This is a genomic window from Nocardioides psychrotolerans, from assembly GCF_900113685.1.
Classification (GTDB): domain Bacteria; phylum Actinomycetota; class Actinomycetes; order Propionibacteriales; family Nocardioidaceae; genus Nocardioides; species Nocardioides psychrotolerans.
In genome coordinates, this window is the sequence record NZ_FOQG01000002.1 from 328362 (window position 1) to 383992 (window position 55631).

A 55631-nucleotide genomic window follows, 5' to 3' on the forward strand; every position below is an offset into this window, starting at 1 on the left:
TTCGACTCCGTCGATGCGCTGCTGGTGCAGATGGCAGACGACGTACGCCGCGCCCGCGAGATCCTGGGCGCCTGAGGTGTCGATCAGTCGCGATGATGACGTGGTCGCCGAGACCGACGCGTGGTTCCTCACGCACGGGCTGACCTACTTCGTGCCGGAGAAGCGGGCCTCGGTCCGCTCAGCGCTCCAGCCTCGTCGGGTGCTGCCACTCCTGGCCGTCGCCCTGCTGGGGGCGGCCGCTGTCGCGATCACCCTCTCGCTGCTCGCGGACGAGGCGAGCTTCCTGCCGGCGACGCTGTGGACCGTGTTCGCGGTCGCTGCGACCTCCTACGCCCTGACGGCGTTGGAGGCCCTGCCGATCGTCACGTGGGCGCTGACCCGGACCTTCGGCAGCCTGCGGACGCTGCTGCCGATGATGACTCGCGCCCTGCCGTTGCTGCTGGTCTTCGTGACGTTCCTCTTCATCAACGCGGAGGTGTGGGAGGTGGCCGCCCGGCTGGACGGGGGTGAGCTGTGGCTGGTCGCGCTGCTCTTCGGCACCCTCGCTGGTGCCTTCCTGCTGGTGCGGCTGCCGGAGGAGGTCGACCGCACGGACGACGACGTCGACGAGGACCAGCTGCTGCGCTCGACCCGGGGCACCCCGCTGGAGCAGGTCGCCCGCGAGCTGGTGGAGGATCCCGACGAGGACCCCGCGTCCTACGCCGAGGTCGCCGGCTACGAGCGGTGGAACCTGGTGCTCGTGCTCCTGGTCATCCAGGCCACACAGGTGCTGCTCCTCGCCGTCACCGTCTTCGCGTTCTTCATGATCTTCGGTGCCATGACGATGCAGCCGGACGTCGTGGAGAACTGGACCGGTGGGCCGGGGCACAACGTGCCGGGTCTGGACAACGTCTCGGCGGAGCTGGCCCAGGTCTCGGTGTTCCTGGCGGCGTTCTCCGCGCTCTACCTGACGGTCTCGACCGTGACCGACGAGACCTACCGTGAGCAGTTCTTCGGCAGCGTGCTGCGGGAGATGCAACGGGCCGTCGGCGTGCGCGCGGTCTATCTCGCGCTGCGTGCCCGACGGCCCGTCGCCGACGACTGAGCCGCCGGCTCGTCACCGACACCCAGCTCAGGCGTCGAGGTCCTTCTCGACGAGCGCGACGATCGCGTCGACGTCGGCCTCGACGTCGCCCGACACCTCGACGGTGTCACCGGGACCGGCGCCCAGTGTCATGATCAGCAGCGCCGAGCTGGCGTCGACGGCCTCGTCACCGGGGATCCCGATGAGGACCTCCGAGCCGAGCTCGTCGGCCGCCTCGGAGATGATCGCGGCGGGCCGGGCGTGGAGGCCGACGGCGGAGCCGACGACGACGGACTTGGTGGGCATGGTGCTCCTTCGGTGGTGGGCTGGACAGTGGGTCGTGCCGGGTCCTCAGGCCGTAGCGGGGGCGACCTTCGGCGAACCGATGGACTTCAGGGCGATGACCGCGGCCGCGCCGACGAGCACGCCGGCCAGCAGGGCGATCAGGAAGCCCAGGACACCGTCGACCGCGAACAGGACGAAGATGCCGCCGTGGGGTGCGCGGACGCTCACGTCGAAGGCCTGGGAGAGACCTCCGGTCACGGCGCTGCCGAGCATGATCGACGGAATGACGCGCAGGGGGTCGGCCGCCGCGAACGGGATGGCGCCCTCGGTGATGAAGGAGGCGCCGAGGAGCCAGCCGGCCTTGCCGTTCTCGCGCTCGGCGACGTTGAAGAGCCCGGGGCGGACGACGGTGGCCAACGCCAGGGCGATGGGCGGCACCATTCCGGCGAGCATGACCGCGGCCATGATCTTCAGCTCCGGTGCGTCCGCCGCGAGGGAGGCGCCACCGACCCCGACGGCGGCGAAGCTGTAGGCGACCTTGTTCAGGGGGCCACCCATGTCGAAGGCCATCATCAGGCCGAGGATCACGCCGAGGAGGATCGCGCTGCTGCCCGTCATCGAGTTGAGGCCGTCGTTGAGCCGCTCCATGACCCAGCTGATGGGCTTGCCCAGGACGACGATCATCAGGAGCCCGGCGATGATGGAGGTGAGCAACGGGATCACCAGGACGGGCATGAGACCGCGCGCCCAGTTCGGGACCTTCCAGCTCGCGATCCAGTGGGCGATGACGCCGGCGAGGACACCGCCGGCGATGGCTCCGAGGAAGCCGGTCGCGGGAAGTGCGGCGCCGTCGGCGGAGGCGACCCCGAAGAGGTTGGCAGCCAGGCCGCCCATGACGAAGCCGGGCGCGATGCCGGGGCGGTCGGCGATCGCGTAGGCGATGTAGCCGGCGAAAGCCGGGATGAAGAGGGCGAAGGCCGTCTTGCCGATGATGAAGAACAGTGCCCCGAAGTAGGCCATCAGGCCCGAACCGAACAGCGCGTGGTCGAGGCCCAGCGCCTGCGGGTCGGGGAGGTCGAAGACGGTGTTGTTGACCGCGATCTCGCCGTAGGGGCCGACGATCTCGTAGCCGCCGAGCAGGAAGCCCAGCGCGATCAGCAGACCACCGGCAGCGACGAACGGGATCATGTAGGAGACACCGGTCATCAGCACTCGGCGGGTGCGGCCACCCCAGCTCTCGTTGGCCACGCCGCCACCCTCGCCAGCGGTGACGCTGCCCTCGACGCGTGGGGCGCCCGGGTCGTCGGCGTAGCGCAGCGCCTCGGCGATCATCGCGTCGCCGTCGTCGATCGGGCGCTTGACGCCCGAGGAGACGAGCGGCTTGCCGGCGAAGCGGCCGCGGTCGCGGACCCCCACGTCGACCGCGAAGATCACCGCGTCGGCGGCGGCGATGGTGCCGGGGGCGAGCGGCGTGGACCCCGCCGAGCCCTGGGTCTCGACCTCGATGTCGACGCCCGCGCGCCCGGCGGCGGCTTCGAGGGCCTCCGCTGCCATGTAGGTGTGGGCGATGCCGGTCGGGCACGCCGTGACGGCGACCAGCGAACGACGGCGACCCGCGGTGGGCGCCTCGGGCGCGGTCTCGGCGGTGGTGGAGGTCGCGGCGGCAGCAGCAGCGGCGGCAGGAGCGGCTTTCGGCCTGGCGGGCGCGTCGACGACGCGCGTCACCAGCTCGACGGCCTCCTCCGGGCTCTCCGCGGCCCGGAGGCCGTCGGTGAACTCGGCCTGCACCAGGGCCCGGGCGAGCTTGGTGAGGATCTGGAGGTGGGTGTTGTCGCCGCCCTCGGGAGCCACGATCAGGAACACCAGGTCGGCGGGGCCGTCCTTGGCGCCGAAGTCGACCGGGGGCGCCAGCCGGGCGAAGGCCAGGGTCGGCACGTCCACGCCGGTCGTGCGGCAGTGGGGGATGGCGATGCCGTTCTTGAGCCCGGTGGGGGACGTGGCCTCGCGGGCGAACGCATCGGCGACCAGCGCCTCCACGTCGGTCGTGCGGTCGGCCTGGGCGACCACACCGGCGAGCGCGCGGATCACCTCGTGCTTCTCGGAGCCCAGGTCGGCGTCGAGCCGGACCAGGTCGGTCGTGATCAAGGCGTTCACTGACACCCTCCTAGGGTGAGGTTGACCTCGCGGACCTGCACCAGATCGGCGCGGACCTGTGAGGGTCGAGGGATGGTGGTGCCGGGCAAGCCGGCTGCTGCACTGCCGTAGGCGACGGCGAGGGCAAGGCGGTGGGCTGGGTCCTGCTGGCGCAGGTCCCCCAGGAGGTAGCCGAAGAGGCTGGAGTCGCCGGCACCCACGGTGCTGACGACGGTCGTGGGCGGCGGGTCGGCGTGCCAGGCGCCCTCGGCGTTGACGAGCACCGCGCCGTGCGGGCCGAGCGTCACGAGGACCTCGTCGACGCCGGACGTGACGAGCTGGCGGGCAGCCTGGGCCGCGGCCTCCGGGTCGGCCTCGAGGGAGACGGGATCGGCGCCGGTGAAGGAGGCCAGCTCCTCGCTGTTGGGCTTCATCAGGTGGGGCGCACCCTGGGCGAGGCGGTCGACCAGCGCCCGCAGCGGAGCGTCGCTCGTGTCGATGGCCACGCGGGCGCCGAGACCACGCAGGGTGGCGACCAGGTCGGCGTACCACTCGTCGGGCGCGCCCGGCGGCAGGGAGCCGGCCAGCACCACCCAGTCGGCCTCGACGGCGCGTCGGGCCACCGCGTCGGCCAGGACCGCGAGGTCGTCGGCCGTGACGACCGGTCCGGGGCTGTTGAGCTTGGTGGTGGTGCCGTCGGGCTCGCTGATCGTGATGTTGACGCGCACCGGCCCGGCCGGGGCGACCGCCAGGCTCGGGATGTGGGCGGCGGTGAGCTCGAGGACGAACGGGTCGTCCTCGGCCGCTGCCAGCACCGCGAGGGTGGGCACGTCGGCGCTGACCGCGGCGCGCGAGATGTTGACGCCCTTGCCGCCCGCTTGGGAGGTCATGGAGTCGGCGCGCTGGACGGAGCCGCGGGCCAGGCGGCCGGCGAGCGTCACCGTGCGGTCGATGCTCGGGTTGGGGGTGAGGGTGACGATCATGCGACGACGACCTCGACGCCGGCCTCGCGCAGGTCGCGCAGGTCGTCGTCGGAGATGGCGTCGTCGGTGACGAGGGTGTCGACGTCTGCGAGCGTCGCGAAGCGGACGGCGAGCTCGGGCCCGATCTTGCTCGAGTCGGCGACCAGCACCACGCGCCGCGACGCGGCGACCAGCGCCCGCTTGGTGGCGGCCTCGTCCCGGTCCGGCGTGGTCAGGCCGTAGCCGGCGGTGATGCCGTTGGTGCCGAGGAAGAGCAGGTCCGCGCGCAGGTCGTGGAGGGCGGCGATCGTGTCGGGTCCGACTGCTGCCTGGGTGGTGGCGCGGACCCGACCCGGGAGCAGGTGCAGCTCGACCTGGGGGAAGGTCATCAGCCGTGAGGCGACCGACACCGAGTGGGTCACGGCCACCAGGCGGTGGTCGCGGGGGAGCGCGGCGGCGATCCGGACCGTGGTCGACCCGGCGTCGAAGAGGACGGTGCCGCCCGCGGCGGGCAGCAGGTCGACGGCGGCACGGGCGATGCGGCCCTTCGCCTCGGTGTTGGCGGACTCCCGCTCGACGAGGCCGGCCTCGATGGAGGCCAGGGCTCCGGCGGGCACTGCGCCGCCGTGGACGCGGTGGACCAGACCGAGGCGTTCCAGCGCGGTGAGGTCACGGCGTACGGTCTCGGTGGTGACGTCGTACTCCTCGGCCAGCGCGTTGACCGAGAGGCGGCCGCGGGCGGTGACGAGCTGGGCGATCGCCTGCTGGCGTTCCTCGGCATACATGCTCATGGGCTATGGCCTCCATCACTTTCTTTGTATATGTTGTTTTACGCCCGAATCTGTTGACTGTCAAGGGGGTGGGCAGGTTAACTGGTGAGCATGGTCACCGACTCCGCCGCTGTCCCCCCGTCGCTGCAGAGTGAGCTCCGAGGCACCCCGGTCGTGCCCGGCCTGGCCTTCGGGCCGGCCCTCGTCATCCGCACGGAGATCCCCGCCGAGGCCGTCTCGCGCTTCGGTGACGGCGGCTTCGCCGACGAGGACGCCGCGCTCGCTGCCTACGACGCCGCGGTCGACGCCGTCGCAGCCGGCTTCACAGCCAAGGCCGAGGTCGCGTCCGGGGCGGCCGCGGGGGTGCTGACTGCCAGCGCCGGCCTCACGCGCGACAAGGGCCTGCGAAGCTCCGTGCGCAAGGCGCTGCGCAAGGGCGACGACCTGCTGACCGCGGTGAGCGAGGCCGCGGAGCAGTTCGTCACGATCTTCACCTCGATGGGCGGGTTGATGGCCGAGCGCGCCACCGACCTGCGCGACATCGAACGACGCCTCGTCGCCCGCCTCGTCGGGGAGGCCGAGCCCGGTGTGCCGACGCCCGAGCGGCCCTCCGTGGTCGTCGCCGAGGACCTCGCCCCCGCCGACACCGCCGGTCTCGACCCGACTGTGGTGCTGGCGCTCGTGACCGAGCGTGGCGGCCCGACCAGCCACACCGCGATCATCGCCCGCCAGCTGGGCATCCCCTGCGTCGTCGGCACGGCCGGCGCCCTCGCCATCGAGGCGGGGACACCGCTCCTGGTGGACGGCACCTCCGGCTCGGTGCGGCTTCGTCCCGACGCCGCCGAGGCCCAGCGGCTGGTGGCGATGGACGTCGAGTCGCGCGCGGCGCTGTCGTCCTGGGCCGGCCCCGGAGCCACGGCCGACGGCATGCCCGTCAAGCTGCTCGCCAACGTCGCCGACGGGGAGTCCTCGGCCTCCTCCGCGCAGGCGCCGGTCGAAGGGGTCGGCCTCTTCCGCACCGAGCTGTGCTTCCTGAACCGGGCCGAGGAGCCGACGGTGGAGGAGCAGGCCGACATCTACGCCGCGGTGCTGACCCCCTTCGCAGGGTCGCGGCACGTCGTGGTGCGCACCCTCGACGCCGGCAGCGACAAACCCGTGGCCTTCGCGACCCACGAGGGCGAGGAGAACCCCGCGCTCGGCGTCCGGGGCCTGCGCCTGTCCTTCGACAACCCCGGCCTGCTCGAGCGCCAGCTCGACGCCATCGCCATCGCGGCCGAGCGCACCGGCACCGAGACCTGGGTGATGGCGCCGATGGTCGCGACCGTCGCCGAGGCCCGCGGGTTCGCAGCCGCCGTGCGTGGTCGCGGGCTCAGGGCGGGCGTCATGGTGGAGGTGCCCTCGGCTGCCCTGCTGGCGCCCCGGATGCTCGCGGAGGTCGACTTCCTCTCGATCGGCACCAACGACCTCACCCAGTACACGATGGCCGCCGACCGGATGGCCACCGACCTGGCCTACCTGACCGACCCGTGGCAGCCGGCCGTGCTCCAGCTGATCGCGATCACCGCGGAGGCCGGCAAGCAGGCCGGCAAGCCCGTGGGCGTCTGCGGGGAGGCCGCCGCCGACCCGCTGCTCGCCTGTGCCCTGGTGGGCATGGGTGTCACGTCGCTGTCGATGGCCGCGGTCGCCGTACGCCCGGTGGGGGCGCGACTGGCCACCACGACCTCCGAGCAGTGCGAGGAGGTGGCCGAGGCAGCGATGGGGGCCGAGGACCCGGCTGCGGGTCGTGCTGCGGTGCTGGCGCTACTGGACGGCTGAGACCGTCACCGGCACGCCGTTGAACGCGGCGTTGCCGGAGATGTCGAGCTTGTCGGGGTCGGTCAGGTCGTTGATCGAGACCCCAGCGACCTGGCGGGCGTTGCCGAGGCGGGTGCCGTCGACCTGGTGGCCGTAGCCGTGGGGGAGCGAGACGACCCCCGGCATCATGTCGTCGACCCCGGTGGCCTCGACCTCGACCGATCCCACGCGGGAGGTCACGGTGACGCGGCCGCCGTCGGTCAGGCCGCGGGCGACCAGGTCGTCGGGGTGCATCAGCAGGTGGTGGCGCGGCTTGCCCCGGGTCAGGCGTGCGGTGTTGTGCAGCCAGGAGTTGCAGTCCTGCTGGTGGCGCCGACCGATGAGCAGCAGCTCGTCCGTGCCCTGCGAAGGCGACTCCTCGAGCGACGCATGCAGCCGGTCCAGGTCGCCGACCAGGAGCGCCGGCGCGAGGTCGATCCGCTTGTTGTTCGTCTGGAGGCGGGCCGGCATCGTCGGCTGCAGGGGCCCGAGGTCGACGCCTGCGGGGTGTGCGCGCAGCTGACGCATCGACACTTTCCTGCCGGTCAGGAGAAGCCCCGTCACCACGACGGCAGGGGACGCGGTCATCCGCGCCCACGACAGCACGCGCGCCTTGAGCGGCAGCTCGTCGCCCAGGCGGGACTGCAGCCGCGAGGCGAGGGCGCTGAAGATCTGCCAGTCGTGGCGCTGGCCCTTGGCCTTGGCGAAGACGGCCGGGGTGAAACGGGCGGTGTTGCGGACGGCGAAGTTGTGGAAGACCAGGTCGTACTGGTCGCGCTCCAGCGCCGAAGTCGGCGGCAGGATCACGTCGGCGTGGCGGGTCGTCTCGTTGAGGTAGATGTCGATCGAGACCATGAAGTCGATGCTCGCGAGCGCTCGCGCCAGGCTCGTGCCGTCCGGCGTCGACAGCACCGGGTTGCCGGCCATCGTCACCATCGCCCGCACCTGCCCGTCGCCCTCGGTCTCGATCTCCTCGCGCAGCACCGACACCGGCAGCTCGCCGGCGAACTCCGGGCTGTCGCGCACCCGGCTGCGCCAGGCGTCGAAGTGGCCCTGCCCGATGATCCGGCGCCCCACGATGTCGATCGCCGGCTCGGGGAACATCACCCCGCCCGGACGGTCCAGGTTGCCGGTGAGCAGGTTGAGGCACTGGATGGCCCACTGGCACACCGACCCGAAACCCTGGGTCGACACACCCACCCGACCGTAGGCCGCGGCTGCGTCGGCGGCGGCGAAGTCGCGCGCCACCTGGCGGATCACGTCGGCGGGCACCCCGCTGTGCGCCTCGGCGCCCTCCGGCGTGAAAGCCGTGACCAGCTCGCGGACGCGGTCGACGTGGTCGACGTACGGCGGGGGCGTGGTGAGGCCGTCGGTGAAGAGGACGTTCAGCATCGCGAGCAGCACGACCGCATCGGTGCCTGGCCGCACGAAGTGGTGGGCGGTGGCGACCTTCGCAGTCTCGGTGCGCCGCGGGTCGAGGACGACCATCTGCCCTCCGCGTGCCTTGAGCTCGCGGACCCGGGCGGGGAAGTCGGGCACGGTCATCAAGGAGCCGTTGGAGGCCATCGGGTTGGCGCCGACGACCAGGAAGTACGACGTGCGGTCGATGTCGGGCACGGGGATCATCAGCTGGTGGCCGTAGAGCTGCCAGGAGACGAGCTGGTGGGGGATCTGGTCGACGGACGAGGCGCTGAAGCGGTTGCGCGTGCGCAACGACTTCACCAGGGCGGTGCCGTGGGTCTGGGAACCGAGCGAGTGGGCGCTGGGGTTGCCGAGGTAGACGCCGACCGAGTTGCGGCCGTGCTCGGTGATCGTCGCGGCGAGCCGGTCCGCCACCAGGTCGTAGGCCTCGTCCCAGTCCATCTCCACCCAGGTGGTGTCACCTGCGTCGTCAGTCACGCGGCGGATCGGCCGCTTGAGGCGGTCGGGATCGGTGTAGACGTCGGCCATCGACACGCCCTTGGGGCAGATGTAGCCGCGCGAGAGCGGGTCGGCGTCGTTGCCGCGGATCGCGGTGACCTCGCCGCGCTCGATGGTGAGCCGGATGCCGCAGATGGCCTCGCAGAGGTTGCACACCCCCAGCCGGGTGCCGGTGAAGTCGTCGGACACGGGGGAGATCGTCAGGAGGCCCACGCTCGCATCGTGCCACGGATCGCTCCACGCCCCGTCAGGGTCGCCACTGAGCATTTGGGGCTGGTCGGGCCCCGCGATACGCTTCCTCGGTTGCCCACGGGTGACATCAGCACTGAACCAACCGCCGTACAACGGCCGCGGATCGAGAGTGCCCGGGTGAACAGGCCCCGGCGCGCCGCGCAACGAGTGAACCAGAAGGAGTCGCATGTCCATCGGAACCGACGCTGCCACCAAGAAGAAGATCATGGCGGACTACGCCACGACCGAGGGCGACACTGGTTCGCCCGAGGTGCAGATCGCACTGCTGTCCTTCCGGATCAGCCACCTGACCGACCACCTCAAGATGCACAAGCACGACCACCACAGCCGTCGTGGTCTGCTGCTGCTCGTCGGTCAGCGCCGCCGCCTGCTCAACTACCTGCGCAAGACCGAGATCGAGCGCTACCGCTCGATCGTCGAGCGCCTCGGCCTGCGCCGCTGACACGTGCGGAGGGACTCACCATCTGGTGGGTCCCTTCGTCACATGGCAGGGCGTTACATTGCAGGCAGGGTCGCGAGACCTCCAACTGAACACCACACAGATGCGATCCGCGCCACCGCAGGCCCGGTCCTCGGTAGTGATCTTCAGGAGCCCACCTCGCACCACGGGCTGCTGCGGGTCTCGATCGAAGATCGGCCACCGTCCCCCCCGACGAGGGAACTCAGGGACATGTGCGCGGGAGTCGCGGATCGCACCGCGAACAGAAAGATCAACGTGACTGAACCCGTCATCTCCGCCGTCGAGACCGTTCTCGACAACGGCAAGTTCGGCAAGCGCACCGTCAAGTTCGAGACCGGGCTCCTCGCCCGCCAGGCCGCCGGTTCGGTGACCGCCTACCTCGACGACGACACGATGCTGCTCTCGGCCACCACGGCCGGCAAGCACCCCAAGGACCACTTCGACTTCTTCCCCCTGACGATCGACGTCGAGGAGCGGATGTATGCCGCGGGCCAGATCCCCGGCTCGTTCTTCCGCAGCGAGGGTCGTCCCGGCGAGGACGCCATCCTCACCTGCCGCCTGATCGACCGACCCCTGCGCCCGACGTTCAAGAAGGGTCTGCGCAACGAGGTCCAGGTCGTCATCACGGTCATGGCGCTCAACCCCGACCACCCCTACGACGTGCTGGCGATCAACGCCGCGTCGCTGTCCACCCAGCTCTCCGGCCTGCCGTTCTCGGGCCCGGTCGGCGGCGTCCGCGTCGCCCTGATCGAGGGCCAGTGGGTCGCGTTCCCGACCTACAGCCAGCTCGAGAACGCCGTGTTCGACATGGTCGTCGCCGGTCGGGTCACCGACACCGGTGACGTCGCGATCATGATGGTCGAGGCCGAGGCCACCGAGCAGACCTGGAACCTCGTCCAGAGCGGCACCCAGGCCCCGACCGAGGAGGTCGTCGCCGGCGGTCTCGACGCGGCCAAGCCCTTCATCAAGCAGCTGTGCGAGGCCCAGGCCGAGCTGGCCAAGACCGCCGCCAAGCCGGTCCAGGACTTCCCGGTCTTCCTCGACTACGAGGACGACGTCTACGACGCCGTGCTCGCCGCCGCCTCCGAAGGCGCCGGCGCCGCGCTGGTCATCGCCGACAAGCTCGAGCGTGAGGCCGCCCTCGACACCGTCAAGGCGTCGCTGCTCGACCAGGTCGGGCCCCAGTTCGAGGGTCGCGAGAAGGAGATCGGGGCCGCGTTCAAGTCGGTCACGAAGTCCCTCATGCGCACCCGCGTGCTGCGCGACAAGGTCCGCATGGACGGTCGCGGTCTGGCCGACATCCGCGCGCTCCACGCCGAGGTCGGCGTGATCCCGCGCGTCCACGGCTCGGCGCTGTTCGAGCGCGGCGAGACCCAGATCCTGGGTGTCACCACGCTCAACATGCTCACCCTCGAGCAGAAGCTGGACACGCTCTCCCCGGAGAAGTCGCGCCGCTACATGCACAAGTACGTCTTCCCGCCGTTCTCGACGGGTGAGACCGGTCGCGTGGGCTCGCCCAAGCGCCGCGAGGTCGGTCACGGCGCGCTCGCGCGCCGTGCGCTGCTGCCCGTCCTGCCGACCCGCGAGGAGTTCCCCTACGCGATCCGTCAGCTCTCCGAGGCCATGGGCTCCAACGGGTCCACCTCGATGGGTTCGGTCTGCGCCTCGACCCTGTCGCTGCTGCAGGCCGGTGTCCCGCTCCGGGCCCCCGTCGCCGGCATCGCGATGGGTCTCATCTCCGGTGAGGTCGACGGCAAGACCGAGTACGTCGCGCTGACCGACATCCTCGGTGCCGAGGACGCCATGGGCGACATGGACTTCAAGGTCGCCGGCACCCCGGAGTTCGTCACCGCTCTCCAGCTCGACACCAAGCTCGACGGCATCCCCGCCGAGGTCCTCGCGGCCGCCCTCAACCAGGCCAAGGACGCCCGCACGGCGATCCTCGCGGTCATGAACGAGGAGATCAGCGTCCCCGAGGAGATGTCGGTCCACGCGCCGCGCATCATCACGGTCCGTATCCCCGTCGACAAGATCGGCGAGGTCATCGGCCCGAAGGGCAAGGTCATCAACCAGATCCAGGACGACACCGGCGCCTCGCTGTCGATCGAGGACGACGGCACCATCTACATCGGTGCCACCAACGGCGAGGCGGCCGAGGCTGCCCGCCAGGCCGTCAACGCGATCGCCAACCCGACCATGCCCGAGGTCGGCGAGCGCTACCTCGGCACGGTCGTCAAGACGACCAACTTCGGTGCCTTCGTCTCGCTCATGCCCGGCAAGGACGGCCTGCTGCACATCAGCAAGCTGCGTGGCCTGGCCGGCGGCAAGCGCGTCGAGGCCGTCGAGGACGTCCTGTCCGTGGGCCAGAAGGTCCAGGTCGAGATCGCCGAGGTCGACGACCGCGGCAAGCTCTCGCTGATCCCCGTGGTCGAGGAGACCGACGGCGAGGGCGACGCCCCCGCCGAGGGCTCGGACACCGAGTGACCAAGGCTTCATCGTCGACCCGCCCGAGCTCCTCGGGCGGGTCGACGCCTTCTCGGGGGGCCCAGGCCCCCCGTCCCCGCACCAAGGCTGCTCAGCCGGTCGGCTCCACGCGCACGCTCCAGACCGTCCGCGACGGTGACGGACAGGTGACCTCACGTGTCCGTCGTACGGTGCTGCCCGGAGGGCTGCGCGTCGTCACCGAGCAGATCGCCGGCGCCCGCTCGGCCGCCATCGGGGTCTGGGTGGGCGTGGGCTCGCGCGATGAGACCCACCAGCTCCACGGTGCGTCGCACTTCCTCGAGCACCTGCTCTTCAAGGGCACCACCGAGCGCTCGGCGCTCGACATCTCGATCGCGCTGGACGCGGTGGGTGGCGAGTTCAACGCGTTCACCGCGAAGGAGTTCACCTGCTTCCACGCGCGGGTCCTCGACGAGGACCTGCCGCTGGCCGTCGACGTGCTCGGCGACATGATCACCAACAGCACCGTCACCGACGAGGACGTCGAGGCCGAGCGTGACGTGATCCTCGACGAGATCGCGATGCACGACGACGACCCCGACGACGTCGTCCACAACCTCTTCGCCGAGCAGGCGTGGGGGCGTGAGTCGCCGCTCGGGCGCGACATCGCCGGCACCGTGCTCTCCATCGAGTCGTTGACGCGGGCGCAGATCAGGCGTTTCTACCGCCGGCACTACACGGCCCCCAACATGGTCGTCGCGGTCGCCGGCAGCGTCGATCACGCTGTCCTCGTGCGCCAGGTGCGCCGGGCCTTCGCCCGCAACGGCTTCCTCGAGGGCGACGCCGTTCCGGCACCCCCGCGTACGTCGGGCCGCGGCTCGCGCATCACGCCCGGCACCGTCGAGGCGACCCGCCCCTTCGAGCAGGTCAACCTGGTGCTCGGCATGAAGGGCATGGCGCGCGGCGACCAGCGCCGCTTCGCCCTCGGCGTGCTCAACACCGCCCTCGGCGGGGGCACCTCGAGCCGGCTCTTCCAGGAGGTCCGTGAGCGACGGGGGTTGGCCTACTCCGTCTTCTCCTTCGCCTCCCACCACGCCGACTCCGGCATCGTCGGTGTCTCGGTCGGATGCCTGCCGAGCAAGCTCGAGGAGGTGCTCGCGACCGTTCGCACCGAGCTCTCCCGCGTCGCGGCCCACGGCATCAGCGCCGAGGAGCTCTCCCGGGGCAAGGGACAGCTGCGGGGGGGACTGGTCCTGGGGCTCGAGGACTCCGGCTCGCGGATGTCGCGGCTCGGCAAGTCCGAGCTGGTCCACGACGAGCTGCTGAGCATCGACGAGGTGCTCGCCCGCATCGAGGCGGTCACGCTCGACGAGGTGTCGTCGGTGGCGGCCGAGATCTTCTCCCAGCCGGAGATCCTGGCGATCGTCGGACCGGGCTGAGCCGTCTGCAGCAGCTGAGCGCCGTCAGCGGCGCCCGATGATGCCGATGACCGCAGGACGCTTGTTGTCCACGACGGACACCCGGAAGCCACCGTTGGTCAGGGCCGCCGAGGCCTGCTCGACGACCCGCGGCACCTCCTCGGGGCGAGGGACCTCGTAGAAGAGGTAGACCCCGCCCCCGGGGAGCACGCGCTCGTGCAGCAGCGCGACCTCGTCGGCGCAGTCGCGCACCCAGAACAGGTTGACGTTGAACGAGAAGACCTTGTGGAGTCGCTTGACCGGGACCCGCAGGGTCGCGAGGTCGATCTGGCGTACGGTCAGGCGACCGGACTCGACGTGGGCGGCGTTGCGGCGCTTGGTGCGGTCGACCCCGGACTCCGATCGGTCGATCGCGAAGAGCTTGCCGGACTCCAGCCGTCCACAGATCAGCTCGGCCGCAGCCCCGGGACCGCAGCCGATCTCGAGGACGTGGTCGGATGGCTGGACGTCCATGAAGTCGACGGCCCAGCGAATCCGCGACGGGATGGTGTTCACGGCCATGGCTCCACACTGCCAGAAACGGACCCTGCCGCGCTGAGAACGCCATGCCCGTGGACCGCTAAGTTGGTCACGTGGCTGAGCAGATCAGGGTGGGCGTGCTGGGCGCGCGAGGCAAGGTGGGCGCCGAGGTGTGCCGCGCGGTGGCGGCGGCCGACGGTGTCGAGCTCGTCGCGGAGGTCGACCAGGGTGACCCGATCGGGGCTCTCGTCGACTCACGCGCCGAGGTGGTCGTCGACTTCACCCACCCCGACGTCGTCATGGACAACCTGGCGTTCTGCATCGAGCACGGCATCCACGCCGTCGTCGGCACCACCGGCTTCGACGAGGTCCGCCTGTCGGCGCTGCGCGATCAGCTCACCTCGGCTCCCGCGGTCGGTGTGCTGATCGCGCCCAACTTCTCGATCGGCGCCATCGTGATGATGCGCTTCGCCGCGCAGGCCGCCCGCTTCTACGAGTCGGTCGAGGTCGTGGAGCTCCACCACCCCGACAAGGCCGACGCACCCTCCGGGACCGCACGTCGTACGGCGGAGCTCATCGCGGCCGCCCGACGCGAGGCCGGCATGTCCCCTCCACCCGACGCGACCTCCACGGGCCTCGAGGGCGCCCGGGGCGCCGACGTGGACGGCATCCGCGTGCACAGCCTGCGGATCCGCGGCCTGGTCGCCCACCAGGAGGTCATCCTCGGTGGGGTGGGGGAGACCCTCACGATCCGGCACGACTCGATGGACCGGGCCTCGTTCACCCCCGGGGTGCTCACCGGGGTGCGCCAGGTCGCGGCCCGCCCCGGCCTCACGGTCGGCCTCGAGCACTTCCTCGACCTGGACTGACCACTTCTGCAAGTTCGTGCAGTGCAGCGACTCGCAGGCCTCAGCCCGATGCGCGCGCAGGGTCGGCCCGCCACCCTGGGAGCACAGACGTTCACTCGGAAACGTCCTCGTTGAGAGGTACAGCATGCGTAAGACTCTCGGTCTCGCCGCCGCCGCCGTTCTGGCAGCAGGCACCCTCGGTGTCCAGGCGACCTCCGCCACGAGCGCCCCTGGCTCGTCCGACCGACGACCCGACGTGGTCACGGCCGCACTCCAGGCGCTTGCGCAGCACCCCGGTGCCGCACTTCCCGCGGCCGAGCAGGAGTTCCTCCCCGTCGACACCGTCGTCGACGCCGACGGCAGCAGCCACGTCCGGTTGAACCGCACGATCGACGGCCTCGAGGTCCTCGGCGGAGACCTGGTCGTCCACCGCGGCCCCGAAGCCGGCTGGCGCGGGGTCAGCCAGACCCTGGCGACGCCGCTGACGCTCTCGACGACACCGTCCGTGACCCAGGACGCCGCCCGCACGCGTGCCCTGAGCCCGGCCACGGCGACCGCCTCGATCCTCAACCTCCGGGCCGAGGGGGCCCCGCGCCTCGTGGTCGACGCCCTCTCCGGCAATCCGCGCCTCGCGTGGGAGGTCATGACGCTGGGTCGTCAGACGGACGGGACGCCCAGCCGTCTCGCCACCTACGTCGACGCGAAGTCCGGCCAGGTCGTCCGCCGCGAGGAGCAGATCCACACCGCCGACGGCTCCGGCCAGTCGCTCTACAGCGGCACCGTTCCGATCAGCATCACCCAGTCGGGCTCGACCAACACGCTGACCGACGCGGCTCACGGCAACGCGAAGACCACCGACATGCAGAACAAGACCGACTCGCCCATCTGTGGTCTGTTGGGCTCGTGCAGCAACGGAGTCGCGTTCTCCAGCCCCGACACCTCCTTCGGCACCGCCACCAACGCCAACCGCGAGTCGGCCGCCGTCGACGCCCACTACGGCGGCGCGGTGACCTTCGACTACTTCAAGCTCGTGCACGGCCGCAACGGGATCTTCGACAACGGCACCGGCGCCCCGAGTCGCGTGCACTACGGCCGCAACTACGTCAACGCGTTCTGGGACGGCACCAAGATGACCTACGGCGACGGCGACGGCACGTCGTTCGGTCCGCTGGTCTCGCTCGACGTGGCCGGCCACGAGATGAGCCACGGCGTCACCGAGAACACCGCCAACCTCACCTACTCCGGCGAGTCCGGCGGCCTCAACGAGGCCACCTCGGACATCTTCGGCACGATGGTGGAGTTCTATGCCGCCAACGTCAGCGACCCGGCCGACTACCTCATCGGTGAGGAGTTCGACCTGGCCGCAGGTGAGGGCTTCCGTCGCATGGACAACCCGATTGCCGACGGCAGCTCGCCCAACTGCTACAGCACCAACACCAAGAACCTGGATGTCCACTACTCCTCGGGCGTCGCCAACCACTTCTTCTACCTGCTGGCCGAGGGCTCGGGCGCCAAGACCATCGGTGGCACCGCCCACAGCTCGACCACGTGCAACGGCTCGACCATCACGGGCCTGGGGCGCGACGCCGCCCAGAAGATCTGGTTCCGTGCGCTGGACGTCTACATGACCTCCGGCACCACCTACGCACAGGCCCGGACCGCCACGCTGAGCGCGGCCGCCGACCTGTTCGGCAACGGCAGCACGCAGCACACCACGGTGGCTGCGGCGTGGAGCGCCGTCAGCGTCTCCTGACAGCTCTCCACGTAGGGGAAGGGGCCCGTGCCGGACGGAACCGGCGCGGGCCCCGTCTGCGATCGCGCGGACCGTTCACACGCAGCCAGCTCAGATCAGCCGCACCAGCGCGGCGACGGCGGCCGAGCCGAACACCACGACCAGGAACGGCGCCCGGAGCGCCAGCAGCGCCACGGCGGCGCTGAGCGCCAGGGCCCGGGCGTCGAGCACCAGCGCCTGCCCGGTCGTGAAGACCTGGATCGCCACGAGGGCCGCCAGCAGGGCCACCGGGATCAGGTCGGCCACCCGTGCCACGACGGGACGCTCGAGCACCCGGGCCGGCACCGACAGCCCGGCCAGCTTGAGCAGGTAGCAGCCGACACCGGCCACCACGATCGCCACCCACGTCATCGGTCGACCGCCGATCGGGGGAACAGGCCGACCAGCAGCACGACACCACCGGCGACCAGCACCGGGATCCCGGCCGCCGTGACCGGCACCATGCCCAGCGCCACGGCCGCCGCGAGCAGGGCCACGAGCACGGTGTGACGTTGCTGGAGCCGCGGCCAGAGCAGGGCCAGGAAGGCGGCACCGACGGCCGCGTCGAGCCCGTAGGTGCGCGGGTCGCCGATCGCCGTCCCACCGATCGCACCGAGCAGGGTGAAGACGTTCCACAGGACGAAGATCGATGCGCCCGTGGTCAGGAAGCCGACCCGCGCCCCTTCCGTCGTACGACGGGTCACGGCCATCGCGGTCGACTCGTCGATGAGCAGGTGGGCGGCGCCGAGGCGACGTCGTCCGGTCCAGGCCAGCAGGGGCGCGAGACGCAGTCCGTAGAGGGTGTTGCGGGTGCCGAGCAGCAGCGCGGTGAGCGCCCCGGACAGGGGAGCACCGCCCGAGGCGATGACGCCGACCAGGGCGAACTGGGAGGCCCCGGTGAACATCAGCAGGGACAGCGCGCAGGTCTGCGGCACGCTGAGGCCGGCGGCGACGGAGACCGCGCCGAAGGAGATGGCGTAGGTGCCGGTGGCCAGGCCCACGCCGAGGCTGTCGCGCACGATGGCGCGACGGTCCTCGAGGGGAGCGTCGGCCTCCGGGCTCACGAAAAGGCGGTGTGCAGGCGGACCTGCTTGACGACCGTGGCGCCGGTGCCGTCGAGGTCCAGCTCGCGGTGGGCGCCGTCGGGAGCCCAGCCGGCCTCGCTGAGGAACACCCGCAACGCGTCGTCGGTGGCGATGGTCCACTGCACCGCACGCGTGAACCTGTCGGCGAGCATCGTGTCGATCGCGGCCTGGAGCAGGCGCGACCCGTGGCCCTTGCCCCGCTCGCCGGGGTCGATCGTGAGCTCCTGCATCTCGGCGTCGGCGACCGGGTCGCTGTCGGGGTCCGAGCCCGGACCGGTCATCGCGAAACCCACGACCCGGTTGCGCTCCAGGGCGACGAGCACCCGGTGGCGGGCGTCCTGCGGCTTGCGCAGCGACGCGGCCCACGCAGCGGCTGTGGCGTCGACGTCGTCAGGCAGCGCCTCGGGCGGAAGGAGGTCGGCATAGGTCGTGCGCCAGGTGCGCAGCTGGAGGGCAGCGATCGCCGCGGCGTCGTCGGCCCAGGCGATGCGCACGGACACGTCGGCGGTAGGGCTGCTCACCCCTGCATCCTGACATCCCCGTCCTGGACTGCTCGCGGTGGTCGGTCCCCGGCTTGGGCGGGGACCTAGGGTCGGAGACATGGAAATTCGCAACCTCGGGGCAAGCGGCCTCAAGATCTCGGCCATCTCCTACGGCAACTGGCTCACCCATGGCTCGCAGGTGGAGGAGGACGCCGCGCTGGCCTGCGTGCGCCAGGCCCTCGACGAGGGCATCACCACCTTCGACACCGCCGACGTCTATGCCAACACCGCGGCGGAGACCGTGCTCGGCAAGGCGCTCCAGGGCGAGCGGCGCGAGGGCCTGGAGATCTTCACCAAGGTCTTCTGGCCGACCGGCCCCGGCAAGCACAACGACCACGGCCTGTCCCGCAAGCACATCCTCGAGGCGATCGACGGCTCGCTGACGCGGCTCGGCACCGACCACGTCGACCTCTACCAGGCCCACCGCTACGACCACGAGACCCCGCTCGAGGAGACGATGGAGGCCTTCGCGGACGTCGTCCGGGCCGGCAAGGCGCTCTACATCGGTGTCTCGGAGTGGCGGGCCGAAGAGATCCGGGCCGCCCATGCCCTCGCGCGCGAGCTGAAGATCCCGCTGGTGTCCAACCAGCCGCAGTACAACATGCTCTGGAGGGTCATCGAGGCCGAGGTCGTGCCCACCAGCGAGGAGCTGGGCCTGGGTCAGGTCGTCTGGTCGCCGATCGCGCAGGGCGTGCTCACCGGCAAGTACAAGCCCGGCGAGCAGCCGCCGGCCGGCTCGCGCGCGACCGACGACAAGGGCGGGTCCGACATGATCTCGCGCTGGTTGAAGGACGACGTGCTCACGCGCGTCCAGCAGCTCCAGCCGATCGCCGACGAGGCCGGCCTGAGCATGGCCCAGCTCGCCGTGGCGTGGGTCCTGCAGAACCCCAACGTCTCCTCGGCCATCATCGGCGCCAGCCGGCCCGAGCAGGTCACGGAGAACGTGAAGGCGGCAGGCGTCAAGCTCGACGAGGCCACCATGACTGCCATCGACGGTGTCGTCGGCGACGTGGCCGAGCGGGACCCCGCTAAGACGCAGTCGCCGTCGCGACGCGACTTCGGCTGACCCACACGGCACCTGCGACCGCGAGCGTGAGTCCGGCGACCACGCTCGCGGTCCAGCCGTCGCGCACCTGGTCGCCGAGCAGCCACACGCCCAGCAGGGCGGGCACAGCGGTCTGGCCCACGATCAGTGGCGCGGTCGTAGCCGTGACCGCGTCGGCGTGCATGCCCAGGGAGTAGAGCCAGAACGAGAGCAGCCCGAAGAGCGGCACGGCGAGCGCCGCGACGACGACAGCCGCCTCGAACGGCAGCCCGACGCCGCGCACCGCGAGTGCGGAGCCTGCGTAGCCCAGGCCGGCCGCCGCCCCGAGCACCGGCCCGGCCCAGCCGCTCCCGATGAGCCCGACGAGGCCCAGCGTCAGGACACCGGCGGCCAGGGGGAGGGCGAAGGTCCACGTGGTCACCACCTCGCCCGGCTCGCCGGCACCGAGCGCGACGAGCACCAGCCCGGCGGTAACCGCCAGCACCCCGGCCCAGTCACCCGGCGCGAGCTCCTCGTCGACGCGCCGCGACGCCAGCGCCGTGATCGGCAGCGACAACGAGATCAGCACCTGCGCCAGGTAGAGCGGCACCAGGTAGATCGAGACCGCGTGCAGCACGAAGCCGCCGAGGTAGGCCAGCACGACCAGCATCGTCAGCGGGTCCCGCACGGCATGGGCCACGAAGTCGGTGAGCCGGCTCGGGCGCTGCGCGCCCCGTCGTACGGCGCGGGCCTGGGCGACGGCCGCGAGGCCGAAGAGGACGGCGGCCAGCAGCCCGGTCAGCAGACCGGCTGCCTGGCTCGTCACCGGTAGTGCTCAGGCAGCTCCTGGCCGATCTTGACCTTGGCCTTGGGCATCCGCATGAACTTCATCTGCATCGCGCGGGTGATGGAGTAGTAGGCGATGCCCTTCTGGCTCTCCCCGGGGAAGCGGCGCTCGAGCTCCTTCTTCATCCGGCGGCGCATCAGGAGGATGTCGAAGATGACCAGGAGCAGCGTGCCCAGCAGCAGCGTGTTGCCCATGCTCGCCAGGTCCGGGTTGCCGGAGTAGCCCAGGACCATGGTCACGATCAGCAGCGGGATCATCAGCTCGACGATGGAGAAGCGGGCGTCGACGTAGTCGCGGACGAAGCGACGCATCGGCCCCTTGTCGCGGGCCATGAAGTAGCGCTCGTCGCCGGACTTCATGGCGGCGCGGACCTTCTGGCTCGACTCGACGCGCGAGGAGCGCTGTGCGGCGGCGAGCTCCTTGCGGGTGCGCGGCACCTTGGCCTTGGCGCGTGCCGCGGCCTCGGCCTCCTTGCGCGTGGGCGTGGGGCGACCCTTGCCACCGGGCTTCATCGAGGTGGAGTCGACGGTGGGGGTCTCGGACTTGCTACGACCAAACAACGGGACAGGCCTTCGGGAGTCGGGGCAGGCAGGGGGCTGGCTGGCCCAGACTACCCGCGTGGTCGCGGAGCCCATCGGTGGCGCCGTAGGCTGAAGTGAGACCACGCACCACGCAGGACCAGCCGAGAGGGACCCCCCACCCGATGAGCATGATGAAGCGCATCAGCCTGATCTTCCGGTCGAAGGCCAACAAGGCCCTCGACCGCGCCGAGGACCCCCGCGAGACGCTGGACTACAGCTACCAGCGCCAGCTCGACCTCCTCTCCAAGGTACGACGGGGCGTGGCCGACGTCGCCACCAGCCGCAAGCGCGTCGAGCTCCAGGTCGCCCAGCTCGAGCAGCAGGCCTCGAAATACACCGATCAGGCCGAGAAGGCGCTGAAGATGGACCGCGAGGATCTCGCTCGCGAGGCGCTGACCCGCAAGTCCGGCCTCCAGGGGCAGATCACCGACCTCAAGACCCAGCACGCCAACCTCCAGGCGGAGGAGGAGAAGCTCACCCTCGCCCAGCAGCGGCTGCAGGCCAAGGTCGAGTCGTTCCGCACCCGCAAGGAGACGATCAAGGCGACCTACACCGCCGCCGAGGCCCAGACGCGCATCAACGAGGCGATGTCCGGCATCGGTGACGAGATGGGCGACGTCGGCCAGGCGATCCAGCGCGCCGAGGACAAGACGGCGCAGATGCAGGCACGGGCAGGTGCCATCGACGAGCTGATCGCATCGGGTGCGCTCGACGACGCCTCCTCGGTCAACGCCGGTGACGACATCGCCCGCGAGCTCGAGGCCATGAGCTCGCAGTCCGACGTCGAGACCGAGCTCGCGCGCCTCAAGGGCCTCTCGGCTCCAGCGGCGCCCGACGCGATCGCCCCCGGCGCCCCCGCCGACAGCGACATCGTCGGCGAGCCGCGGACCGAGACCGAGGGCGAGAAGCCGCGCTGACGCCTCGCTGCCAGGGCTGACAGCGAGGCGCTCAGGAAACGCTTGGGAAGCCCCTGGACACTGGAGCCATGGCTCGCTCTCGGTTCATCGGTGACAAGGGGCTCACTGCCCGCATGACGCTCGTCATGTTCCTGCTCGGCGCGCTGTTCGTCGCGCTCGTGGTGGGGCTCGCATTGGCCGTGGGGGGCGGGCTGGGTGTCGTGATCGGCCTGGTCGGGATCGGCGTCGCGGTCTACCAGTGGTCTCGTTCGGACAAGATCGCCATGCGCGCGATGGGCGCCCGCGAGGTGACCCCCGAGCAGGCTCCCGAGCTGCACGGCATGATCGACCGGCTCTGTGCCCTGGCCGACATGCCCAAGCCCCGGGTCGGCATCGCCGACACCCACGTGCCCAACGCCTTCGCGACCGGGCGCTCGCCCGACCGCTCCGTCGTCTGCGTGACCACCGGCATCCTCCAGGTGCTGACCGTCGAGGAGCTCGAGGGCGTCCTGGCCCACGAGCTCTCCCACGTCGCGCACCGCGACGTGCTGGTGATGACCGTGGCCTCGTCGGCCGGCATCGCGGCCGGGATGCTCACGCAGGGCGCTCAGTACGGCGGCCTCGGCCTCCTCGGCGGCCGTCGCGAGAACAACAACGGGCTGCCCGTCTGGCTCGTGGTCCTCGTCGTCAGCCTGGTCGTCTACGCCGTCAGCTTCGTGCTTCTGCGCCTGCTCTCGCGCTACCGCGAGATGTCGGCGGACCGCGCCGGCGCCTACCTCACGATGAACCCAGGCGCCCTCGCCTCGGCCCTGCAGAAGATCACCGGGGAGATGAACACCATCCCCGAGCGCGACCTGCGTCAGGTCAGCGCCGCCAGCGCGTTGTGCATCGCACCGGCCATCCGCGGGGTGTCGCTCAGGACCCTCACCTCGACCCATCCCTCGCTGGAGCAACGCCTCGAGCAGCTCGCGCGGATTCAGGCCGAGCTGGGCCGGCCCACGGTCTGATGGCCGGCTTCTGGCAGTCGATCACCGGCCGGTCCCGGCCCAAGCAGGCCGACCTCGACGCGCTGTTCCTCGTGCCGAGCGCGGCGATCACGCTGCAGACGGCAGCCGGGCTGATGCCGACCGGCACCGGCTCGGTCTGCTACCGCGCCGCCCGCGGGGCCGGCTTCGCGGACACGCAGACCGACGTGCTCGAGCTGATCCGGGGGGCCGCCGACGCGCCCCGGGTCGAGGTGAGCGGTGATGAGTTCGGCTTCACCTGGCTGACCGTGCACCGCGACCCCGACGACACCGGTGGCCTGTGCACCGATCTCCACGCGGTCAACACGACCCTGGAGCTCGAGGGCTTCGGACCGTCCCTGCTGTGCTCGACCATCCCGTTCGAGGACTCCGCGGGTCGCCGCGTGGCGCTGGTCTACCTCTACAAGCAGGCCTCGTTCTACCCGTTCGCGCCCGCGGCCGGGCAGAGGCGCGACACCTTGCTGGAGCTGCAGGTCGGTGAGACGCTCGCGGCGGAGATCCCGGTGGAGAAGGACAAGTCGCGCTGGCTGGCCCTGTGGGGGACACCCGGGCTCTGAACCACGGGGGCGGCCGTACGCCCGCGCGACCTCGCTGGCGATGCAAGAATCGGGACCGTGACGACGACCGCCGAGCACGAGCGCCGCGCCTCCCACATCGCCGCTTACGACGTGCTGGACGGGCCGCCGCGGCGCGGCCTGCTGGCGGTGGTCGAGCTGGCCGCCAACATCTGCGACGTGCCGATGGCGACCATCAACCTGATCACCGACGTGGCCCAGCACCAGGTCGCCACCGTCGGCTTCGACGCGTCGGTGTGCCGTCGCGAGGACTCGATGTGCGCCGCGGTGCTCGACGCCGACACCCCCATCGTGGTGGCCGACGCCAGCCTCGACGCCCGCTTCTGCGACAACCCGTTCGTCACCGGGGCGATCGGGCACGTGCGGTTCTACGCCTCCCACAAGCTGACGACCCCGGCCGGCGTCAGCATCGGCACCCTGTGCGTCTTCGACACCGAGCCCCGCACGATCGACGCGACCCAGGTGGCCGCCCTCGCGACACTCGCCGAGCGGGTCGTCGACGTCCTGGAGCTGTCGCTGCGCAGCCGCCTGCTCGCGACCACGCTGGCCGAGGTCGAGGCGATGCGTGACGAGCTGACGGTCTCCAACGACCGGCTGGCGTCGTTCGCCGGGCAGGTCAGCCACGACCTCAAGACACCCCTGACCAGCGTGACCATGTCGTTGGAGCTGATCCGGGAGCAGCTCACCGCTGGTGGCAACGCCAAGGACGCGGCCTGGCTGATCGAGAGGGCGCTCAACGGCTCCGACCGGATGGCGACCCTGATCGACGACGTGCTCGGCTTCGCCAAGCTCGGCGGCACGCTCAACGTCAGCAACGTAGACCTCGGCGACGTGCTCACCGAGGTGCTCGTCGACCTCGGCGGGGCGCTCCAGGGTGCCTCGACGGTCATCGAGACCCTCCCGGTCGTGAAGGGCGACGCCGTCCAGCTGCGGGCGGTGCTGCAGAACCTCCTCAGCAACGCCGGCAAGTTCCGCGCCACCGACCGCACCCCGCGGGTCGAGGTCAGCGCGCGTCGGCGCGGTGACGTCTGGCGCGTCGAGGTCACCGACAACGGTCCGGGCGTCCCGGAGTCCGAGCGTGAGCGCGTCTTCGAACCCCTGGCCCGCGCGACCGAGAGCGTCGAGGGTTTCGGCATCGGGCTCGCGACCTGTCGTCGCGTGATCCAGGCGCACCACGGCCGGATCGGTCTCGACGGGGCCCGCGGTGGCGGGGCCGTCGCGTGGTTCGAGCTCCCGGCCTGATCTTCACCCGGCCGGTCGCACCGGTCGCAGTGGCTTAGTCGCGGTGCGACTTGCCCGGCAGGTCCAGCATCCGCTGCAGCGCCACGAGGGCGTCGCGCTCGGTGTCGTCGTCGACGTCGATCTGGTTGACGACGATCCCGTTGACCAGCGACTCCAGCGCCCACACCAGGTGGGGGAGGTCGATGCGGTTCATCGTCGAGCAGTAGCACACGTTTTTCTCGAGGAAGACGATGTTCTTGTCCGGGTGGGCGTTGGCGAGCCGCTTCACCAGGTTGAGCTCGGTGCCGATGGCCCACGTGGATCCGGCCGGCGCCGCATCGATCGTCTTGATGATGAACTCGGTCGAGCCGACCAGGTCTGCCTTGAGCACCACCTCGTGGGTGCACTCGGGGTGCACGAGGATCTGGATGTCCGGGATCGTCGCGCGCAGCTTGTCGACGACCTGCGGGGTGAAGCGTCCGTGGACCGAGCAGTGCCCCTTCCACAGGATCATGGTCGCGTCGCGCAGCTGCTCGACGGTGAGGCCGCCGTTCGGCTTCTGGGGGTCCCAGACGACGCAGTCGTCCAGCGTGTAGCCCATCTTGAGCACGGCGGTGTTGCGGCCGAGGTGCTGGTCGGGGAAGAAGAGGATCTTGCCGCCGCCCTCGAGGTGCGCCTTCTGGTCGAAGGCCCACTCGAGCGCTACCTCGGCGTTGGAGGAGGTGCACACGACACCGCCGTTGCGACCGCAGAACGCCTTGATGTCGGCGCTGGAGTTCATGTAGGTGACGGGCACGACGGCGTCCTGGACACCGGCCTCGGCCAGTGCGTCCCAGGCGTCCTCGACTTGCGTCAGCACCGCCATGTCGGCCATCGAGCAGCCGGCGGCGAGGTCGGGCAGGACCACCTTCTGGTGGGGGCCGGTGAGGATGTCGGCCGACTCGGCCATGAAGTGCACGCCGCAGAAGACGATGTACTCCGCCTCCGGGCGACCGGCCGCGTCGCGGGCGAGCTTGAAGGAGTCACCGGTGACGTCGGCGAACTGGATGACCTCGTCGCGCTGGTAGTGGTGGCCCAGCACGAAGACCTTGTCGCCCAGCGCCTCCTTGGCCGCTCGCGCACGTTCGACGAGGGCAGGGTCCGAGGCCGCCGGAAGGTCGCCGGGGCACTCCACCCCACGCTCGGCACCGAGGTCGGTGCCGCGGCCCAGCGGCAGGAGGGGCAGGTCGACAGTCGTCATGGCTGGATCCTAGTTCGCTCGGATAGCCCGTCAGAGGAGGGCACCGTGGTGAACGTACGGCGACGGGGGTGCCATTCCCCGCAGCCCGAGATAGCCCTCCTGGTGGAGCTCCAGACGCGCGGCCAGTCCGACGTCGATCGCCCACTCGTTGGCGGTCGTGAGGTGGTGGACGGTCTGCTCGGGACCGCCGTCGGCGATGGCCGTCCACAGCAGCCGGGTCGCCGTGGTGCGGTTGGTCGCGGCCAGGAGCTGCACGCTGCCGCCCGCCGCGAGGTAGGCGTAGCCCGAGCCGGTCGTGGTGTCGGAGACGATCGGTCGCCACAGGTGCTGCATCAGCGGGTGGTCGACGCCGTGGGCGGCGCCGCGCACCTGCCGGTCGATGGAGTCCATCAGGTCGGTGTCGGCGGCCGCGCCCTCCCGCACCTTCTCGACGACCGGGATGGCGGAGCGGTCGACGGTGCCGCTCAGGTGCATCTGCGGGTGCAGCGAGAACCCCGCGAGCCGGTAGCGGCGCACGGCCCTCGGGTCGCTCGAGGACGACAGCATCCCGCGCAGGCACCCGCGACCGTGGTGCAGCGCCGCCTCGAGAAGGGCCCGCCCGACGCCACGGGCCTGCTGGCCCGGCAGCACGGCGTACGTCGCGAGGCACCAGGTCTTGTCGCGCACGAAAGAGGTCGCCATCCCGATCAGGCCGCTCTCGTCGTCGGCCACCCAGCAGCCACCGGGGTCGATCTCGAGGAAGTGCCGGGTCCGCAGGACCCACGCCTCGCTCCGTGCGGGGGGCCGGGTCTGCGGCTCGGGCGAGGCCCGCCGCGCCGTGCGCCGGTCGAGCTCCAGGAAGCTCTCGGCGCTGAGGCGTTCGGCAGCCCGGACATCGGCGGGCAGCATCGGCCGGATCGTCACCTCGGTCATGAGATGACCCTAGGTGCCCGCCGGGGGTGGGGTCCGACAAGATGGCGGCATGCGAGTCCTGGTGGCGCCCGATAAGTTCGCGGGCACGTTGACCGCCGTCGAGGCGGCCGACGCGATCGCCGAGGGCTGGCACCGCCACTCTCCTGGCGACGAGCTCGACCTGGCTCCCATGGCCGACGGTGGTCCCGGCTTCGTCGACGTCCTGCACGCCAGCCTCGGCGGCGAGCTGAGCGCCATGACCGTCGAGGGGCCTTTCGGCACCCCGGTCCCGGCCACGCTGCTGGTGATCGGCGACACGGCCTACATCGAGACCGCCCAGGCGTGCGGGCTGCACCTGACCAAGGGTGAGGGCGTCGAGTTCGCCACCACGATCGGGGTGGGTGAGCAGCTCCTCGCCGCCCTCGGCGCCGGGGTCCGCACCATCGTGGTGGGGCTCGGCGGCAGCGGCACCAACGACGGCGGCGGCGGGCTGCTCGAGGCGCTCGGAGCCCTCGGTGACGCCCCGCTCGACTGCGGTCCGGTGAACTTCGCGGGCGTGACGCGGGTCGACCTGGAGCCGGCGCGCCGGCGCATCGGCGACGTCGTGCTGGTCGCGGCCACCGACGTCGACATCCCGCTGACCGGTCTCTTCGGTGCCACCAAGACCTTCGGCCCCCAGAAGGGCGTCGCCGAGGACCGCCTGGTCCTGGTCGACGGCTGGCTGGAGGATCTCGCCAACGCGACCGACCGTCGTACCTCGCTGGAGAAGGGGGCCGGGGCCGCCGGAGGACTGGGCTTCGCCCTGATGCTGCTCGGCGCGACCCGCACCCCCGGGATCGACCTGGTCGTCGACGCGGTCGACCTGCGCGAGCGCGCCCGCCGCGCCGACCTGGTCATCACCGGCGAGGGCGCGTTCGACTTCTCCAGCCGTTCCGGCAAGGTGCCCTACGGCGTCGCGTCGGTCGCCGAGCAGGCCCTGCGGCCCTGCGTGGCGCTGGCCGGGCAGGTCCTGGTCGGCTCGCGGGAGATGCGGGCGCTCGGCGTCGAGTCGGCCTACTCGCTGGTCGACCTGGTGGGGGAGGAGCGGGCCTTCGCCGACCCCGCCGGCTCGTTGGCCGACCTGGCGGCACGTGTGGCACGCACCTGGTCGCACTGACCCGGAGCGTTCGGGGAATACCGACCCGTGTGCGACCATTGAACTAGGTAACACACCCCCGCACCACGGACTTGGGAGTCATCACATGACCGAGCAGCTCGAGACCATCGAAGAGCGCCGCACCGACCAGATCAACCTGAGCACGGTCGCGGCCGGCAAGGTGAAGAGCCTCCTCGAGCAGGAGGGTCGCGACGACCTGCAGCTGCGGATCTCCGTCCAGCCCGGCGGCTGCAGCGGCCTGCGCTACCAGCTCTTCTTCGACGAGCGCACCCTCGACGGCGATGTCGTCACGTCCTTCGACGAGGTCAACGTCGTCGTTGACCGGATGAGCGTTCCCTACCTCAACGGCGCGATGATCGACTTCGTCGACTCGATCGAGAAGCAGGGCTTCACCATCGACAACCCCAACGCGACCGGTTCGTGCGCCTGCGGAGATTCTTTCCACTGATCGCAGGGAAGCATCCTCGAGCGAGGACAATCCTGACCTCACAGCAACGCCCCCGACGGAATCCGTCGGGGGCGTTCGCGTGTCTCCGGTGCGTCAGTCCAGGTGCAGGTGCAGCGCGTTGGCGATCCGGGTCGCGGCGTCGGAGATGCGGATCTCGCGCTTGGCCACCTCGCGCGGGAAGTCCTCGAAGTGGATGCTGGGGGCCGGCTGGACGGCGCTGCGAGCGGCCTGCTCCAGGCGGGTCTCGAGGCCGAGGTTGCGGCCGGCGGCCTGGCAGTCGGCGGCCATGTCGGTGGGGCTGGCGAGGTCCTCGTACGGCGTCATGCTGCGACGCTATTGGCTACTCGGGCGTAGCCCCAGCACTACCCGTCGGTAGTCTTCCGTGCCATGACGTCTGGGTCTCTCCTCATCGCCGGTTCCATCGCCACCGACCACCTGATGACCTTCGGGGGGAAGTTCGAGGACTCGCTGGTCGTCGAGCAGCTCGACAAGCTCTCGGTGTCGTTCCTGGTCAACGACCTCGAGATCCGGCGTGGGGGAGTCGCTCCCAACATGTGCTTCGGCCTGGGCCGCCTCGGGCTGCGCCCCGTGCTGGTCGGATCGGCCGGCGAGGACTTCGGTGACTACCGCTCCTGGCTGGAGCGTCACCACGTCGACTGCGACTCGGTGCACATCTCCCAGACCCTCCACACCGCACGCTTCGTCTGCACGACCGACTCGACGATGGCGCAGTTCGCCTCGTTCTACCCCGGCGCCATGAGCGAGGCCCGCCAGATCGAGCTGGCCCCGATCGTGGAGCGCGTCGGCGCCCCCGCCTTCGTCCTGATCGGCGCCGACGACCCCGACGCGATGCGGCGCCACACCCACGAGTGCCGCCAGCGCGACTACCCCTTCATCTCCGACTGCTCCCAGCAGCTCGCCTTCTCGGGCGGCGAGCTGATCCGCGACCTCATCGACGGCGCCGCGATCCTCTTCTCCAACGAGTACGAGTCGCACATGATCGAGCAGAAGACCGGCTGGTCGGACGACGAGATCCTCTCGCGTGTGGGTTTCCAGGTCACCACGCTGGGCGCCCAGGGCGTCCGGATCACCGGTGAGAAGCTCGCGACGATCGAGGTCGCGGCCGCCAGAGGAGTCACCGCCATCGAGCCCACCGGTGTGGGTGACGCCTTCCGCTCCGGCTTCCTTGCCGGCATGGCGTGGGAGCTCGGGCTGGAGAGCGCGGCGCAGGTCGGCTGCGTGCTTGCCGCCTACGTCGTCGAGACCGTCGGGACCCAGGAGTACTCCTTCACCCACGAGCAGTTCGTGGCGCGGGTCGAGGAGTCCTACGGCGCCGCCGCCGCCGACGCGGTGGCCGCCCACCTCTGATCGGCAACGGCCCGGTCAGCTAGACGGCGCGGCGTACGAGGAAGCGCGGCGCACCGTCGGTGGCGACGTCCTCGCCGACGTACTCATGACCGCGCATGCGGCACCACGCCGGTACGTCGTGGCGTGCGGCCACGTCGGTCGCCACCACGGCGAGCACGTGCCCGACCGCGATGTCGCCCGCGTGCCGGGCCAGCTCGATGATCGGCAGCGGGCACATCATCGCCCGGCAGTCGAGCTCGAGGGCGACCTCCTCGGGCCGGCTGGTCACAGGCCGACGTCCGCGCGGAGGTCGGCCACGGTGGAGGGCAGCACCTCGAGGAAGGCGTCGACGTCGGCCTCGGTCGTGTTGCGTCCGAGCGAGAGCCGCACGTTGCCGTGGGTGAGGGCGCCCATCGCGGCGAGCACGTGGCTGGGCGCCAGCGTGGAGGCCGTGCACGCCGATCCGCTCGCGATGCCGAAGCCGCGGCGGTCGAGGGCGTGCACGAGCGCCTCGCCGTCGACGTAGAGGAAGGAGAAGGTCACCAGGTGGGGGAGCCGGTCGACCGGGTCGCCCACGACGTCGGTGTCGGGGATCCTCGCCACCGAGGCGCGGACCCGGTCGACGAGCGCGGCGTGGCGCGCGTTGAGGCTCGCGCGCTCCGCGACGACCGCCTGGAGCGCCGCGGCGGCGCCCAGCGCGGCCGGCACGTTCTCGAAGCCGCTGGTGCGATCGTCGACGCGGTCGTCGCGGGGGAACGGGCTGGACCATCGCACGCCCTTGCGCACCAGGAGGACACCCACCCCGGCGGGACCGCCCCACTTGTGGGCCGACGCGGCCGCAGCGGACCAGCCGTGGGGGAGCGGGGTGCGGCCCGCGGAGGCGCATGCGTCCATGAACAGGGGTACGCCGTCGAGACGGTCGGCAATCTCACTGACCGGCTGCGTCGTCCCGACCTCGTGGTTGGCGGCCTGGACCGCGACGACGGCTGCGCCGTCGGCCCGAGCGAGGAGCTCCGGCACGAGCACGCGTCCGTGTGCGTCGACCGGCGCGGCATCGTGATCGTCGCCGGTCCACGCTGCCGCATGGAGCACGGCGGAGTGCTCGACCGCGGTGTGGACGATGCGTCGACCGACCCTGGCGCGGGCGCGGTGCAGGCCCAGCAGACCGCGGTGCACGGCGTCGGTGCCGGACGCCGTGAACGTCACCTCGTCGGGTCGCACGCCGAGTCCCTCGGCCACCACGGCACGCGCGTTGTCGAGCAGGAGCCGCGCACTGCGGCCGGGTCGGTGCAGGCGCCGCGGATCGCCGTACCCCTGGTCCAACGCGGCCAGCAAGGTCTCACGTGCGGCAGGGTGGAGAGGCTCGGACGAGGCCGCGTCGAGGTAGCGCGGCGGCGGGGTGGGCGACCCCTGCGCGGCATTTGTCACACCGGGAGATTAGCGGTGCCCCGGACGGGGATCTCAGGTTGCGTTCAGATACTGTGTAGAACAATCGTGACCCCCTGAGAGGAAGGCTCGTACGTGAGTCTGCAACTCCCTGAGCGCAGGGACAGATCCGGCACGTTCCACCGCCGGTTGACGCTCCTCGCCCTGTTCGGCATCAGCCTCATCACCCTCACCGGGTGTTCCTCCGAGAGCAGGGGGGAGTGGGAACGTCTGGCCATGCCCGACCCGGCAACAGTGGAGGGGGAGTCGACCCTCGCGCTGTGGCAGGGCGCGTGGATCGCGGCCCTGATCACGGGGGTCTTCGTCTGGGGCCTCATCTTCTACGCCGTCGTCAAGTTCCGTCGCCGCAGCGACGACGAGATCCCGGTGCAGACGCGCTACAACCTGCCGCTCGAGATCTTCTACACGATCTTCCCGATCATCATGGTCGTCGTTTTCTTCTCTCACACCGTGCGCGTCCAGAACGTCGTCCTCGACGACTCACCGCCCGACAACACGATCACCGTGGTCGGGCAGCAGTGGACGTGGACCTTCAACCACCCCTACGACAACCAGAACGTCTATGTGAGCGGCGACGGCAACGTCATCCCGACCCTCGTGCTGCCGGTCGACGAGACCACCCGCTTCGAGCTGCGCACCCCTGACGTGATCCACGACTTCGGCGTCCCCGGCTTCCTGATCAAGATGGACGTCATGCCGGGCCAGGAGAACCACTTCCAGGTCACGCCCAAGCGCATCGGCACCTACGCCGGCAAGTGTTACGAGCTCTGCGGTGTCTACCACTCGCGGATGCTCTTCAACGTCGAGATCGTCTCCCGAGCCGACTACGACACCTACCTCCAGGGGCTCGAGGACGCGGGCGACGTGACCGACGAGCCGATCCTGGGTGGTGCCTACGCCAACGAGCAGGTCGGCCTGGACCCCACTGACGCCGAGGAGGCAGACCAGTGACCACCACCGCAGCCCGTCCGTCCGACATGACGGTGACCCGCAAGCCGCTGGGTCAGCAGCTGGTCCGCATCATGACCACGACCGACCACAAGCTGATCGGAAAGCTCTACCTGATCACGTCGTTCGTGTGGTTCATGATCGGCGGCCTGATGGCCATGCTGATCCGCTCGGAGCTGGCCTTCCCCGGTCAGCAGGTCGTCAACGAGGAGCTCTACAACCAGCTCTTCACGATGCACGGCACGATCATGCTGCTGCTGTTCGCCACGCCGTTGTTCTTCGGGTTCGCCAACGTGATCATGCCGATCCAGATCGGCTCGCCCGACGTCGCGTTCCCCCGACTCAACATGTTCAGCTACTGGCTGTTCCTCTTTGGCGGCCTCATCGCCGCCTCCGGCTTCCTGACGCCCCAGGGCGCGGCCGACTTCGGCTGGTTCGCCTACACACCGCTGTCCGACGCGGTGCGCTCGCCGGGTGTCGGTGGTGACCTGTGGATCATGGGCCTGTGGATGGCCGGCCTCGGCACCATCCTGGGTGCGGTCAACTTCATCACCACGATCATCTGCATGCGCGCGCCCGGCATGACGATGTTCCGGATGCCTATCTTCGTCTGGAACACCCTGGTCACCAGCCTGCTCGTGCTGATCGCCTTCCCGGTGCTCGCTGGTGCCCTGCTCTCGCTCGAGGCCGACCGCCTGCTCGGCGCCCACGTCTTCGACACCGCCCACGGCGGCGCGATCCTGTGGCAGCACCTGTTCTGGTTCTTCGGGCACCCCGAGGTCTACATCATCGCGCTGCCGTTCTTCGGCATCGTGACCGAGATCCTGCCGGTCTTCAGCCGCAAGCCGATCTTCGGCTACGTCGGCCTGGTCGGCGCCACGCTCGGCATCGCGATCCTCTCGGTCGCCGTGTGGGCCCACCACATGTTCGTCACCGGTGCGGTCAACCTGCCGTTCTTCTCCGGCATGACGTTCCTCATCGCGGTCCCGACCGGAGTGAAGTTCTTCAACTGGATCGGCACGATGTGGGGGGGATCTCTGTCCTTCGACACCCCGATGCTGTGGTCGATCGGCTTCCTCACGACCTTCCTGTTCGGCGGGTTGACCGGCATCATCCTGGCCTCGCCGCCCCTGGACTTCCAGGTCTCCGACTCCTACTTCGTGGTGGCGCACTTCCACTACGTCGTCTTCGGCACCGTCGTGTTCGCGATGTTCGCTGGCTTCTACTTCTGGTGGCCCAAGATGACCGGCCGGATGCTCGATGAGCGCCTGGGCAAGATCCACTTCTGGCTGCTCTTCGTGGGCTTCCACCTGACGTTCCTGGTCCAGCACTGGCTCGGGGTCGAGGGCATGCCGCGTCGCTATGCCGACTACCTGCCCGGCGACGGCTTCACGACGCTCAACCAGATCTCCACGATCGGAGCGTTCCTGCTCGGCGCCTCGACGCTGCCCTTCCTCTACAACGTCTACATCTCGCGTCGGGCTCCGCTCGTCGAGGTCGACGACCCCTGGGGCTGGGGACGCTCGCTCGAGTGGGCCACCAGCTGCCCGCCGCCGCGGCACAACTTCGTCACGATCCCGCGGATCCGCTCGGAGTCCCCGGCCTTCGACCTCCATCACCCGGAGATCGCGGCCATCGAGCTCGACGACAACACCGCTGCCCGTGACGGCAAGTTCGCCGACGCCCCCGACATGGAGGGTCGCGAGCAGCTGCTGCGCGACAACATCGACGAGCAGAAGAAGGGCGAGTCCTGATGAAGTCCGAGACCTGGATCTTCGCGATCTGCACCGTCTTCTTCGTGCTGGTGACCCCGGCCTACTGGTTCGTCACGGCCGGTTCCGACCAGGGCGGTGACTGGACGGGCACCTCGGCACTGACCATGACGGCGCTGCTGACCCTGATGATCGCCCTCTACCTCGGCTTCCACGCCAAGAAGATGGACGCCCGCCCCGAGGACCGCAAGGACGCCGAGATCGCGGACGGTGCCGGCGAGCTCGGTTTCTTCCCGCCCTACTCCTGGTGGCCCCTGTGGTGCGGCGCCACCCTCGGTGTGATGGTGCTCGGGATCGCGGCCAGCGCGTGGTGGATGTTCATCATCGGCACCGCGCTCGGCGCGATCGCGCTCAGCGGGCTGGTCTTCGAGTACTACCGCGGAGAGCACGCTCACTGATCCCTGGATCTGAAGGAGACCGGGTTAGGCTGATGACATCGGCCTGGCCCGGTCTTTCTGCTTCACACGTCGTCATCACGGGAGTCTCACCATGATCAGCCGCCGCTCGGCCGGTGCCTCTGCGCTTGCCCTCAGCTGCTTCGCCTTCGCTGCCTGCGACGCCGGAGTCGCGCTGCCGGGCGCCTTCTCCGACGATCCGTCCTCGGACGCGCCCAGCGCCGGCGGATCGCCGAGCGAGGCCGCTGTGGTCGGCGTGATCGCGACGAACATCCCGCGGGGCGGGGACGTCCAGCCTGTCGACAAGGTCGTCAAGGTGTCCGCCAAGGACGCCAGGCTGACCTCCGTCACCGTGACCTCGGAGGCCGGTGACCTGCCCGGCACCCTGGCCCGCAACGGCTCCCGCTGGACCGCCGACGAGCTGCTCGAGCCCGGCGCCTCCTACACCGTCCGTGCAGTCGCCGAGGGCGCCAACGGCGAGACGATCCGTCGTACGACGCAGTTCGCGACGCAGGCACTCACCCTGGACGACCAGACCTACCCCTCGGTGGCACCGCTCGGCGGTGAGACCGTCGGGGTCGGCATGCCCGTGGTCGTGACCTTCGACCTGCCCGTGAGCGACCGGGCGGCCTTCGAGAAGCGCATGGAGGTCACCGCCACCCCGGCCCAGCCCGGTGCCTGGCACTGGCTCAACGACAACGAGGTGCACTACCGCCCCGCGAAGTACTGGAAGCCGGGCACCGAGGTCTCCGTCGACGTCGACATCAACGGCGTCGACGCCGGCAACGGGATCTATGGCCAGGAGGACCGCGTCGTCGACTTCGAGGTCGGGGACGCCAACGTCTACAAGGTCGACGCCGCTTCGTACCAGATGGAGGTGTTCTCCAACGGAGAGCTCCTCCGGACGATCCCGATCACCACGGGCAAGCCCGGCTTCACGACCCGGTCGGGCACCAAGGTCATCATCGAGAAGTTCGAGAGCAAGCGGATGAACTCCGAGACGGTCGGCATCCCCGCCGGCAGCGCCGAGGCCTACGACATCGACAACGTGCAGTGGGCGATGCGGGTGACCTACTCCGGTGAGTTCATCCACGCGGCTCCGTGGTCGGTGGGCTCCCAGGGCAACGCCAACGTCTCCCACGGCTGCACCGGCTTGAGCACCGAGGACGCCGCCTGGCTCTACGCGATGACTCGTCGCGGCGACGTCGTGGAGTACACCGGCACCGACCGGCCCATGACCTTCGACAACGGCTACGGCGACTGGAACATGTCCTTCAACGACTACCGCAAGGGCTCCGCTCTCAGCTGAGCCGCCTGGCGCGCACACCCGCTGCCCGGCAGTGGGACCCCCTGGGGGCTGGACCGGGTGTCGCATGGCATCCGGCTCCTGAGTCCCCGTCGTGCGCCGACTCGGCGGTGCAACATCGCGCCGACTCGGCGGTGCGCGGGGGAGTGGTGCTGGCGAAATGACGAACGGCCCCGCCTGACACGAGGTCAGGCGGGGCCGCTCGGATGGATCAGTGGTCGCCGCGCAGGTTCTCCCCGTCGACCGAGTGGTGTCCGTCGAACTGGTGCCCGTCCGCCGCGTGACCTTCCAGCGACGCCTGGAGCTCATGGGCGTCGTCGGCGTGGTGGTGCGCCGCCTCGACCTCCGCGGCGGTCGGGGGCTGGACGTTGTCGGCATACATCAGCGTGGAGAGGCGGCCGCGCAGTCCGTCGAGACGCCCGCCCTTCTCGTCGAGACCGTTGCTGTCGGTCGCCGCGTTGGGAGAGTAGACCTCGTTGCGCTCGCGAGCGGTCAGGGTGTAGGCCGAGGTCTCGCTGATCGGCAGGTGACGCTCGGAGTAGCCGCCCTCGGCCGAGCGCATGATGATGCCCGTCTCGTAGCCGTGGAGGAGCTTGTCCTCGTCGTGACGCTGCAACGAGATGCACCAACGCCGCGTGATCATGAACGCGATGACCGGACCGATGAACACCGCTCCACGCATGAAGTAGGTGATCTGGTTGATGCTCAGGTGCAGCTTGATCGCGATGATGTCGTTGCCGCCCGCGGCCCACATCAGGCCGTAGAAGGTCATCAGCGCCACCATGACGGCCGTGCGGGTCGGGGCGTTGCGGGGACGCTCGAGCAGGTGGTGGTCGCGCTTGTCCCCGCTGATCCACGACTCGATGAACGGCAGCAGCAGCAGGATCGTGAACATCAGGCCGGGCAGCACGATGATCGGGAGGAAGACGTTCCAGGAGAGGGTGACGCCTAGGAAGTGCGACTCCCAGCCCGGCATGATGCGCAGCGCACCATCGGGCCAGCCCATGTACCAGTCAGGTTGGGACCCTGCGGTGACCTTGGTCGGGTCGTAGGGTCCGAACTTCCAGATGGGGTTGATGGACAACAGCCCACCCATGATGGAGGAGACGCCGAAGACGATGAAGAAGAAGCCGCCGGCCTTGGCCGCGTAGACGGGGAGCATCGGGAAGCCGACGACGTTCTCCTCGGTGCGTCCGGGACCGGGCCACTGGGTGTGCTTGTGGTAGACGAGCAGCAGCATGTGGGCTGCGATCAGGGCCAGCAGGATGCCGGGGATCAGCAGCACGTGGACGGTGTAGAGGCGCGGGATGATCGACTCACCCGGGAACTCGCCACCGAACAGGAAGAACGACATGTAGGTGCCGACCACGGGCATCGACTTCATGAAGCCGTCGGCCGCGCGGATGCCGGTGCCGGAGAGCAGGTCGTCGGGCAGCGAGTAGCCGGTGAAGCCCTCGAGGGTGCCGAGGAGGAGCAGCAGGCAGCCGATGACCCAGTTGAGCTCGCGCGGCTTGCGGAAGGCGCCCGTGAAGTAGACGCGGAGCAGGTGGATCATCATCGAGGCGATGAAAATCAGCGCTGCCCAGTGGTGCATCTGCCGCATGAGCAGGCCACCACGGACGTCGAAGGAGAGCTTGAGGCTCGAGGCGTAGGCCTCGGACATCGCCACGCCACGCAGCGGGTTGTAGGAGCCCTGGTATTCGACCTCGCCCATGCTCGGGGTGTACCAGAGCGTGAGGAAGACCCCGCTCAGGAGCAGGACCACGAAGCTCCACAGAGCGATCTCGCCGAGCATGAAGGACCAGTGGTCGGGGAAGACCTTGCGCAGGTTCTTCTTCGCCAACCCGGCCAGGCCCAGGCGCTCGTCGGCCCAGTTGGCGACGGCGCCGGCCTTGCCCGGCTTCTTCGGGGTTGCCGGCTCCCCGGCATTGCTGTCCGCGACCTTGCTGGTGTCCACGCTCATCAGCCACGCTCCCAAAAGCTCGGACCCACCGGCTCGGTGAAGTCACTCTGTGCCATGAGGAAACCCTCCTCATCGACCATCAAGGGCAGCTGCGGAAGAGATCGCGCAGCGGGGCCAAAGACAACTTTACCGGAGTCGGCAAGGTCGAAGGTCGACTGATGGCAAGGGCAAAGCAGGTGGTGGGTCTTGCGTTCGTTGAGCGAGATCGGGCACCCGACGTGGGTGCAGATCTTGGAGTAGCAGACGATGCCGTCGATGGACCAGTTCTCGCGGCCCTTGGCCACGGTGATGTCCGAGGGGTCCATGCGCAGCAGGATGACCGCGGCCTTGGACTTGGCGACCTGCAGCTCGACCCCCTCGAGGACGTGGTCACCTTCCTCGTCGACGGCGAAGATGATCTCGGGCTCGGCGTTGACGAGGTCACCGATCTCGATGTCGGCGACGTTGATCGGGGTGCCGACGACGTCGCGGACCACGCGCATGCGCGGCTTCCAGACGGTGGAGTAGAGCTTGTCTCCCGGCAAGGGACCGAGGTCGCGCAGCATCACGACGGCGGGCAGGCCGAGCAGGCCGACGGCGCCGAGCAGCGAGTTGCGCACGAGCGGGCGGCGCCCGATGCCCGACTCCTCGAGGCCCAGGCTGAGCGCCTCGAGCGTGCCCTCGCGGTCCTCGTCGGAGGAACGGGCCGGGTGACGCATCTCGACGATCTCGTGGTCACCCATGAGCTTGCGGGCCCACTGGATGATGCCGACGCCGATGAGCAGCAGGGCCATGCCGAGGGTGAAGCCCAGGGCGACGGTCGAGGCGCCGAAACCAGCGAACGTCGTGTGGTTGTCACCGACCTTCAGGGCGAAGTAGGACACCATGAAGAGCAGCACGAAGACCGAGGACAGCATGAACATCGCGGCCACCTGGCGCTCGGCGCGCTTGGCCAGGCCCTCGTCCACGTCGGTCGGGCGCCACAGGTGCGGTGGCAGGCCCGGGTCGGGGATCGCCGGGACGTTCCCCGTGGCGGGAACCTCGGTCTTCACCGGGGTCATGTCGTCGTGTGCGTCGCTCACGCGTCCGCTCCCTTCGAGGGCTGCTTGGTCGTGCGCGTGGTGTGGGCCGCGATCCAGATCGCGAACCCGACCAGCCCGCCGATGCCCACGACCCACCCGAAGAGCCCCTCGCTGACGGGGCCGAGGCCGCCGAGGCCGAACCCGCCGTACTCGGGCTGGTTACGGATGGTCTCGATGTAGGCGATCACGTCGCGCTTCTCCTCGGGCGAGATATTGCCGTTGGAGAACGAGTCCATATTGCCAGGACCGGTCAACATCGCCTCGTAGATGTGCTCCGGGGTGGTGTTGAGGATGCTGGGCGCCTGGCCGCCACGGGGCATCGCGCCGCCGTTGCCACCGAAGTTGTGGCACGCCGTGCAGTTGGTCAGGAAGATCTGGCCACCGCGGGAGATGGCCTCCTCGCGATCGGCGTCGCTCATGCCCTCGAGGCTGTAGTCGCTCTCGTTGGGGACCGCCGGGCCGGGACCGAAGGTGGCGACGTACGCCGCCAGCGCAGCCGTCTCCTCCTCGTCGAAGATGCGCGCCTTGACCGCGCTCTGCTGGCCCGGCTGGGCCATCGGCATCCGGCCGGTGGCGACCTGGAAGTCGACGGCGGCGGCGCCGACGCCGGCCAGCGGGGGACCGTACTGGGTGCCGTTGACGGTCACGACGCCCTCGCCGTTCTTGCCGTGGCAGAAGGCACAGCTGACCAGGAAGAGCTCGCGGCCCTCGGCGACGAGAGCGTCGTTGCTCTCCGCAGAGCCGGCCTGGGCGGGCGCGAAGGCGGAGTAGAGGCTGCCCGTCAGGACGAGGCCGAGGAGCATCAGGACGAGTCCCGCCAGGCGACCTCGGCGGTGCCGGGAGAGTCGACCTGCGGTTCGGTTCAGGAGGCGCACGTGGGAGTCCTTGCGGGTCACTTGATGAGGTAGATCGTGGCGAACAGCCCGATCCACACGACGTCGACGAAGTGCCAGTAGTAGGAGACGACGATCGCGCTGACCGCCTGCTCGTGGGTGAACCTGCGGGCGATGTAGGTGCGGCCGAGCACGAAGAGGAAGGCGATCAGGCCACCCGTCACGTGGATGCCGTGGAAGCCCGTCGTGAGGTAGAACATCGTGCCGTAGGCCGAGTCCGGGATCGTGATGCCTTCCTGGATGAGCTCGGCGTACTCGATGGCCTGCCCGGCGATGAAGATCGCGCCCATGGTGTAGGTCAGGATGAACCACTCGCGCAGTCCCCAGCCCTTGATGTCGAAGACGCCGCCCTTGCGGCCGACCTGGCCGCGCTCGGCGGCGAAGACGCCCAGCTGGCAGGTCAGCGAGGACAGCACCAGGATCGTGGTGTTGATCGCCGCGAACGGGACGTTCAGCACCTCGGTGTTCTGGGCCCAGAGGTCCGTGCTCACCGCCCTGATGGTGAAGTACGACGCGAAGAGGGCAGCGAAGAACATCAGCTCACTGGAGAGCCAGATGATCGTCCCCACCGCGACCATGCTCGGGCGGTCGTGGTGCCCGTGAAGTCGTGATGCCGGAATAGGTGCTGGAGCAGTCGTCGCCACGCAGTCATTATGTCTGGCACCTGGTCCTGAGGGCACCCCGACCCCCTCACTAAGAGGGTCATAAACTTCACATCGTGCCCGGACCGCTGATCATCACCGCCCTCTCGGGCTCCCAGACCCTGCCGGCGCCCTCCTTCGAGGGCTTCTTCACCCAGTGGTCCCTGGCGCCCCTGCCCCTCGTGATCACGGTGTGGGGGGTGGGCCTCTACGTGCTGGGCGTGGTCACGCTGCGTCGCCGGGGCGACCGCTGGCCGGTGGGGCGGACGATCGCCCACGGCGTCGGCATGGGGGTGTTCTATGTCGCAACCTCGTCTGGTCTAGCCGCCTACGACACCACGCTGCTGAGCCTGCACATGGTGCAGCACATGCTCCTCTCGATGGTCGTCCCGCTGGCCCTGGCGCTCGGCGCGCCCGTCACCCTGGCCCTGCGCACGCTTCCCGCCCGACCGCGGCGCTGGCTGCTCGTCGTACTGCACTCGCGGGTGGCGAAGGTGTTGTCCTTCCCGCCGCTGACCTTCCTGCTCTACGTGATCTCGCCGTGGGCGCTCTACTTCTCCGGCTGGTACGACGCCTCGCTCGACTCCGTCTACGTGCACGAGATGATGCACGTGCACCTCGTGGCTGTCGGGACGCTCTTCTTCTGGCCGCTGATGGGCATCGACCCGCTGCCCGGGCGCGTGGGCTACCCGTTCCGGGTGCTGCTGACCGTGCTCACGCTGCCGTTCCACGCGTTCCTCGGCGTCACGATCATGAGTCAGGAGATGCTGCTCGGCGGCGACCACTACCCCGGGCTCGCCGACGGCCCGATGGGCTCGTGGCTGCCGGACGCTTTCGACGACCAGCAGCTGGCCGGGGGGATCCTGTGGGGCGCGGGCGACCTCGTGGGGCTGACGTTCTTCGCCGTGCTGTTCACCCAGTGGGTGCGCTCCTCCATGCAGGAGGCGAAGCGCGAGGACCGGCGGCTCGACCTGGCGGAGCGCCGCGAGGCGAGACAGTCCCGCGAGGCCCGCGACGAGGCGCTCACGCGGGGGGAGTGACCTCGATCCGGGTGACCCGCCGTCCGGCCATCTCGACGACGTCGAGACGCACCCCGTCGACGCTCGTGGCGTCCCCGACCACGGGGATCCGGCCGAGTCGGGCGATCACGAAGCCGGCCACCGTCTCGTAGTCACCGTCGACGAGCGCGACGCCCGTGCGTCGGGCGAAGTCCTCGATGGTGAGGCCACCGTCGACGATCCTGGAGCCGGGCAGGTCGGTGTCGCCGCGCTCGGGGGAGTCGTACTCGTCGCGGATCTCCCCGATGATCTCCTCGACCAGGTCCTCGAGGGTCACGATTCCGTAGGTCCCGCCGTACTCGTCGACGACGACCGCCAGGTGGGTGCCGCCCTTGCGCATCGTGGCCACCGCAGGCAGGACCAGGTTGGTCGAGGGCAGCATCAGCACCTCGCGCTGCAGCTCACGCACGACGCGGGTGTCCGTGAGCTGCACATCCAGCAGGTCGCGGGCGTGCAGGAAGCCGGTCACGTGGTCGAAGCCACCCTCGATCACGGGGTAGCGGGAGAAGGGGCGCGCACGCACGAAGGCGATGGCATCCCGCAACGGGGTGGCCGCCTCGATGAACGCGACCTCGCTGCGCGGCCGCATCGTCTCCTTGAGGGTGCTCTGCCGGGCGGCGAAGACGTCGCCCAGGATCTGGCGCTCCTGCTCGCCGAGCGCCTCGTGGGTGGAGACGATGTCGCGGACCTCCTCCTCTGACAGCTGCTCGCTGGCGGCGGACGGGTCCCCGCCGAGCAGTCGCACGAGGGCGTTGGTGGAGAGCGAGAGCAGCCAGATGAAGGGGCGCATGAAGGCCGCGAAGCGGTCCAGCGGCGGTGCGACGACCACGGCGAGCTGGGCCGACTTCTGCAGCGCGAGCCGCTTGGGGACGAGCTCACCGAGCACGAGGGAGAGATAGGCGATCACGAGCGTCATGACCACCAGCGCCGCCGTGTCAGCGGCTCCGTCGGGAAGCCCGAGGTCGACGAGGTAGGGCGCCACATCGGGCGCGAGCGTCGATCCGCCGTACGCCGCGGAGAAGAAGCCGGCCACCGTCACGCCGATCTGGACGGCAGCGAGGAAGCGGTTGGGGTTGCGCGCCACCGAGGCGACCTTGGCGCCGCGGCTGCCGGAGCGCTCCAGCTGGGTGAGCTGGCTCTCGCGGAGCGACACCAGCGCGATCTCCGTGGCCGCGAAGACGCCGCCCACGAGGACGAAGACCAGCACCAGGCCGAAGTTGAGGAGAGTCTGGAAGTCCATGATGCCGGGAGGCTAGCGATCTCACCTGAGAGCGTGCTGGACGGCACTGCCGTGCCCGACGGGTCGAGCGGTAGCATGCCGGACGTGAGCGACTCGACGACGAACCGCAAGCTCAAGGTCCTGGTCTACAGCGACGACGTCAACGTGCGGCAGCAGGTGATCCTGGCCCTGGGGCGTCGACCCCACCCGGACCTCCCGGAGCTGACCTATGTCGAGGTGGCGACCGAGCCGGTGGTCATCCAGAACATGGACGCGGGCCACATCGACCTCGTGATCCTCGACGGCGAGGCCGTCCCCGCGGGGGGCATGGGCATCGCCAAGCAGCTCAAGGACGAGATCTACCGCTGCCCACCGGTCATCGTGCTGACCGGCCGACCGCAGGACGCCTGGTTGGCGACCTGGTCGCGGGCCGAGGCCGCCGTGCCTCACCCCATCGACCCGATCCAGCTGGCCGAGTCCGTGATCGCGCTGCTGCGCGCTCGCGTGTCTGCCTGACCCCCGTCGGCACCCCTCACATGACCACGTGGCCCGACGTCCTGTCTGCCCTCGTGGCGGGCCAGGACCTGTCCGCCGACCAGACGGCCTGGGCGATGGGCGAGATCGTCTCCGGCAGTGCCACCCCGGCGCAGGTCGCCGGCTTCGCGGTCGCGTTGCGGGCCAAGGGTGAGACCAGCGACGAGGTGACCGGCCTGGTCGAGGCGATGTTTGCCGCCGCCACGCCGATCACCGTCGAGGGCCGGCTGCTCGACATCGTGGGCACCGGTGCCGACCGCTCAAACTCGGTCAACATCTCCACGATGGCCGCCATCGTCGCCGCCGGAGCGGGTGCGCGCGTCGTCAAGCACGGCAACCGCTCCGCGTCGTCCCAGTCCGGCTCCGCCGACGTGCTCGAGCACCTCGGGATCCGCCTCGACCTGCCCGCCGACCGCGTCGCTGCGTTGGCCATCGAGGCCGGCATCACGTTCTGCTTCTCCGCAGCGTTCCACCCCGGCATGCGCCACACCGCCGTGCCCCGCCGTGAGCTGGGGATCGGCACCACCTTCAACATCCTCGGCCCGCTGGCGAACCCGACGAAGCCCGGCTCACAGGCGATCGGCTGCGCCGACGCGCGCATGGCGCCCGTGATGGCCGGCGTCTTCGCGCAGCGCGGCGTCGACGCGTGGGTCTTCCGCGGTGACGACGGGCTCGACGAGCTCACCATCTCCACGACCTCGTCGGTGTGGGTCGTCCACGAGGGTGTCGTCACGACCGCATCAGTGGATCCCCAGGACTACGGCATCGCGATCTCGCCGGCCGAGTCGCTGCGCGGTGGGGACCCGGCGCACAACGCCGACGTCGTACGACGGGTGCTGGCGGGGGAGCCCGGCGCGCCGCGCGACGCGGTGGTCCTCAACGCCGGTGCGGCGATGGCGGTCTACGACTCACCTCACCTCCCTGTCGAGGAGGGGCTCGCCGCGGGCATCGCGAAGGCCGTCTCGGCCATCGACTCCGGCGCTGCCGAGGCGACGCTCGAGCGCTGGATCGCTGCGTCGTCCGCGTAGGGCGCTTCAGAGGTCGAGCATGAACTCGCGACCGTTGCGGCGGAAGCCGACGTGCTCGTAGTAGGCGTTCACCATCCGCGGTGAGGTCCGGACGTGGTGGTAGCCGAGGTCCTTGAGCACGCTGCTGCGGCGCCACACGAACTCACCGGGAGAGAAGTCGCGGTACTTCGGGGTGACGTAGTCGAGCTCGATCAGCGCGATGTCGCCGTCGCGGCGCAGCAGCACGACTCCGACCGTCTCGTCGAGCTTGACGATGACGAAGGCGTGCTGGCCCTCGTCGGGCCGTGTGCCGAAGTCGGGCTGGAACTTCTTGATGTCCGCCTCGTGCGTCGTGAGGACGTGTCGGAGGTATTCGTCGTCGAGGTCGACCTGCACCACCTCGAACGCCGCCTCGTCGTGCCGCTCACAGCTCAGGCGCACGATGAAGACCAGGTTGATCACCGCCAGCACCGCATTCATCCCCACCATCGGCCACACGCCGAGGAGGGCGTTGAACAGCAGCAGGATCAGGCACGCCACCAGGTTGAGCGACCGGAACCGGAGCACACGGGCCTGGAGGAGGGAGAACACCAGCAGTGCGCTGCCGCCCCAGCCGAGGACGTCGAGCCAGTGGTCTTCGAGCCAGGTCATGCGGGCAGATTACTCAGTCCAGACCGAGCGAGAATGCGGACTCCAGGTCGTGCCGCGAGTAGGCCCGGAACGCGATGTGCGTCTCGGTGTCCGTGACGCCCGCGACCTTGTTGAGCTGGTCGGCCACGACAGCTGCCACGTCGTCGTGGTTGCGCACCCGGACCAGAGCGATGAGGTCGATCTGGCCGGTCACGGAGTAGACCTCACTCACGCCCTCCAGAGCAGCGATTGCCTCGGCCACCTCGGGGATGCGGGCGACGTCGGCCTTCACGAACACGATGGCGGTGATCATGAGACGAGCCTAGTCGCTCCGCGCTGCGGCACGTCCGTCACGAGGCCTTGAGCTTCCGCCACGCACTGGCACGCAGGACATCGCCGTTCGAGTCCATGGAGACGACTCGCCAGGTGTAGGCACCCTTGTCCAGCGCGTTCGTGGGCGCCCACGACGTCGCCGAGGTCCTGACCGAGTCCTCGAGGTCGTTGCCCCGACGTAGCTGCCAGTAGTAGTAGGTCGCGCGCGGGGAAGGCCGCCACGTGAACAGCGAGCGGCTGCGCGGAACCGTCTTGCCGGAGCCAGGAGCCACGAGCGTCGGGAGGGTGGCCGTAACCCGGAACGAATTCCAGGGGCCCCAAGCCGATTTGTTGCCGCTGAAATCGCTGCGGCGGATGCGCCAGACGAAGTCCTGGCCGAGGGATTGCAGCGTCTTGGTGGACGCGAACGCCGTCTGACGGATGTTGTAGGCGTAGAGGGCTCGATTGGCCGACGACGCCAGACGGTCGTTGTTGCGGTAGACCTCGAGGTCGTAGTACTTCGCATAGTCAAGGGCTTCCCACCGGAACGGCTGCACGCCCGACACTGCCTGGCCGTTGGACGGGGTCAGCGCTCGAGGAGCGGGCGAGACTTTGGTGAAGGGCCGAGGATCCGACCACGTCAACCCGTTGCCGGCACCATCGATGGCCTGAACACGCCACCACAGCTGACCCTCGGGGTAGGCCCTGGTGAAGGCGGTGTAGGTGGTTTGGTCGACGGTGACGTTGTCGATGACCTCTGTGGAGCCGAACGTCTGACGGTCCGAGACCTGCAGGTGGTAGGACCTCGCGGCCTGACCCGGGTGCTCACCCGTGCTCGGGTCGGTGGCCGCCTGGTTGGTCTCGAGGAAGTCGGTCCAGTCGAACGTCACCTGGTCCTGGAGCAGGGCGCCGGCCGTCGGCGTAACCAGCTGGATGGGGGCTGATTTTTTCTGGAATGCGTTCGTCGCCTCCTCCGGAGTTGGGCCGCACAATCCCTTGGCGTCGCACGACCGGATGAACCAGTAGTACGCCTCACCCGCTTGGGTCTCTGGAAGGGACTGTGTCAACGCCAACCGGGTGTTGGTCGTGGTCGGTAGCGAGACAACGCTTCCAGCGTCTCCGAAGCCCTTCACCATGTTCGTGAACAATCGGTCGTGTGCGAGATACAGGCGGTAGGACGTGGCCCCGATAGCCGGGTTCCAGTCAAAGACGGGCGTGTTCATCATGTTTTCGCAGAGGCGGGGCGGGCTGCTCTGCAGGGAGGCATCGCACGGGTTGGAGCCGTTGCCATCCAGCATCAGTCGTTGACCTGTGACCAACCCGAGGGTCCCCGACGGAGGCGCGGGAGCTTGGTAGGTGAACGAACTCACGCTCGAGAAGACGCTGTTGACACTTTCTGGGCCATCCATCGCGCGCACTCGCCAGAAGTAGCGCCCAGAGGCTTTCGGCAGGCAGGCGTCATCTTCGGGGATCCTCGCGGCTCCCAGTGTGAGGGTCGTCTGCGTCGTGTCGCACGAGACAAAGTTCGTGGAGAATCCAGGATCAGTTCCGACGTACAGGCGGTACGTCGAGGCCAGCCGTGTCGGGGTCCATTGCAGGTACGTGTCGTCGCTGACTGTCGCGCCCTCTGCCGGGTATATCAGTTCAGGCACGGCGTCCCAATACCTTCGAAACTCGCCGGTGCGCTCCGGGTAGATAGGCCACTCCTCGGACTGACCAAGAGCGTTCTTTGCCCGGACCTGCCACCAGTAGGACGCGTTGTCGTAGGTATTGGGCGGCGAGTAAGCCGTACCGGACAGGGTCCGTGCGTCCGTGATGACGTTGAAGTCGTTGTCGGTGCTCACCCGGATCTCGTACGCGACGGCGCCTGGGATGGGATCCCAGCTAAGCACGACCTCCTCCATCTCCGCCGATGTCTCCGTGAGCGTGACGTGGTCGAGTGCGCCGATCCGGTAAGAACGCTCGGTCGAGTCTCGTGTGTTGACCTCGTTGTCGAGGACGGCTCGGACGCGCCACCAGTAGACGCCGTTCGGCTGGGGTTCAGCGACGACCAAGGAGGTCGTGTCGGTCTCCAGCGTCTGGGTGTCGACCCAGTCGTGCTCCACACCGTCGATCTCGACTTCGTAGTGCTCGGCGCCCGGGACCGGGGCCCATGTCAGGACAGGGGGAGACCCCGGCTGTTCCAGCGTCGTTCCCGACACCGGGCCGATCAGGGCCGGCCCGCTCCTGCGAGCGGGGGTGAATGATGACGTCGCCCACTTGCTGTCTCCGGCGCTGGTGCTCGCCCGCACCCGCCAGAAGAGCTTGGCTACCGGCAGCACCTCGTCAGGAGTGAACTGCGTGTTCTCCGTGTCGTTGTCGTCGACCAGATCGTCAAAGCTCGGATCGGTTGCGATCTCGACGTCGTAGGAGGTCGCCCGCGCCACGGGCTTCCAGGTCAAGACCAGGGAGCTTGTGGACGCGTTGACGGCCTTCAGACCGCCCGGCTTGGCGACAGCCGCCTGTGCCGGCGGGGCGCCGGCCACGACCAGCAAAGGCAGCATCACCGCGCTCATCAGCAACGCGGTTCGCCGACGGATAGATCCCGAGATATTCATCATCGTCCTTGCTTCCTCATTGACTCCCAGCAGGCTAAGAGGAAGGCCGAATGTGGTGACGGCAAAAGCGCGAGGTGTGGCCTATCGGCTCGGCTCGTAGTCATTTCGAGTCAGTTGCCGAGCAGCGCCGTCCACGGGGCAGGTCCACTCGCCGTCGACCTCGATCAACCGGATGGTGGGGGACTCCAGCCACCGCAGCAGGCGTTCGGTCTCCTCGGCGGTGGCAGCTGGCAGTGGACCGTGCGACGGAAGCACCGTTTCGGCCGACTCCTTGAGGGACGCCACGAAGGCGAGGGCGTCCCCGCCGGGAGGGATGACGCCGGCGGCCGCGAGTCGGCCGTAGCGCATGACGTGGACGACCCAGCGGCCGTCCTCCTCACGTCGGCCGGCGACCACTTCCGGGCACCGCGTGAGCGAGGTCAGGCGCTGGGTCCGGGCGGCGGCTCGGACGAAGGACGCCAGCCGGTCGCGGTGGACGCCGGCCTCTTCGAATCGCTCGTCGGCCGCCAGAGCCGCCATGCGCTGGTTGACGAGCTCCACGACCTGGTCCGGCTGCCTCAGCAGGGTGTCGCGGAGCTGGCGGACGACCGCTGCGTAGGAGTCGTGGTCGACGCTGCCGTCGCAGGGTGAGAGACAGCGGCCGAGCTCGGCGAGCACGCAGGCGGAGCGTGACGGGGAAAGCGCGAGGCGGTCGGTGCACTGGCGGATCGGGAACGTCTCGTGGAGGGCGGCGAGACACTTCTCGGCCATCGACCGTGAGCCGAAGGGGCCGAGGTAGTCGGCGTCGTCATCGAGGACCTTCTTCACCAGCGACAGGCGTGGCCAGGCCTCGCGGGTTAGCTTCACGAACGTGACCTTCTCGGGGAATCGCGAGCGACGGTTGTAGCTCGGCTTGTGCTCGGCGATGAGTCGCAGCTCCCTGACTTCCGCCTCGAGCGGGGTCGCGCACTCAATCGCCTGGACGGTCGAGGCGAGGCGCACCATCTCACCCATGCGGGAGCGCGTCTCGGAGGCGGTGAAGTAGGAGCGGACCCGGGTGCGGACGTCGCGCGAGGTCCCGATGTAAAGGACGCGAGCCGAGTCGTCCTTGAAGAGGTAGACGCCGGGGGAGTGCGGCAGGCCGTCGGCGAGGTGGCGCTTGCGCCGCTGCGTGGCCGAGACCCGCGAGGAATAGGTCTGCAGCTCCTCCAGGGTGTGCACCCCCTGCGTCCCGAGGCGCTCCATGAGCCCGTAGAGGACGTCGACGGTTGCGCGGGCATCGGAGAGCGCCCGGTGGTTGGGGGTGGTCGTCGCGCCGAACAGGCGCGCCAGGGAGGAGAGCTTGCAGTTGGGGGCGTCGTCGCGGGTGATGACCCGGCGCGCGAGCTTGGCGGTGTCGACCACCTCGAAGGCCGGCCACGGGCGCGACTGCGCCTCGGAGAAGTGACGGAGGAACCCGACGTCGAAAGGGGCGTTGTGGGCGACCAGCACGGTCCCGGCGGCGAACTCCAGGAAGGACGGCAGCGCAGACTCGATCGGCGGGGAGTCGACGACCATCGAGTTGGTGATCCCTGTGAGGACGGCGATGAAGGCCGGGATCTGGGTCTCTGGGTTGACCAGCGTCTGGAACTCACCCAGGACCTCGCCGCCACGCACCTTGACGGCGCCGATCTCGGTGATCATGGACCCGCCTGCTGCCGAAGCGCCGGTGGTCTCGAGGTCGACGACGGTGAACGTGACGTCCCGCAGCGGCCGCCCCAGCTCGTCGAAGCTCCGCTGGGACTCCCAGCGGGAGGGGTGCTGCACTGCCTGACTCATGATGCTGACCGTAGGACCGGGCACCGACATCCCACGGGAGCCGCGCGCATAGGCTCGCCCTGTGACTGCATCACTCCCGGACGCCGCCCACCGCTGGCGATGCGGTGGCTGCGGCAACCTCACTCGCTTCGACGTGACGCGGACGCGGCGTACGCAGGAGTTCTGGCACTTCGACCTCGCGGGCGACCACCGGGTCGAGGAGGTCGAGGTGCGCGGTGAGGACGTCGAGGCGGTGACGTGTCGCTGGTGCGGCCGCAGCGATGCGATCGAGGTGCTTCCTCGGAACGACGCCGACTTCTCTGCAGATCCTTCCTGAGGTCAGGAATCAACCGGACGGGTACCAGAGCTCGTCGAGCGCGAACCGCTCACCGATCGAGAAGTCGTACTGCACCATCCGTAGGTCGGCGAGAAGGCTGCGTGCTCGCGAACTCAGCTCGTCCTCGGCGACCTCGTCGCCCGTGGCGGTGATGAAGCGACCTTGCTCCATGGCAGTGATCTCTCCTCGTACGGCTTCGAGCAGCGCGTAGTACGGAGGCAGCTCCGCCCCGACCGTCTCGAACACCAGAGGCAGAAACTGCGTCGGACTCGTCAACGGCATCTCCCGTGGTGCGTTGCCCTCGCTGGACCAGACGAAGAAGGGCGTCTGGTAGAGCGCTAAACCAGAGTTCTTCTCTGCGGCCTCGTCACCGTAGATCCCGGGCTGGTGATCGCCGTAGAACACGACGACTGTGTCCTCGTCGGAGGCCTCCAGGGACTGGAGGAAGCCCGATAAGGCTTGGTCGGTGTGCTCGAGCCCGCGCGCGTACTGCCCGATCGTCTGGTTCTGGGCCTTGTCGAAACCCTGGACCTGGAGGGGGTCGTCGTAGGTGTCGGTGACGGGCACGTGGTTCTGCATGGTGACGAGGTTGATCAAGAGGGGGGCATCGGATGCCGAGATCTGCCCCAGGGTCTCGTCGAAGGCGGAGGCGTCCGAGATGAAGTCGCTGTCGTCGATCTTGGTGGTCTCGCGCATCGTCGTGTCATGGATGAACTCGTCGAATCCGAGAGTCTCGTAGACCTCGTCGCGCTTGTACATCCCAGTAAAGTACGGGTGGATGGCGATCGCACGATGCCCGTTGTCGACGAACCATCGGACGGCTGACGGGTAGGACTCATAGTCCGAGACCATCATTTGGTAGGGGGTGCTCATCTGCGGCTCGAAGAGCGCCAGGGACTGACCCGTCAGCGCTTCGAACTCCATGTTGGCGGTGCCCCCGCCGTAGAGCTGGGCGAGCATTGCGCCTGAGGTCGTGGATGCCATTGTGGCCCGGGTGCGGGGGATCGGGTCTCGGTCGAGGGTGAATCCGTCCAACTTCGTCGGGTCGCTGAAGGCCTCGCTCAGCACCAGCACCACGTTGACGTCGTCGAGGCCGGTCGAGGACCGTCCAACGTTTCGTCCGTCTGCCAAGGTCGTGTAGCGAGCGACGATGTCGTCCATCGCGGCTTCGCTGTAGCCCGTCGGCGTCGCCATGGCGCGGATGGGCATGTTGTAGAGGAAACCGCCGACGAACCCGTTGTCGTGGTAGTTAAGCCGCTGGTACCAGAAGCGCCACTTGGCGTCCTTGGCCTCGTAGACCTGGCGCCAACCGTTGCCTGGCTGGTTGAAGTGGGTCGTGCTCGAAAGCAACCCGACGCAGGTTGCCGCGACGAGGAGCCTTGCCACCAGCAGGGACCACCACCAGTGTGGGGCCTCATCTCGTCGCACCCGACGGAAGTGTCGATCCATCTTTCGACCGGCTAGAACTGCTGCGGCGATGATCACCAGCACGACGACTGCGGCAGTCGTGAGCTGACCGGGGCTCGTCATGGTCAGCAAGAACCTCGGGTTTCCCAGGAAATCGAGGTCGCTCGGATAGAGCGGCTCCTGGCGCACAGCCAGCTTGGCTCGGGTGACAGCAGCCACGACGGACACCAGCGCCAGGAGGAGGCCCATGGACAGCCACAGGCGATTGGTCAAGCTGACGAGTCCCAGGAGAACCACCCAGAGCACCAGCGAACCCAGGAGCCAGCCGTAGCTGTGGACGAAGAGCTCGTACCACGGCGGGCCCGGCATCCCGAGCCATACCGACAGCTCAAGCACGACGTCACAGATCACTGCCCACAGTGGGGTGTAGAGCGTGGCGATGAGAAGCGTCCGGATCCGCTTGGCCCCTGGGACGAGTCGCTGCGCGGCCGCGCCAGGGGTCGCTGCATCGTTCTCGGGCTCGAGACTGGTCATCAGCACCGTCCGAGCCTAGGACGAGGGGACCCCCCAGGCCCCGAAACCGCCAGAAGGTAGTCCGTCCTGACCATGCGGGACCCCCGAACGGTGGAGTTGAGCGAAGACTCCGGAGCCAATGTCGGTGGGCCCTGCAAGCCTGGTGGGCATGACGACGAGAATCGACTGCGACACCTGCGTGGTGCGCGGCCTCGCATGCCACGACTGCGTGGTGACCGTGCTGCTCGGGCCGCCGCCCGAGCTGACCTTCGACGACGACGAGCGACGGGCGTTCGACGTGCTCGCCGCCGGGGGGCTGGTCCCGCCCCTGCGCCTGGTCCAGTCGGTGGCGCCTCCCCACGTCGAGTCGGCGTGAGACCGGAGTTGGCCAGGCGGTGGCACGGCGACTAACCTGACCCCTTCAGGCATTCGTGGAAGTGGGCCACCAGGGTCCGCGCGGAGGCCGCGTCGAGTTCTAGGTTGCCCTCGGGCGTCCGGGAGCCGGGGAACCAACTCATCTGGGGTGGATCTCCCGCAAGGCGTCGCGTGGGTGACCACGCGGCTGGAGCGGGAGTAAGGCAAGTCGTGCCTGAACCCGTCAGCTCACCCGGTAGGCGTACGACACGCAAGGGAGACCGCCCGCTCGTGCGGAAGCGATTCATCACTGCCTTTTCGGCGCTAGCCATGGCCACCACCATCGGGCTCGTCCCCACCACGTCGGCCCAAGCCGAGCCGGAGATCAGTGACGTGCAGGCGCGCGTCGACCGGCTCTACCACGAGGCTGAGCAGGCCTCGGAACGCTACAACGACGCCAAGATCGAGCTCGACGCGCTCCAGCGCGACCTCGACTCGCTGCGCGCCGACCAGGAGCGCCAGGACGCCGAGCTCGGCGACGTCCGCGAGCAGGTCCAGGACTCGCTGCTGCGCCAGTTCGAGGGCCAGGGCATCTCGGCGGTCGGCGAGGTCTTCGTCTCCGACGACCCCAGCGCCTTCCTCTCCCAGCTCTCGACGATGTCGACCTACGACAACTACCAGGACGCGCTGCTCGACGACTACGCGACCGAGGTCAAGGCACTCGACATCCGTCAGTCGGCCACGAACACTCGCCTGGGCCAGGTGAGCGCGAGCGAGGAGAAGCTCGCCGCGGAGAAGGCCACGATCGACGACAACCTCGCCGAGGCCGAAGGCCTGCTCGAGGACCTCAAGGAGGAGGAGCGCGCCGCGATCCTCTCTCGCAGCTCGAGCGCCGCGCCTGCGGACGTGCCTGATGTCCCGGCCTCGGGCCGCGCCGCGGCGGCCGTCGCCTACGCCATGGCCCAGGTCGGCGACTCCTACGTCTACGGTGCCGCCGGGCCGAGCGCGTTCGACTGCTCCGGCCTGACGATGATGGCCTGGGCTGCAGCAGGTGTCGCGCTGCCGCACTCGTCCTCGATGCAGTACAGCTCCGGTGCGGCCGTAGCGGCCAGTGACCTGCAGCCCGGAGACCTTGTCTTCTACTACAGCCCGATCAGCCATGTCGGCATGTACATCGGCAACGGCATGATCGTGGATGCCGCCAACCCCGGCACTGGGGTGCGAATCGCCGAGCTCTATTCCATGCCCTACGTCGGTGCGGTCCGTCCTGGCTGACGCACCCACCCCGAGAACCGGTCGCCCACGATGGTGGGTGGCCGGTTTTTCGCTGCTGGTGCTCGTCGCGGCCGGTCTCGTCGTCTGGTCGGTCGCCGGGTCCGAGCCCTACGTCGCTCCTCGTCCCGAGCAGTCGGAAGCGCGGGTGAGCCCGGCCGAGGCGTCGCGGACGCTCAACCTGCTCGTCGAGGCCGTTGAAGGCCGTGATGCCCCGGCCGCGACCCGGCTGGCCCCTGCGGACGACACGGTGGCGGCGGAGCTGCTGGCCTCGGTCGTGGAGAACGCAGGGCTCCTCGACATCGAGGACTTCGCCCTGCGCTTCATCGACGTGTCTGGCGCCATCGGGGAGGACGGCACCTGGACGGCCGCCGTGGACGCCACCTGGGCCTTCGGCGGCTTCGACCCCGGCCCGTCGAGGGCCGAGATGCTGGTGCGCTTCACCAGCGCCGGGGGAGGCGCATCGATCGTCGACCTCGGCGGTGGGGACCGCGTGACCCCGCTCTGGCTCGCCGGCCCTGCGACGGTCCGACAGACCTCGGACGTGCTGGTGCTCGCCGAGGGCACGGGCGCCGCCGTGGAGCGTTCTGCCGACCGCTACCTCACGCGGGGACGTGTCGCCATCCCCGTCGTGCGCCAGGTCCTGCCGCAGTGGCGGGGGCCGTTGGTGCTCGAGGTCCCTGCCACGGAACAGCAGTTCGATCGGAGCCTGGACGCCGAGCCGGGGGACTACTCCGGGATTGCTGCCGTGACGGCCAACCCCGACCTGTCCAGCGCGCCGGGCGCTCCGGTGCACGTCTTCATCAACCCCGGTCAGTTCGACGCGCTCCGGGCGCAGGGCGCGCAGATCGTCATCACCCACGAGGCCGCACACGTCGCCACCCACGCGGCGAGCACGCGGTCGATGCCCCAGTGGCTGCTGGAGGGCTTCGCCGACTATGTCGCCCTGCGCGACGTGCCCCTGCCCGACAGCCGCACAGCGGCGCAGGTGATCAAGCAGGTGCGGGCTGACGGACTCCCGAACACGTTGCCGGGGCTCACCGAGTTCGATGCGACGACCGGTCGTGCGGGAGCGGCCTACGAGGCGTCCTGGATCGCCTGCCGCGTGCTGGCCCAGCGCGGAGGTGAGGCCGCGCTGGTGAGCTTCTACGACAGCGTGAAAGACGGAGCGACGGTGGAGGCGGCGCTGCAGAAGGTGTTCTCGTGGAACGAGCAGCAGCTCATCGGGTCGTGGCGGACCCGGCTGGCAGACTTGGCGGCGTGACGAGCCCGGATCGCAGGACTGCCCTCGGCGTCGTGGCCGTGGGGGGCGTGATGTTCGCGGTGCTCGCAGCGCTGCTCGTGCCGTGGAACCCCGTGCCTGGTGGCGACCTGCGGCCGCTCGACGCCGGCTCGGTCTTCACCGTCGAGCAGATCGCCAGGGCGGAGGACTACTCCCGCTGGGCACGCACCTTGAGCTACGGCTCGCTGCTCGTGTCGCTGGTGGTCGTGCTCTGGCTCGCCTTCAGCGGACGAGGGCGTCGTTGGTTCTCCTGGTTGCCCGGACCGTGGTGGGTCCAGGTCATTCTCGCGGTCGTACTGGTCGAGGTGCTACGCCGCGTCGTCACTCTCCCGTTCGCGGTGTTGTTGCGACGCGAGCAGCTCGACGTGGGGCTCTCGACGCAGGCATGGAGTGGCTTCGCCGTGGACCTGGTCAAGGGCGAGCTGGTGAGCATCGTGGCTACCTCGCTGGGCCTTCTTGCGCTCATGGCCTGCGCGCGTCGGTGGCGCCGCGCCTGGCCGGCGATCGCCGGTGCGGTCCTCGGGCTGTTGGTGCTCGCGGGGTCGTTCGTCTACCCGCTGCTGATCGAGCCGCTCTTCAACGACTTCCAGGAGCTGCCGGACGGTCCGCTGCGCACGGAGATCATGCAGCTCGCTGACGAGGAAGGGGTGCAGGTCGGTGACGTGCTGGTCGCCGATGCGTCCCGTCGTACGACGACGTTGAATGCTTATGTCTCCGGCTTCGGCGGCACGCGTCGCGTCGTCGTCTACGACAACCTCGTCGACGACCTGCCGCGTGACCAGGCGCTGTCGGTGGTGGCGCACGAGCTCGCGCACGCGCGGCGCAACGACGTCGTGGTCGGCACGGTGCTCGGGGTGGCCGGGACGCTGGTGGGCGTGGGCCTCTTGTCGCTGGCGCTCGGCGGCCTACGCCGGCGGGGTCATCCGGGACTCGCTGACCCCGCGGTAGTGCCGCTCGTCCTGGCCCTGCTGGCGATCGGAACGCTGGTGAGTGCGCCGGTGCAGAACACCATCAGTCGTCAGGTCGAGACCCGAGCTGACGTCGACGCAGTCCGCACCACCGGTGATGCGGACGCCTTCATCGGGATGCAGACCCAGCTGATGCTGCGTTCGCTCGCCGATCCGAAGCCGTGGGCGCTGACGCAGCTCTGGTTCGGGAGCCATCCGGTCGGGCTGATGCGAATGGCCCTCGCCGAGCGGATCGCAGGCGACGGGTAGTCGCGCTGATCCGACCTGCGAGGGCCATCGATGTCTCATCGGGAACACGTGGCGCTAGCCGCAGCTGGCACTGACAGTCGACTGGGCTTCGAAATCGTCGCAGGTGTCAGTGAACAATTCCCGTACGGGGCCGCCGA

At 69.5% G+C, this 55631-nt stretch carries 54 protein-coding genes and 1 riboswitch (1 of these 55 only partly in view); of the genes, 28 read left to right on the forward strand and 26 right to left on the reverse strand.

The window, feature by feature from the left end; genetic code table 11:
* Positions 1-75, forward strand: the 3' end of a protein-coding gene (locus BM204_RS03740; protein ID WP_091110490.1) for a bifunctional riboflavin kinase/FAD synthetase. Its footprint begins 861 nt before the window's first position; the window shows 75 of its 936 coding nt (coding positions 862-936); its start codon lies beyond the left edge, outside the window; its stop codon occupies positions 73-75.
* 1 nt (position 76) lies between these two features.
* Positions 77-1084 (forward strand): hypothetical protein, encoded by a 1008-nt coding sequence (locus BM204_RS03745; RefSeq protein WP_091110492.1) that lies wholly within the window; start codon positions 77-79, stop codon positions 1082-1084.
* 27 nt (positions 1085-1111) lie between these two features.
* Here the strand turns inward: BM204_RS03745 and BM204_RS03750 are convergent, their stop codons facing one another.
* The 4 genes from BM204_RS03750 to BM204_RS03765 are packed head-to-tail and all read right to left on the reverse strand — an operon-like array spanning position 1112 to position 5234.
* Entirely contained in the window at positions 1112-1369 is a 258-nt protein-coding gene (locus BM204_RS03750) for an HPr family phosphocarrier protein (RefSeq protein WP_091110494.1), read from the reverse strand.
* Positions 1370-1414: 45 nt separating this feature from the next.
* Positions 1415-3502, reverse strand: coding sequence for a PTS fructose transporter subunit IIABC (locus BM204_RS03755; RefSeq protein ID WP_091110495.1), 2088 nt, complete (start codon positions 3500-3502; stop codon positions 1415-1417).
* Positions 3499-4464, reverse strand: a complete 966-nt coding sequence (locus tag BM204_RS03760; protein WP_091110497.1) for a 1-phosphofructokinase family hexose kinase — start codon at positions 4462-4464, stop codon at positions 3499-3501. Before BM204_RS03760 ends, BM204_RS03755 begins: the two co-directional genes overlap by 4 nt.
* The gene (locus BM204_RS03765) at positions 4461-5234 is read right to left on the reverse strand and encodes a DeoR/GlpR family DNA-binding transcription regulator (protein WP_246165871.1); all 774 of its coding nucleotides are present in this window, start codon (positions 5232-5234) and stop codon (positions 4461-4463) included. The genes BM204_RS03760 and BM204_RS03765 overlap by 4 nt, the downstream gene beginning before the upstream one ends.
* A 90-nt stretch (positions 5235-5324) precedes the next feature.
* On the opposite strand from BM204_RS03765, the gene ptsP reads away from it, so the two are divergent.
* Positions 5325-7028 (forward strand): phosphoenolpyruvate--protein phosphotransferase, encoded by a 1704-nt coding sequence (ptsP, locus tag BM204_RS03770; RefSeq protein ID WP_091110723.1) that lies wholly within the window; start codon positions 5325-5327, stop codon positions 7026-7028.
* Here ptsP and BM204_RS03775 read toward each other — a convergent pair.
* Positions 7014-9179 (reverse strand): molybdopterin-dependent oxidoreductase, encoded by a 2166-nt coding sequence (locus BM204_RS03775; RefSeq protein WP_246165874.1) that lies wholly within the window; start codon positions 9177-9179, stop codon positions 7014-7016. The two genes, ptsP and BM204_RS03775, sit on opposite strands and share 15 nt — an antisense overlap.
* A gap of 205 nt (positions 9180-9384) precedes the next feature.
* Between BM204_RS03775 and rpsO the strand changes: the two genes are divergently transcribed.
* The 3 genes from rpsO (at position 9385) to BM204_RS03790 (ending at position 13559) form a co-directional block, all read left to right on the forward strand.
* The gene (gene rpsO, locus BM204_RS03780; RefSeq protein ID WP_091110501.1) at positions 9385-9660 is read left to right on the forward strand and encodes a 30S ribosomal protein S15; all 276 of its coding nucleotides are present in this window, start codon (positions 9385-9387) and stop codon (positions 9658-9660) included.
* A 273-nt stretch (positions 9661-9933) separates the two neighbouring features.
* Positions 9934-12162: a polyribonucleotide nucleotidyltransferase gene (locus tag BM204_RS03785; protein ID WP_246165877.1), complete on the forward strand. Its 2229-nt coding sequence runs from the start codon at positions 9934-9936 to the stop codon at positions 12160-12162.
* A 146-nt stretch (positions 12163-12308) separates the two neighbouring features.
* Positions 12309-13559: a M16 family metallopeptidase gene (locus BM204_RS03790; RefSeq protein ID WP_246165880.1), complete on the forward strand. Its 1251-nt coding sequence runs from the start codon at positions 12309-12311 to the stop codon at positions 13557-13559.
* Between the two features lie 24 nt (positions 13560-13583).
* Here the strand turns inward: BM204_RS03790 and BM204_RS03795 are convergent, their stop codons facing one another.
* Positions 13584-14099 carry a class I SAM-dependent methyltransferase gene (locus tag BM204_RS03795; protein WP_091110507.1) on the reverse strand — a complete coding sequence of 172 codons (516 nt, stop codon included), beginning with the start codon at positions 14097-14099 and terminating at the stop codon, positions 13584-13586.
* A gap of 71 nt (positions 14100-14170) precedes the next feature.
* Here BM204_RS03795 and dapB point away from each other — a divergent pair, with 71 nt between their 5' ends.
* The gene (dapB, locus tag BM204_RS03800) at positions 14171-14926 is read left to right on the forward strand and encodes a 4-hydroxy-tetrahydrodipicolinate reductase (RefSeq protein WP_218031136.1); all 756 of its coding nucleotides are present in this window, start codon (positions 14171-14173) and stop codon (positions 14924-14926) included.
* A gap of 124 nt (positions 14927-15050) precedes the next feature.
* Positions 15051-16658, forward strand: coding sequence for a M4 family metallopeptidase (locus BM204_RS03805; protein ID WP_091110508.1), 1608 nt, complete (start codon positions 15051-15053; stop codon positions 16656-16658).
* Positions 16659-16748: 90 nt separating this feature from the next.
* Here the strand turns inward: BM204_RS03805 and BM204_RS03810 are convergent, their stop codons facing one another.
* The 3 genes from BM204_RS03810 to BM204_RS03820 are packed head-to-tail and all read right to left on the reverse strand — an operon-like array spanning position 16749 to position 18282.
* Positions 16749-17048: an AzlD domain-containing protein gene (locus BM204_RS03810; RefSeq protein WP_091110510.1), complete on the reverse strand. Its 300-nt coding sequence runs from the start codon at positions 17046-17048 to the stop codon at positions 16749-16751.
* Positions 17045-17740 carry an AzlC family ABC transporter permease gene (locus BM204_RS03815; protein ID WP_091110511.1) on the reverse strand — a complete coding sequence of 232 codons (696 nt, stop codon included), beginning with the start codon at positions 17738-17740 and terminating at the stop codon, positions 17045-17047. The genes BM204_RS03810 and BM204_RS03815 overlap by 4 nt, the downstream gene beginning before the upstream one ends.
* Positions 17737-18282 (reverse strand): GNAT family N-acetyltransferase, encoded by a 546-nt coding sequence (locus BM204_RS03820; protein WP_246165883.1) that lies wholly within the window; start codon positions 18280-18282, stop codon positions 17737-17739. Before BM204_RS03820 ends, BM204_RS03815 begins: the two co-directional genes overlap by 4 nt.
* Positions 18283-18361: 79 nt before the next feature.
* On the opposite strand from BM204_RS03820, the gene BM204_RS03825 reads away from it, so the two are divergent.
* Positions 18362-19369 carry an aldo/keto reductase family protein gene (locus BM204_RS03825; protein WP_091110514.1) on the forward strand — a complete coding sequence of 336 codons (1008 nt, stop codon included), beginning with the start codon at positions 18362-18364 and terminating at the stop codon, positions 19367-19369.
* On the opposite strand, the gene BM204_RS03830 is transcribed toward BM204_RS03825, so the two are convergent.
* Complete coding sequence (locus BM204_RS03830; RefSeq protein WP_091110516.1) at positions 19332-20153, reverse strand: hypothetical protein; 822 nt, start codon at positions 20151-20153, stop codon at positions 19332-19334. The genes BM204_RS03825 and BM204_RS03830 overlap by 38 nt on opposite strands.
* Positions 20150-20734: a DUF3043 domain-containing protein gene (locus BM204_RS03835; RefSeq protein WP_091110518.1), complete on the reverse strand. Its 585-nt coding sequence runs from the start codon at positions 20732-20734 to the stop codon at positions 20150-20152. The genes BM204_RS03830 and BM204_RS03835 overlap by 4 nt, the downstream gene beginning before the upstream one ends.
* A gap of 143 nt (positions 20735-20877) precedes the next feature.
* Between BM204_RS03835 and BM204_RS03840 the strand changes: the two genes are divergently transcribed.
* The 4 genes from BM204_RS03840 (at position 20878) to BM204_RS03855 (ending at position 24493) form a co-directional block, all read left to right on the forward strand.
* On the forward strand, positions 20878-21672 hold the full coding sequence (locus BM204_RS03840; RefSeq protein WP_091110519.1) for a PspA/IM30 family protein: 795 nt from the start codon (positions 20878-20880) through the stop codon (positions 21670-21672).
* Positions 21673-21740: 68 nt separating this feature from the next.
* Entirely contained in the window at positions 21741-22658 is a 918-nt protein-coding gene (htpX, locus tag BM204_RS03845) for a zinc metalloprotease HtpX (protein WP_091110521.1), read from the forward strand.
* A complete protein-coding gene (gene pspAB / locus BM204_RS03850) occupies positions 22658-23233 on the forward strand; it encodes a PspA-associated protein PspAB (protein ID WP_091110523.1) in 576 nt (191 codons plus the stop codon). The genes htpX and pspAB overlap by 1 nt, the downstream gene beginning before the upstream one ends.
* Before the next feature lie 57 nt (positions 23234-23290).
* On the forward strand, positions 23291-24493 hold the full coding sequence (locus BM204_RS03855; protein WP_091110524.1) for a GAF domain-containing sensor histidine kinase: 1203 nt from the start codon (positions 23291-23293) through the stop codon (positions 24491-24493).
* A 34-nt stretch (positions 24494-24527) separates the two neighbouring features.
* Here BM204_RS03855 and nadA read toward each other — a convergent pair whose 3' ends face one another.
* Together nadA and BM204_RS03865 are read right to left on the reverse strand one after the other, a co-directional pair.
* Positions 24528-25712, reverse strand: coding sequence for a quinolinate synthase NadA (nadA, locus tag BM204_RS03860; protein WP_091110525.1), 1185 nt, complete (start codon positions 25710-25712; stop codon positions 24528-24530).
* 30 nt (positions 25713-25742) lie between these two features.
* Complete coding sequence (locus BM204_RS03865) at positions 25743-26624, reverse strand: GNAT family N-acetyltransferase (RefSeq protein WP_091110528.1); 882 nt, start codon at positions 26622-26624, stop codon at positions 25743-25745.
* Between the two features lie 49 nt (positions 26625-26673).
* Between BM204_RS03865 and BM204_RS03870 the strand changes: the two genes are divergently transcribed.
* Positions 26674-27759: a glycerate kinase family protein gene (locus tag BM204_RS03870; RefSeq protein WP_091110529.1), complete on the forward strand. Its 1086-nt coding sequence runs from the start codon at positions 26674-26676 to the stop codon at positions 27757-27759.
* An 85-nt stretch (positions 27760-27844) separates the two neighbouring features.
* Positions 27845-28207 (forward strand): iron-sulfur cluster insertion protein ErpA, encoded by a 363-nt coding sequence (gene erpA / locus BM204_RS03875; RefSeq protein WP_091110531.1) that lies wholly within the window; start codon positions 27845-27847, stop codon positions 28205-28207.
* A gap of 93 nt (positions 28208-28300) precedes the next feature.
* Here the strand turns inward: erpA and BM204_RS03880 are convergent, their stop codons facing one another.
* On the reverse strand, positions 28301-28531 hold the full coding sequence (locus BM204_RS03880) for a hypothetical protein (RefSeq protein WP_091110533.1): 231 nt from the start codon (positions 28529-28531) through the stop codon (positions 28301-28303).
* 63 nt (positions 28532-28594) lie between these two features.
* On the opposite strand from BM204_RS03880, the gene BM204_RS03885 reads away from it, so the two are divergent.
* Positions 28595-29575 carry a carbohydrate kinase family protein gene (locus tag BM204_RS03885; RefSeq protein WP_091110535.1) on the forward strand — a complete coding sequence of 327 codons (981 nt, stop codon included), beginning with the start codon at positions 28595-28597 and terminating at the stop codon, positions 29573-29575.
* Between the two features lie 19 nt (positions 29576-29594).
* On the opposite strand, the gene BM204_RS03890 is transcribed toward BM204_RS03885, so the two are convergent.
* Both BM204_RS03890 and BM204_RS03895 read right to left on the reverse strand, forming a co-directional pair.
* On the reverse strand, positions 29595-29843 hold the full coding sequence (locus BM204_RS03890; protein ID WP_246165890.1) for a sulfurtransferase TusA family protein: 249 nt from the start codon (positions 29841-29843) through the stop codon (positions 29595-29597).
* A complete protein-coding gene (locus BM204_RS03895; RefSeq protein ID WP_091110536.1) occupies positions 29840-30982 on the reverse strand; it encodes a cysteine desulfurase family protein in 1143 nt (380 codons plus the stop codon). The genes BM204_RS03890 and BM204_RS03895 overlap by 4 nt, the downstream gene beginning before the upstream one ends.
* A gap of 93 nt (positions 30983-31075) precedes the next feature.
* Between BM204_RS03895 and ctaC the strand changes: the two genes are divergently transcribed.
* From ctaC to BM204_RS03915, 4 genes are all read left to right on the forward strand, one after another.
* Positions 31076-31951 carry an aa3-type cytochrome oxidase subunit II gene (gene ctaC, locus BM204_RS03900; protein WP_091110538.1) on the forward strand — a complete coding sequence of 292 codons (876 nt, stop codon included), beginning with the start codon at positions 31076-31078 and terminating at the stop codon, positions 31949-31951.
* 26 nt (positions 31952-31977) lie between these two features.
* Positions 31978-33702, forward strand: coding sequence for an aa3-type cytochrome oxidase subunit I (gene ctaD, locus BM204_RS03905; protein WP_091110728.1), 1725 nt, complete (start codon positions 31978-31980; stop codon positions 33700-33702).
* Positions 33702-34118 (forward strand): cytochrome c oxidase subunit 4, encoded by a 417-nt coding sequence (locus tag BM204_RS03910; protein WP_091110539.1) that lies wholly within the window; start codon positions 33702-33704, stop codon positions 34116-34118. The genes ctaD and BM204_RS03910 overlap by 1 nt, the downstream gene beginning before the upstream one ends.
* 91 nt (positions 34119-34209) lie before the next feature.
* Positions 34210-35424: a L,D-transpeptidase gene (locus BM204_RS03915; protein WP_091110541.1), complete on the forward strand. Its 1215-nt coding sequence runs from the start codon at positions 34210-34212 to the stop codon at positions 35422-35424.
* Positions 35425-35632: 208 nt separating this feature from the next.
* Here the strand turns inward: BM204_RS03915 and qcrB are convergent, their stop codons facing one another.
* Genes qcrB through ctaE form a run of 4 tightly spaced genes read right to left on the reverse strand, consistent with a single transcriptional unit; the run spans position 35633 to position 40018 of the window.
* A complete protein-coding gene (qcrB, locus tag BM204_RS03920; RefSeq protein ID WP_091110542.1) occupies positions 35633-37384 on the reverse strand; it encodes a cytochrome bc1 complex cytochrome b subunit in 1752 nt (583 codons plus the stop codon).
* The gene (qcrA, locus tag BM204_RS03925; RefSeq protein ID WP_307725882.1) at positions 37384-38445 is read right to left on the reverse strand and encodes a cytochrome bc1 complex Rieske iron-sulfur subunit; all 1062 of its coding nucleotides are present in this window, start codon (positions 38443-38445) and stop codon (positions 37384-37386) included. The genes qcrB and qcrA overlap by 1 nt, the downstream gene beginning before the upstream one ends.
* Positions 38442-39320 (reverse strand): cytochrome bc1 complex diheme cytochrome c subunit, encoded by an 879-nt coding sequence (gene qcrC, locus BM204_RS03930; protein WP_439895885.1) that lies wholly within the window; start codon positions 39318-39320, stop codon positions 38442-38444. The genes qcrA and qcrC overlap by 4 nt, the downstream gene beginning before the upstream one ends.
* 17 nt (positions 39321-39337) lie before the next feature.
* Positions 39338-40018, reverse strand: a complete 681-nt coding sequence (gene ctaE, locus BM204_RS03935; RefSeq protein WP_439895886.1) for an aa3-type cytochrome oxidase subunit III — start codon at positions 40016-40018, stop codon at positions 39338-39340.
* Positions 40019-40056: 38 nt separating this feature from the next.
* Here ctaE and BM204_RS03940 point away from each other — a divergent pair, with 38 nt between their 5' ends.
* On the forward strand, positions 40057-41019 hold the full coding sequence (locus BM204_RS03940) for a cytochrome c oxidase assembly protein (RefSeq protein ID WP_246165895.1): 963 nt from the start codon (positions 40057-40059) through the stop codon (positions 41017-41019).
* Here the strand turns inward: BM204_RS03940 and BM204_RS03945 are convergent.
* Complete coding sequence (locus tag BM204_RS03945; RefSeq protein WP_091110545.1) at positions 41003-42277, reverse strand: hemolysin family protein; 1275 nt, start codon at positions 42275-42277, stop codon at positions 41003-41005. The genes BM204_RS03940 and BM204_RS03945 overlap by 17 nt on opposite strands.
* A gap of 75 nt (positions 42278-42352) precedes the next feature.
* Between BM204_RS03945 and BM204_RS03950 the strand changes: the two genes are divergently transcribed.
* Together BM204_RS03950 and trpD are read left to right on the forward strand one after the other, a co-directional pair.
* A complete protein-coding gene (locus BM204_RS03950) occupies positions 42353-42772 on the forward strand; it encodes an Rv3143 family two-component system response regulator (RefSeq protein ID WP_091110735.1) in 420 nt (139 codons plus the stop codon).
* Positions 42773-42792: 20 nt separating this feature from the next.
* The gene (trpD, locus tag BM204_RS03955; protein WP_091110547.1) at positions 42793-43818 is read left to right on the forward strand and encodes an anthranilate phosphoribosyltransferase; all 1026 of its coding nucleotides are present in this window, start codon (positions 42793-42795) and stop codon (positions 43816-43818) included.
* A gap of 6 nt (positions 43819-43824) precedes the next feature.
* Here trpD and BM204_RS03960 read toward each other — a convergent pair whose 3' ends face one another.
* From BM204_RS03960 to BM204_RS03975, 4 genes are all read right to left on the reverse strand, one after another.
* Positions 43825-44448 carry a YgjV family protein gene (locus BM204_RS03960; RefSeq protein WP_091110549.1) on the reverse strand — a complete coding sequence of 208 codons (624 nt, stop codon included), beginning with the start codon at positions 44446-44448 and terminating at the stop codon, positions 43825-43827.
* A 13-nt stretch (positions 44449-44461) separates the two neighbouring features.
* Complete coding sequence (locus BM204_RS03965; RefSeq protein WP_091110551.1) at positions 44462-44740, reverse strand: Lrp/AsnC family transcriptional regulator; 279 nt, start codon at positions 44738-44740, stop codon at positions 44462-44464.
* Positions 44741-44777: 37 nt separating this feature from the next.
* Entirely contained in the window at positions 44778-47339 is a 2562-nt protein-coding gene (locus BM204_RS03970; RefSeq protein ID WP_091110553.1) for a fibronectin type III domain-containing protein, read from the reverse strand.
* A 78-nt stretch (positions 47340-47417) separates the two neighbouring features.
* Positions 47418-49133, reverse strand: coding sequence for a DEDD exonuclease domain-containing protein (locus BM204_RS03975; protein ID WP_091110554.1), 1716 nt, complete (start codon positions 49131-49133; stop codon positions 47418-47420).
* A 61-nt stretch (positions 49134-49194) separates the two neighbouring features.
* On the opposite strand from BM204_RS03975, the gene BM204_RS03980 reads away from it, so the two are divergent.
* Positions 49195-49449, forward strand: a complete 255-nt coding sequence (locus BM204_RS03980) for a hypothetical protein (RefSeq protein ID WP_091110556.1) — start codon at positions 49195-49197, stop codon at positions 49447-49449.
* A gap of 9 nt (positions 49450-49458) precedes the next feature.
* On the opposite strand, the gene BM204_RS03985 is transcribed toward BM204_RS03980, so the two are convergent.
* A complete protein-coding gene (locus BM204_RS03985; RefSeq protein WP_246165925.1) occupies positions 49459-51390 on the reverse strand; it encodes an LTA synthase family protein in 1932 nt (643 codons plus the stop codon).
* 148 nt (positions 51391-51538) lie between these two features.
* On the opposite strand from BM204_RS03985, the gene BM204_RS03990 reads away from it, so the two are divergent.
* The 4 genes from BM204_RS03990 to BM204_RS04005 all read left to right on the forward strand — a co-directional run bounded on the left by BM204_RS03990 (position 51539) and on the right by BM204_RS04005 (position 55494).
* Positions 51539-51745 carry a hypothetical protein gene (locus tag BM204_RS03990; protein ID WP_091110559.1) on the forward strand — a complete coding sequence of 69 codons (207 nt, stop codon included), beginning with the start codon at positions 51539-51541 and terminating at the stop codon, positions 51743-51745.
* A gap of 95 nt (positions 51746-51840) precedes the next feature.
* Positions 51841-52001: riboswitch (cyclic di-AMP (ydaO/yuaA leader) on the forward strand.
* A 52-nt stretch (positions 52002-52053) separates the two neighbouring features.
* A complete protein-coding gene (locus tag BM204_RS03995) occupies positions 52054-52998 on the forward strand; it encodes a C40 family peptidase (protein WP_091110560.1) in 945 nt (314 codons plus the stop codon).
* A gap of 37 nt (positions 52999-53035) precedes the next feature.
* Positions 53036-54259, forward strand: a complete 1224-nt coding sequence (locus BM204_RS04000; RefSeq protein WP_091110562.1) for a gluzincin family metallopeptidase — start codon at positions 53036-53038, stop codon at positions 54257-54259.
* Positions 54256-55494, forward strand: a complete 1239-nt coding sequence (locus tag BM204_RS04005; RefSeq protein ID WP_246165897.1) for a M48 family metallopeptidase — start codon at positions 54256-54258, stop codon at positions 55492-55494. The genes BM204_RS04000 and BM204_RS04005 overlap by 4 nt, the downstream gene beginning before the upstream one ends.
* The last annotated feature ends 137 nt before the right edge of the window (positions 55495-55631 follow it).

Bases quoted from the DNA above. Each gene is read 5' to 3' on its own strand.
- BM204_RS03805 (WP_091110508.1), top strand. From the start codon at position 15,051: ATGCGTAAGACTCTCGGTCTCGCCGCCGCCGCCGTTCTGGCAGCAGGC.
- BM204_RS03865 (WP_091110528.1), bottom strand. From the start codon at position 26,624: ATGACCGAGGTGACGATCCGGCCGATGCTGCCCGCCGATGTCCGGGCT.
- BM204_RS03915 (WP_091110541.1), top strand. From the start codon at position 34,210: ATGATCAGCCGCCGCTCGGCCGGTGCCTCTGCGCTTGCCCTCAGCTGC.
- BM204_RS03760 (WP_091110497.1), bottom strand. From the start codon at position 4,464: ATGATCGTCACCCTCACCCCCAACCCGAGCATCGACCGCACGGTGACG.
- BM204_RS03950 (WP_091110735.1), top strand. From the start codon at position 42,353: ATGCCGGACGTGAGCGACTCGACGACGAACCGCAAGCTCAAGGTCCTG.
- BM204_RS03810 (WP_091110510.1), bottom strand. From the start codon at position 17,048: ATGACGTGGGTGGCGATCGTGGTGGCCGGTGTCGGCTGCTACCTGCTC.
- BM204_RS03885 (WP_091110535.1), top strand. From the start codon at position 28,595: ATGACGTCTGGGTCTCTCCTCATCGCCGGTTCCATCGCCACCGACCAC.
- BM204_RS03840 (WP_091110519.1), top strand. From the start codon at position 20,878: ATGAGCATGATGAAGCGCATCAGCCTGATCTTCCGGTCGAAGGCCAAC.
- nadA (WP_091110525.1), bottom strand. From the start codon at position 25,712: ATGACGACTGTCGACCTGCCCCTCCTGCCGCTGGGCCGCGGCACCGAC.
- BM204_RS03990 (WP_091110559.1), top strand. From the start codon at position 51,539: ATGACGACGAGAATCGACTGCGACACCTGCGTGGTGCGCGGCCTCGCA.
- BM204_RS03765 (WP_246165871.1), bottom strand. From the start codon at position 5,234: ATGAGCATGTATGCCGAGGAACGCCAGCAGGCGATCGCCCAGCTCGTC.
- trpD (WP_091110547.1), top strand. From the start codon at position 42,793: ATGACCACGTGGCCCGACGTCCTGTCTGCCCTCGTGGCGGGCCAGGAC.
- qcrB (WP_091110542.1), bottom strand. From the start codon at position 37,384: ATGAGCGTGGACACCAGCAAGGTCGCGGACAGCAATGCCGGGGAGCCG.
- BM204_RS03750 (WP_091110494.1), bottom strand. From the start codon at position 1,369: ATGCCCACCAAGTCCGTCGTCGTCGGCTCCGCCGTCGGCCTCCACGCC.
- BM204_RS03970 (WP_091110553.1), bottom strand. From the start codon at position 47,339: ATGATGAATATCTCGGGATCTATCCGTCGGCGAACCGCGTTGCTGATG.
- rpsO (WP_091110501.1), top strand. From the start codon at position 9,385: ATGTCCATCGGAACCGACGCTGCCACCAAGAAGAAGATCATGGCGGAC.
- BM204_RS03825 (WP_091110514.1), top strand. From the start codon at position 18,362: ATGGAAATTCGCAACCTCGGGGCAAGCGGCCTCAAGATCTCGGCCATC.
- ptsP (WP_091110723.1), top strand. From the start codon at position 5,325: ATGGTCACCGACTCCGCCGCTGTCCCCCCGTCGCTGCAGAGTGAGCTC.
- BM204_RS03945 (WP_091110545.1), bottom strand. From the start codon at position 42,277: ATGGACTTCCAGACTCTCCTCAACTTCGGCCTGGTGCTGGTCTTCGTC.
- BM204_RS03985 (WP_246165925.1), bottom strand. From the start codon at position 51,390: ATGACCAGTCTCGAGCCCGAGAACGATGCAGCGACCCCTGGCGCGGCC.
- BM204_RS03995 (WP_091110560.1), top strand. From the start codon at position 52,054: ATGGCCACCACCATCGGGCTCGTCCCCACCACGTCGGCCCAAGCCGAG.
- pspAB (WP_091110523.1), top strand. From the start codon at position 22,658: ATGGCCGGCTTCTGGCAGTCGATCACCGGCCGGTCCCGGCCCAAGCAG.
- htpX (WP_091110521.1), top strand. From the start codon at position 21,741: ATGGCTCGCTCTCGGTTCATCGGTGACAAGGGGCTCACTGCCCGCATG.
- ctaD (WP_091110728.1), top strand. From the start codon at position 31,978: ATGACGGTGACCCGCAAGCCGCTGGGTCAGCAGCTGGTCCGCATCATG.
- BM204_RS03880 (WP_091110533.1), bottom strand. From the start codon at position 28,531: ATGACGCCGTACGAGGACCTCGCCAGCCCCACCGACATGGCCGCCGAC.
- BM204_RS03910 (WP_091110539.1), top strand. From the start codon at position 33,702: ATGAAGTCCGAGACCTGGATCTTCGCGATCTGCACCGTCTTCTTCGTG.
- BM204_RS03870 (WP_091110529.1), top strand. From the start codon at position 26,674: ATGCGAGTCCTGGTGGCGCCCGATAAGTTCGCGGGCACGTTGACCGCC.
- erpA (WP_091110531.1), top strand. From the start codon at position 27,845: ATGACCGAGCAGCTCGAGACCATCGAAGAGCGCCGCACCGACCAGATC.
- BM204_RS03965 (WP_091110551.1), bottom strand. From the start codon at position 44,740: ATGATCACCGCCATCGTGTTCGTGAAGGCCGACGTCGCCCGCATCCCC.
- BM204_RS03960 (WP_091110549.1), bottom strand. From the start codon at position 44,448: ATGACCTGGCTCGAAGACCACTGGCTCGACGTCCTCGGCTGGGGCGGC.
- BM204_RS03975 (WP_091110554.1), bottom strand. From the start codon at position 49,133: ATGAGTCAGGCAGTGCAGCACCCCTCCCGCTGGGAGTCCCAGCGGAGC.
- BM204_RS03795 (WP_091110507.1), bottom strand. From the start codon at position 14,099: ATGGCCGTGAACACCATCCCGTCGCGGATTCGCTGGGCCGTCGACTTC.